The sequence below is a fragment of the Blastococcus sp. OS1-29 genome, assembly GCF_057628075.1.
In genome coordinates this window covers 1-53,864 of sequence record NZ_JBXXJK010000003.1, presented here as the reverse complement: position 1 = coordinate 53,864, position 53,864 = coordinate 1, and the positions used below count along the sequence as shown (strand labels likewise).

Below are 53,864 nucleotides of genomic sequence, written 5' to 3'. Positions count from 1 at the left end.
CGGCGTGACGTCCGGGTAGGCCGCCTGGTAGTTCTTCAGCAGGTCGGCGTGCTTCTCGAAGGTCGACACCGGGGACGCGACGTAGAGGTGGTCCTTCAGCCACTGCGCCGTCGGCCCCTGCAGCAGCCCCGGAGCGAACACCGGGTTGTTGCCCAGCATGGGGACGTCGAGGCCCTGTGCCTGGGCGACTGCGGCCACCGACGCCGTCTGCGCCGGAGCGACCGTCAGGGCGATCGCCTTGACGCCGGCCGCCTTGAACTGGGTGACCTGGGCGCTCATGTCCTGGTCGGTGGACTTGATCTGGGCCTCGACGACCTTCAGGCCCTTGGCCTCGGCCACGGCCTTCGTACCGGCCAGCCCGTTGGCGCCGTACTCGCCCTCGAAGTAGATGTGCCCGACCGTGTCGCCCTGCTTGAGGAGGCCCTTCTTGAACAGGTAGTCGTAGCCGTTGGAGATCTCGACGTCGTAGGTGGCACCCACGACACCCGTGCCCGGGATCTCGGTGAGCGTCTTCGACCAGGCCGACGGGAAGTTCACGACCTTGTCAGCCGTGTACGCCGGCGCGAGTGCCGTGTTGATCGGGGAGCCGATCGTCTGCTGCATCGCCAGGATGCTGTCCTTCATCCCGCTGTAGAGCTGCACACCGGTCTGGGGGACGTAGCCGGTGTCCTGCACGTCGAGGTCGACGCTGTACGTGTCGCAGACCTTGTGGTCCTTCCAGTACAGCGTGTTGGCGTTCGTGAGGTCCTTGCCGAGCGCGGCGAACACGGCGGTCAGGTCGGTGAGGACACCGAGCTTGATGGTCTTGCCCTCGACGCCGATGTCCGTCTTGACGTCGGCGCTGTTACCGCCCCCGCCGCCCGACGAGGAGTTCTGCGCCTTGTTGCTGCAGCCGGTGGCCGAGGTGATGAGGACGGCGGCGAGCAGTGCCGCGCTGGCGGAACGCTTCCCTAGGTTCACGTGGAGCTCCCTTGTGCTGGTCGGTCTGACGGGACATCGGTGGACGGACGAGGGGTGGAATCCGGTGCTGTGGCACCTGGTGCCGGAGCTGGTGCGGCTCCCCCGCCGGGGTCACGGCCGCGGCGACGGAACCGTCTCGCCAGCCCCGCGAGGCCGGCGGGCTCGAAGAGAATCACCAGGACGATCGCGGCGCCGTAGAGGAATCGCGCGGCCTCGCCCGCCGCGAGCCCACTGCCGCCGGCGGTGCCGACGAACGGCAGGGCGTCGGCGTACTTCTGGAAGACCAGCGGCATCGCACTGACGAACAACGCGCCGAGCGCCGCGCCGCCGACGGAGCCCAGGCCGCCGAGCACGATCATCGCGAGGTACTGGAAGGAGACCTCCAGGCCGAAGGACTCCGGCGCGATGCTGCCGATCGACAGGGCGTAGAGCACCCCGGACAGCCCGGCGTACATCGAGCTGACCAGGAAGACCCGGCCCTTGTAGCGCTGCACGTTGACGCCCATCACCGAGGCGGCGACCTCGCTGTCGCGCAGTGTCTGCAGCGCCCGCCCCGGCCGGCTGCGCAGCAGGTTGCGCGCGAACCAGTAGGAAGCCAGCGCGATGAACAGTCCGAGGTACCAGAGCCGCTCCGCCTGCCGGAACTCGACGTTCGCGATGAACAGCAACGGGTCCTGATTGGCGAAGTGGAAGCCGAACAGCGAGAACTCCGGGGCGGCGCGGCCGTTGAACCCGCCTGTCACCGACGTCCACGTGTTGAGCAGGTGCTGGCCGATGAAGACCAGGCCGAGCGACGCGACACCGAGGTAGATGCCGCGCAACCGGGCCGCGATCGGGCTGAACAGCAGTCCGGCCAGGCCGGCCAGCAGGACCCCGATGATCATGCCGACCAGCGGCGGCAGCCCGAGGCCGCTCAGTTTCACGATGCCGATGCCGCCGGACTCACCGGAGACGTACACGTAGCTGATCGCGCCGACCGCGAGGAAGAAGGCGTGCGCGAGGGAGAGCTGCCCGGTGGTGCCGACGAGCAGGTTCAGCCCGATGGCGCCGACGATCGCCCCGAACACGGCGAAACCGGTGCGCAGCCAGAACTCCTGGACGTAGAACGGGGCGATCAGCAGCAGCACGATGACGACGGCCAGCACGACGAACCGGAGGGGGAAGCGTCGCCGCGTCGTTGCGGGTGCCGCGGCCCGGGAGGCCCCCCGGGCGCGCGTGGCGGTGGTCTCAGACACGTGTCAGCTCCTTCGTCCCGAACAGGCCGGAGGGGCGGACGAGCAGCACGATGATCATGACCACGTACGGGACGACGTCACCGAACCCGCGTCCGAGGAACAGCAGCTGGTCCTGGTAGCCGGACGCCAGCGACTCGGTGATGCCGATGAGCAGGCCGCCGACCAGCGCTCCCCCGGTCGAGTCGAGGCCGCCGAGGATCGCGGCCGGGAAGGCCCGCAGCGCGACCGTGTAGGCCGCCGCGCTCACGCCCGGCGTCGGTGCGCCGACCAGGAAGAGTGCCGCGACGGCCGCGAGCACGCCGGCGACGATCCAGGCCAGCGCCGACACCCGGCCCAGCCGGATGCCCATGAGTGCCGCCGTCTCGCCGTCCTCGGCCGAGGCGCGCATCGCCACGCCCCAGCTCGAGTACTTGAACGCCGCGAAGAACAGCACGATGAGGACGGCAGCGACGATCGTGGCGATCAGCCGGTTCTGGCTGATGCCGACCTCGCCGATCCGGAACGACTTGCCGCCCCACGGGTGCGGCACGTTGAGGATGTCCGAACCGAGCAACCGGATCAGCTGGGTCAACAGGATGATGTCCACGCCGATCGTGACGATGGCGAGGCTGATCACCGGGGCACCGCGCAGCCGGTTGATGATCAGCCGCTCGATGATCAGCGCGGCCAGCGCCGTGATCGCGACGCCGGCCACGACGGCGAGGAAGAAGCCGAGCGGCTTCGACAGCCGGGCGATCGAATAGGCGCCCAGGAGCAGCAGCGAGCCGTGCGTGAAGCTCACGACCTCACTGGCCTTGAAGATGATCACGAAGCCCAGGGCGATCAGGGCGTAGATCGCCCCGAGTGAGATGCCGTTGAGCAGCAGCGACAGGAACTGGGTCACGAGCGCGTCCCGGGGGTCTCGGAGGAGTGGTCACCGTCGGCGGCCTCGGACGGGTTGGTCTCGTCACCCGAGCCCAGGTAGGCACGGATGACCTCGGGGTCTGCCTGCACTTGCGCGGGGGTGCCGTCGGCGATCCGGCGTCCGAAGTCGAGGACGGTGACCCGGTCGGCCAGCGACATGACCATGCCCATGTCGTGCTCGACGAGGACGATGGAGATGCCGAGCGCCGAGCGGATCTCGAAGATCGCCTCGGCCATGCGATCGGTCTCCTCGGCGTTCATGCCGGCGACCGGCTCGTCGAGGAGGAGCAGCCGGGGCTCGGTGCACAGGGCGCGGGCGACCTCGACCCGCTTCTGGTCGCCGTAGGAAAGGACGCCGACGGGCGTCTCCAGCTTGTCGCCGAGCTCGAGGAACTCGGCGATCTCGGCCACGCGCGCGCCGTGCACCTTGCCCTCCCGGGTCGCCCGCGGCAGCCGCAGCCCCGAGGAGATGAACCCGGCCTTGGTCAGGTGGTGCCGGCCGAGCATCAGGTTCTCGGCCACCGACTGGGTCGCAGACAGCGCGATGTTCTGGAACGCCCGGGCGACCCCGATACCGGCGATCTGGAACGGGCGCATCTGGTCGAGCCGGTGCTCGCCGAAGCGGACCTGCCCCTCGGCCGCCTTGTAGACGCCGGACAGGACGTTGAACATCGTCGACTTGCCGGCGCCGTTGGGCCCGATGATCGCGTGGATCGTCCCGGGCTCGACCGTGAACGACACCCCCGACAGCGCCTTGATCGCGCCGAACCGGACGCTGATGTCGTCGACCTCGACGGCGGGGATGTCGGTCCGCAGGCCGTCGGTCACGGCGGTCACGACTGCCACCGGGTGAGCGTCTTGCCCGAAGCGACGCGCCGGCGCTGCTGCTCGGTCTCGTCGCCGTCGTGGCCGAGGTAGAGCCGCTGCACCTCGTCGGTGCGGGCGAGTTCGCGGGCGTCCCCGGAGAGGGAGACCTCGCCGACGTCGAGCACGTAGGCAAGGTCCGCGACCCCCAGGGCCATCGTGGCGTTCTGCTCCACGAGGAGGACCGAGGTGCCCTGCCGGTTGATCTCGGCGATCACCTCGCCGATCTGGCCGATGATCCGCGGCGCGAGACCCAGTGAGGGCTCGTCGAGCAGCAGCAGCTTCGGGCTGGCCATGAGCGCCCGGCCGATCGCCAGCATCTGCTGCTCACCACCCGACAGCAGGACCCCGCGCTGCGCGCTGCGCTCCTTGAGCACCGGGAACAGCTCGTACACCCGTTCCTGGGCCTTGGCCTTCGCGGCCCGGTCCTTGCTGCCCATCCCGCCGGCGCGGAGGTTCTCCTCCACGGTCAGCCGGCCGAAGATCCGTCGTCCCTCGGGCACCTGGACCAGGCCCATGCGGACGGTCTGGGCTGCGTCGCGGCCACGGAGATCGCTGTCGTCGAACCGGATCGAGCCCGACTCGACGCGGCCCCGGTGCACCTTGAGCGTTCCGGAGATCGTGCGCAGCAGGGTCGTCTTCCCGGCTCCGTTGCTCCCCAGGACGGCGACGACCTTGCGGTCGGGGATCTCCATCGACACCCCTCGGACCGCTTGGACACCGCCGTAGCTCACGTGCAGCGAATCGATGCTCAGCACGGGCAACACTTCCTTTCTGCGCCGTCGTCGGACGCGCGTGCGCGGCGTCGGGGCTGCTCGACGCTCACCGGAGGGGGATCACGAGGACCCGAGTAGCAAACCGCACGGTGGTGACGTGGCACACATTGCGGTGACTGTAGGGCGTGAAGTGAGGCTGTCGCGCCGCGAAAGGGTCACGGATCGGTCACCTTGAGCGGCGGGCGCGTTCCGGTGGCCCGCGCGTGTTGGCCCGCTACAACGATCCGGGACCGGGCAGCGTGTGCTCAGCACATTGCGCAGACCGGGTCGTGCGTTCTCCGCACAGTGCCGAGGGGTCGTCAGCCGGCGGTGCTGGTCCAGACGCCGGTCAGCGGCGTGGCCGTGGCGGCCCGGCCGATCGCCGGCAGCCCGTACATGTCCTCCAGCATGCGCAGCAGGCTGTAGTGGTCGATCCGCTGGTCATAGGTCCCGCCGGCGACCATGGGGCCGACGAGGACGGTCGCGATGTGGTTCGCCGACGACCCGTTGTCCTCGTCGAAGGTGAACACCAGCAGGCTGTTGTGGGCGTGGGCCCAGGCCACGAAAGAGGACAGGTGCTGCCGTGCCCAGCGGTCACCGGCGGCCACGCCGCAGTCGTGCATGTCGTCGCACAGGTTCGGCACGACGAACGAGACCGTCGGCAGGTCGGCGAAGTCGGACGGGAGTGCGGACCACGGCTGGTTCACCGACCCCGGCAGGCCGGCGAAGTTCACCCACGGGTTGTGCTTGCGCGCGTAGTGACCCGTCCGGCAGCCGGTGTAGCCGGCGCTCGGCAAATCCTCGGAGTACCCGACGAAGGACCGGCCGGCGGAGCGCAGCTCGGCGGCGAGATTCGGGCCCGAGAGGTCCAGCGGGCACGAGTCGTCCGTCACGCCCTGGGTCGACCCCGAGAACAGGGCCAGGTAGTTGGGCTGGCTCGGGTGAGCCTCCCCGTGGGCGTCGGTGAAGGTTGCGCCCGATGCGGCGAGCGAGGTGAGGTACGGCGCGTCCCGCCCTCCGACGATCTTCTGGGCGTCCTCGTTCTCGAAGATCACCACCATGACGTGGTCCGGCGTCGGGACGTCGGACTGGCCGGCGACCGACGGCCCGGGGGACGACGCGCCTGACGACGACGCGCCCGACGAGGACGTGCTCGACGAGGACGCGCCCGACGACGACCCGGTGGCAGAGGGCCCCCCTCCGGAGCCGCACGCGGTCAACACGGTCAGGGCGAGGACGGCGGTGGCGGCGGACGCCCGGGCGCTCACGCGGACGAGTGTGCCCCGGCGCCGACGGGAAGGGCAGAGGCCTTCGCCGGTGTTCTGCGGATGTGAGCGCAGTGTCAGGGAACCGGGCAGTCGACGTCGTCGTGATCGGCGCGGGGCAGGCCGGCCTGAGCACCGCCTGGGCGCTGGCGCGTCAGGGGTTCGAGCCCGGAACGGAGTTCGTGGTCCTCGACGCCGATGCCGGCCCCGGCGGCGCCTGGCAGCACCGCTGGCCGTCGCTGACCGTCGGCACGACGCACCGCGTGCACGACCTGCCGGGGCTGCCGTTCCGGCCGGAGACAGAGAGCCTGCGGGCCGCCGAGGTCGTCCCCGCCTACTTCGCCGAGTACGAGGCGACCTTCGACCTGCCGATCCACCGGCCGGTGCGGGTCACGTCGGTCTCCCGGACCGACGACGACCGGTTCCAGGTGCGGACCGACTCGGGCGACTGGACGGCGCGGGCCGTGGTCAACGCCACGGGCACCTGGACCCGCCCGTTCGTCCCCCGCTACCCGGGGCAGGAGCTGTTCCGCGGGCGCCAGCTGCACACCGTGGACTACCGCTCCCCCGACGAGTTCGCGGGCCAGCACGTGGTCGTGGTCGGCGGTGGCGCGTCGGCCACCCAGCTGCTCGGCGAGATCTCCCGCGTCACGAGCACGACCTGGGTGACCCGCCGTCCGCCGGTCTGGCGCGAGGGGCCCTTCGACGAGGACGCCGGCCGCCGGGCCGTGGCCATGGTGGAGGAGGCCGTGCGCGAGGGCCGCCGTCCGGGCAGCGTCGTCGGCGTCACCGGGCTGCTGGTGTCGACGCCCTACATCGCCGACGCCCTGGAGCGCGGCGTCCTCGAGCGGCTGCCGATGTTCGACCGGATCACCGAGGACGGCGTCGCGTGGGAGGACGGGCGGAACGTCCGAGCCGACGTTCTCCTCTGGGCCACCGGTTTCCGTGCCGCCGTGCAGCACCTGGCGCCCCTGCACCTGCGGGGACCGGGTGGCGGCATCCGCATGGAGGGCACGCACGTGGCCGGCGAACCCCGGATCCACCTGGTCGGCTACGGCCCCTCGGCCAGCACCGTCGGCGCCAATCGGGCCGGCCAGGCCGCGGCCCGGCAGCTGCGCCGTCTCCTGGGCCCGGACAGGGCACTCCCCCGGTCGGCCTGATGCGGAGTTCAGGGTCGGTTCAGGGCGTCCCCTGATGGTCGTGAGCGCGGCCGGCCGACAGGGTCTGCAGTCATGACTCCTCCTTCCGGTCCGCCGGCATGATCGCCGCCACCGACCTCACCAAGACCTATGGGCCGAAGACGGCCGTCGACGGGATCACCTTCGCCGTCGAGCCCGGCCGGGTGACCGGCTTCCTCGGCCCCAACGGCGCCGGCAAGTCGACCACGATGCGGATGATCCTCGGCCTCGACCGCCCCAGCGCCGGCAGCGTGACCGTCAACGGACGCCGCTACGCGGACTCCCCCGCCCCGCTGCGCGAGGTCGGGGCGCTGCTCGAGGCGCGGGCCCTGCACCCGGGGCGGTCCGCCCGCGACCACCTGCGCTGGCTCGCCGTCAGCAACCGCATCCCGGCCGCGCGGGTCGACGAGGTGCTCGGCCTGGTCGGGCTCGAGGCGGTCGCCGGCCAGCGGGTCGGCAAGTTCTCCCTGGGGATGGGCCAGCGGCTGGGCATCGCCGTCGCGCTGCTCGGCAACCCGCCGGTCGTCGTCCTCGACGAGCCGGTCAACGGTCTGGACCCCGAGGGCATCCGCTGGGTGCGCACCCTCGCCCGGCAGCTGGCCGCCGAGGGCCGGACCGTCTTCGTCTCCAGCCACCTCATGTCGGAGATGGCGCTGATGGCCGACCACCTCGTCGTCATCGGCCGGGGCCGGGTCCTCGCCGACTGCTCGATGACCGACTTCATCGCCGACCACGCCGCGTCCTTCGTGCGCGTGCGCAGCCCGCAGCGGGAGCAGGTGGCCGACCTGCTCCGCGGATCCGGCCTGGAGGTCGCCGTCCACGGGGACGAGCTGCGGGTGCAGGGCCTCGACGCGGCGTCGATCGGCGAGCTCGTCGGCAAGTACGGGCTCTACCTGCACGAGCTCACGCTCGTCCGCTCCTCGCTCGAGGACGCATTCATGACCCTGACCGCCGACAGCGTCGAGTACTCCGCTGCCACTCCCGCTGGGATCGCCCGATGACCATGACCCCGACGTCACCCACCGTCGTCCTCGACCCCGACCGGAACGTCCCCGGCGTGCGCGCGCCGGGCTTCCCCGACACGCTGCGCGCCGAGTGGATCAAGTTCTGGACGGTGCGCTCGACCTTCTGGTCCACCGCCATGCTGTTCGTCCTGGGCGCCGGCCTCACCACGCTCGTCTGCGCCCTCGCGGCGAAGGACATCGCCAGCGGCGCGGCCGGAGATCCGCCCGGCGCCTTCGTCACCTGGGGGATGATGATCGCCCAGATCACCGCGATCGTCCTGGGCACGATGATCGTCACCAGCGAGTACGGCACCGGGATGATCCGCGCCACGCTCGCCGCGACGCCGGGCCGCGCCGCCGTCGTCGCGGCCAAGGCCGTCGTCCTCACCTCGACGCTGTTCGTCGTCGGCACCGTCACCGCGTTCGCCGGGTACTTCGGGGGCAACTGGTTCTTGGACCGGGAGGGCGTCGGCGTCGCGCTCTCAGACGACGGCGTGCTGCGCAGCCTGCTCGGCAGCGGTCTCTACCTCGCCGGGCTGGGGCTGCTCGCCGCGGCCCTGGGCTTCCTGGTGCGGCATACGGCCGCGGTCCTGTCCGCCGTCCTCGGTCTGGTCTTCGTGGTGGGTCAGATGGCCTGGCTGCTGCCCGGCACGTGGGGCGAGTGGATCGCCAAGGTCATGCCGGGCAACGCCGGGTCGGGGGTCGCCATGGCGGCCTCGTTCAACCCGCAGTTGCTGAGCCCGTGGACCGGCTTCGCGGTGTTCGGCGGTGAGGTCGCCGTCCTGCTGACCGTCGCGCTCGTGGTGTTCCGCCGCCGCGACGCCTGACCCCACCCGTGCCCCGGCCGGCCCGGCCGGGGCACAGTGGACGGGTGAGCTCTCCCGATCCGGCCGCCGACGGCCGCCGTCGCGCCGACGAGTACCTGACCCTGCTCGGTACGGACGACGCCGCCGCGGCCGCCCTCCTGGCGGGCCTGTCCGACGTCCGCGACCTGGTCTTCCTCGGGGCCGGGCTGACCGCGGTCGCCCGCGCCGAGGCCCGCGCCCTGCCGCCGGCGCAGCGCGCCCAGGCCAACAGCCGTCAGGTGCGGCTGGGCACCGTGCGGGACGCGAACCGCAGCAACCCCGAGGGGCTGCGCAGTTGGCTGCGCCAGGCTGCTGAGGAGATCGCGCTCATCCGGTCGCAGCGCGAGATCGCCGACCGCGTGCACGCCGCCGATCAGGCGCGGACGGCGACCCGCGCGGCCGCCGAGGCCAGCGGCACGATCGCGGCGAGCAGCGCCGCGACCACCACGTAGGTCCGATCCAGGCCGACGCCGGCCGCGAGGAACCCCAGCGCCAGGGCGCCGACGGCGGTCCCGGCGTCGAAGGAGGCGTTCCACATCGCGCTCGCGGTGGTCGTGCCGCCCTCGCCGGCACGGGCGAAGGCGGCGACCAGGGTCAGGTTCTGCACGGCCCCGTAGCCGGCACCGAGGACCGCCGCCCCGGCGACGACCCACGCGGAGCCGGTGTTCAGCCCGATCGCGATGCCGACCAGGCCGACGGCCGCGACGACGAGGGCGACCGGCAGCAGCCCGGAGCTGCCCAGCCGGTCGGCCAGCGCGCCGGAGCGCCACCGGGTCACCGCACCGGTGGCGCCGAAGACCAGCAGGGCGACGGTCGCGAGCACGCCGTCCGGACGCTCGATCGGCAGGAAGGTGACCACCCCGCCCCCGGCCATGGTGACCGCGAACAGCACAGCCGACGGCGCGAGCGCCGCCCGGACCGCCGCCCGGCGGGTGCCGGCCGGCCCGGGCGGTGCCTCCGGGGCGACCGAGCGCACCAGCAGCGGCACGAGGACCAGGCCCAGCACCGGGGAGGCAGCCAGCCACGACAGCCACCCGACGTGCCCGTCGAGGACGAGCGCGGCGCCGGCCGGGACGGCGAGCAGGTTCGGGACGGCGATGGCGAGGCCGTACAGCCCGACGGACTCACCGCGGCGACCCGGCGGCGCGACCCGGGCAGCCAGCGTCGCGCCGAGCACGGTCAGGACGGCGAACCCGGCACCGCGCACCGCGGAGAGCACCGAGATCCAGGCGACGCCGTTCCCCAGGACGTAGAGCGGCGCCGGGAGGCCCATGGCGAGCAGGCCCCCGGCGAGGACCGGCCCGATGCCGAACCGGGAGCTCAGCGCCGGGATCGTCATCTGCACGGCGATGGTCGCGGCGAGGAAGACCGTCGTCACCACGCCCGCGGTGCGCACCGACGCGCCGCCGGCCACGGCGTAGACCGGCAGGGACGCCAGCGTCAGGCAGAAGCTCGCGAAGCCGAGGACGGTGACCCCGATCAGCGCCTGCATGCCCCGCGAGCGCACCAGGGAGCGCCGCCCGTCGACCGTTCCCCCGCTCACCCGCTGATGATGTCAAGGACCGCGGGGTAGGCAGTGCACATGCTGCTGACGGTGGGTCACGGGCCCCAGGGCCGCGAGGAGCTGGGCGACCGGCTGTCGGGCGCGGGGGTGGACCTGCTCGTCGACGTCCGCCGTTTTCCGGGCAGCCGCAACAATCCCGACGTCGGACGGGACGCGCTCGAGCAGTGGCTGCCGCCGATCGGCATCGGCTACCGGTGGGACGAGCGGCTGGGCGGCCGCCGTCGGCTGCCCCCCGGCGAACCGGTCGTCGACGGCTGGTGGACCGTCACCCAGTTCGCCGCGTACGCCGCCCACACGCGGACTCCGGAGTTCGCCGCCGGCCTGGACGAGGTGCTGGCGGAGGCGGCGGCCGCGACCGTCGCGGTGATGTGCAGCGAGAGCGTGTGGTGGCGGTGTCACCGGCGGCTGATCGCGGACGTCGCCGTCCTGGGCCGGGGCGTGCCGGTCACCCACCTGATGCCCGACGGCCGGCTGACCCCGCACCGGCCGTCCGAGGGGGCCGTGGTGGCCTCCGACGGCACGCTCACCTGGCCCGCCGCCCCATGTTGATCAGGGTCGCTGATCATTTGGGGTCCTCCCCCACGGTCGACCGCGGGGGAGGACCCACTTTGATCAGGGACCCTGATCAACAGCGAGCAGACGGGTCAGGCCATGTGCGGGTAGCGATGGTCGGTCGCGGGGACGAACGTCTCCTTTATCGACCGGGTGCTGGTCCAGCGCTGCAGGTTCTGCGGGGCGCCGGCCTTGTCGTTGGTGCCCGAGGCCCGGCCGCCGCCGAAGGGCTGCTGGCCGACGACGGCGCCGGTGGGCTTGTCGTTGATGTAGAAGTTGCCGGCCGCGTTGCGCAGGAACTTCTGCGCGTGCGCGATCGCCACCCGGTCCTGGGCGATCACCGAGCCGGTCAGCGCGTACGGCGCCACCGACTCCATCTGAGACAACATGGAGTCGTACGCCGTGTCGTCCCCCGAGTCGTCGTAGACGTGCACCGCGAGCACCGGGCCGAAGTACTCGGTGGTGAAGACGTCGTGCGCCGGGTCGGTGCCCTCGATGATCGTCGGCCGGACGAAGAAGCCCTCGCTGTCGTCGGCCGTGCCGCCGGCGATCACGGTCAGCGCGTCGTCGTCCTTGGCCCGGTCGAGCACCCCGGAGAGCTTGGAGAACGACTTCCGGTCGATCACCGCGCCCATGAAGTTCGAGAAGTCGGTGACGTCACCCATGGTCAGCGACTCGGTGGTGGCGACCAGCTCGTCGCGCATCCCCGCCCACAGGCTGCGGGGCACGTACGCGCGCGAGGCCGCCGAGCACTTCTGGCCCTGGTACTCGAAGGCGCCGCGGATCATCGCGGTGCGCAGCACGTCGACGTCGGCCGAGGGGTGGGCGACGACGAAGTCCTTGCCGCCGGTCTCGCCGACGATCCGCGGGTAGCCACGGTACGTGGCGATGTTCTCGCCGACCGTCCGCCACAGGTGCTGGAACACCGGGGTCGAGCCGGTGAAGTGGATGCCGGCGAGGTCGGGCGAGGCCAGCGCGACGTCGGAGACGGCGATCCCGTCGCCGGTGACCAGGTTGATGACGCCGTCCGGCAGGCCGGCCGCCTCGAGCAGGCGCATCAGGAAGTGCGCGGCGAACTGCTGGGTCGGCGCCGGTTTCCAGACGACGGTGTTGCCCATCAGCGCCGGCGCGGTCGGCAGGTTGCCCGCGATCGCGGTGAAGTTGAACGGCGTGACGGCGTAGACGAAGCCCTCGAGCGGGCGGTGGTCGACCCGGTTCCAGACGCCGGGGCTCGACTGCGGTTGCTCCTCCAGGATCTGGCGGGCGAAGTGCACGTTGAAGCGCCAGAAGTCGATCAGCTCGCAGGCGGCGTCGATCTCGGCCTGGTAGCTGGTCTTGCTCTGACCCAGCATGGTGGCCGCGTTGAGCGTCTGCCGCCACGGGCCGGCGAGCAGGTCGGCGGCCTTGAGGAACACCGCGGCGCGGTCGTCGAACGACAGCTCGGCCCAGCCGGGCGCGGCCTCCTTCGCCGCACGGACGGCGTCCTCCGCGTCGCCGTGCGTGGCGTGCGCCGACGTGCCGAGGACGGCCGCGTGCCGGTGCGGCTGGACGACCTCGAACTTCTCACCGGAGGCCATGCGCTGGCGCCCGCCGATCGTCGACGTGAGCTCCAGGGTTTCGGCGGCCAGCTCCGGCAGCCGGGCCTGCAGCGCCGCGCGCTCGGGCGAGCCGGGGGCGTAGGTGAGCACCGGCTCGTTGTGCGGGGCCGGAACGCGGGTGACGGCGTCCATGGATCAGACCTCTTTCAGGAACGGGTCGCGAGCGAGCGGAGGAAGAAGCCGACGTTGGCGGGGCGCTCGGCCAGCCGGCGCATGAAGTAGGCGTACCAGTCGACGCCGTAGGGCACGTAGGCGCGCACCCGGGTGCCGGCGGCGGCCAGGCGGCGCTGCTCGTCGGGCCGGATGCCGTAGAGCATCTGGATCTCCCACGAGTCGGCGGCGCGCGAGTGCTGGGCCGCGAGCTCGTGCGCGCGCTGCACCATCGCCGGGTCGTGCGAGCCGACCATCGGGTACCCGGGACCGGCCATGAGGATCTCCAGGCACCGGGTGTAGGCGGCGTCGACGTCGGCCTTCTTCTGGTGCGCGACGCTGGCCGGCTCGTTGTAGGCGCCCTTCACCAGGCGCACGCGAGAGCCGGTCACGGCGAGGTCCTTGGCGTCGGCCTCGGTGCGGAAGAGCATCGCCTGCAGGACGGCGCCGGTGCCCGGGTGCTCCTTGCGCAGCTCGGCGAGCGTGCCGAGCGTCGCGTCGATCGTGCGGTGGTCCTCCATGTCGAGGGTGATCGTGGTGCCGATGCCGGTCGCCTTCTCCACGACCGGGCGCACCAGCTCCAGCGACAGCTCCTCGCCGTCGGGCAGCGACTGGCCGAACGCCGACAGCTTGACCGACGCCTCCGCGCCCGTGCCCAGGTCCAGCGCGGCGAGCCCGTCGAGCAGCGCGAGATAGGCGTCCCGGGAGCGCTCCGCCTCGGCGCGCGTGGTGATGTCCTCGCCCAGGTGGTCGAGGGTCACCTGGATGCCGTCGGCGGCCAGCGAGCGGACAGCGGCCAGCGCGTCGTCGAGCCCCTCCCCCGCGACGAATCGGTTGACGACCCGGCGGGTGGCCGGGTTGCCGGTGACGGCGCGGCGCAGCCCGGGACGGCGGGACGCCGCGAGCAGCGTCTTCTGCATCAGCACTGACGGACCTCCAGGGGGAAGAGAGCACCTCGACGGTAGGCATCGGCACCCCTTACGGGCCAGGGACAGATGTCCAGAGTCCGAACCCGTGCTCTCATACAGTTGTATGACGTCGCGGCGGTTTGTGCACAAACCGCCGGAAGGAGAGGGATGCGGGACGATCTGCAGGAACTGGTGGACGAGGTGTCCCGGGTGCTGGCCGCGCCGGCCACGCTGGAGGACGCCGAGTTCACTCTGCTCACGTTCTGCGCCCACGACGACAGCTCCGCCGAGACGATGGACGCCGTCCGCACCCGCTCGATCCTGACCCGCGGCTCACCGGCGGCCACGCGGGCCTGGTTCGAGGAGTTCGGCATCGCCTCCGCCGAGGCGCCGCTGCGCACACCCGCCGACGAGTCCGCCGGCATCCTCACCCGCCTGGTGATCCCGGTGCGGCACGGCGGGCGCACCCGCGGGTACCTGTGGCTGCTCGACGGCGGGCGGATCGACCCTGCGGACGGCGCCGACGCGGCCCTCGCCGCCGCCGTGGAGCTGGCCGCCGTGGCCGGGCGCATCCTCGCGGAGCGCGCGGTCGGCGACGACGACCTCGGCCGGCCGCTCGCGACCGCCCTCACCGGCGGCCCCACTGCCGCCGGCCCCGCCCTGCGCACCCTGTCGACCTTCCTCGGCGAGGACACCCCGCAGGTGCTGGTGGCGCTCACACCCGGATCGACCGACTGGCGCCCACCGGGCGGAGGCGCGATCGCCACGCCGGTGGCGGACGGCGTCCGCCGCTGGGTGGCCGCACTCGTGCCGCTGGCCGCACCCGGGGACCTCCGTCCGGCCGGGGCGCTGGCCGCGGCCTCGCTCGCCGACCTGCCGGCGGGCAGCGCGGCAGGGGTATCCGGCGTCCGGCGGGGGGTCGGCGCGCTCACCGAGCAGTGGACCCAGGCTCGCGCCGCTGCGCGCGTCGCGGCCGCCGTTCCGCGCCTGTCCCCCGTGGCGCACTGGGCCGAGCTGGGCGCGTGGCGGACGGTCAGCCAACTCACCGGCCCGGATCCGGCCGCCGTCGCGCTGCTCGCCGACCCGGTGCTCACCGCGACCGCGGAGGTCTTCCTCGACTGCGCAGGATCCGCCTCCCGGGCCGCCGCGGCGCTGCAGATCCACCGGCAGACGCTGTACTACCGGCTGGCCCGGATCGGCGAGCTCACCGGTCTGGACCTGGCCGACGGCGAGGACCGGTTCCTCCTGCACGCCTCGGTGAAGTCCGCCCGCCTGGCCGACGCGGCCGGCGCACCGCACCCCCATTAGGCTCGAGGCGATGGCTGCGGAACCGGACGTGCTGCACCTGCTGCGCGCCGGTACCGCGGCCGAGCACGAATCCCTGGAGCGCACCCTCGATCTGCTCGACCCGGGGTTGGGCCGGTCCCGGTTGATCGGCGTGCTCGACCGCATGCACGGGTTCTGGCGGACCGCCGAGCAGGGGCTCGACGAGTGGGCCAGGCACGAGCCCGCGGACGCCGAATCGGTCACGTGGACCGCCCGGCGGAGGGCGGACCTGTTCGCGGCCGATCTGCGCGCGCTCGGGGCCGTCCCCGCCGACGGCGAGCCCGTGCTCGCAGCGGTCACCGGCACCGACGAGGCGCTCGGCCGTCTCTACGTCCTCGAGGGCTCGACCCTCGGCGGCACGTTCATCGACCGCCACCTCGCGACGCTGCCCGGTCTCGACGGCGTCCGGCTGCACGCCTTCTGCCCCTACGGCGCGCGGACCGGCGCGATGTGGCACGCCTTCCGCCGGGCCACGCGGGCACGGGTGGCCCGGGGCGGTGATCCGGCGGTCATGCTGGCCGCCGCGACGAACACCTTCCGGTCCCTCGCCGCGTGGTGCCGCCCCGCGCCCGTCGCGCTCTGAGGGGCGGGCTATTCCAGATCCGGCGCGGTGAACCGGGGCGTCAGACCGTCGTCCGGATCGCCGCCCTGACCGGGCAGCGGCCCGTCGTCCTCCGCCGCGCGCAGCTGGGCCAGCGACTCCTCGACGGAGGGCTCGCGCAGACCCTTCGCATCCCGCTCGAGCGCGGCGAGCAGGCGCTCCTCGTCGGGGGCCAGATCCCCGGGACCCAGGTGACCTCCCGGTTCCCCGGCGTCGGAGCCGGAGTCCATCCCGCTCTCGGGAAGCGTGCTGTCGGGGTCCGTGCCGTCCCGGCCGGCCATGCTCATGCTGCCCTCCTCATCGGCGCGCTCGCCCGAGGGAAGTTCAGACCCAGCACGACCCGGCCCGCGACGCCGTCCCCCCGGCTGCTGCCCCTCAGCCTTCAGGACTTCGCGGCTGCGCGCCTCTCGGGACGGCGTCAACCGGGGGCGGCACGACCCGTCGCGGCGGCCCCGCGCAGCCGCTGCGCCGGGGTGGCCCACACGTCGGCGAGGGTCACGGTCCGCAGCCCGCGCTCCGCGATGATCGCCAGCAGATCTCCGTACACCGTGGTGACCGCCGGGTGGTTGGCGTGCCCGACGACGATCCGCCCGGCGGTGAACCACTGGCGCGCCGCGGCGAGCACCTCCTCGGCGGTCAGCACGCGGGAGTCCTCGAGGGTGCCGTTCCACATCGCGATCGTCGGGTGTCCGAGGTCCGCCGCGATCCGGTCGATGCGCTCGTTGCGTGCGCCGTACGGGGGCCGGAGGAACGGGCTGTCGCGGACGCCGAACGTGGTGCGCAGGAACGCCTGGTTCCGGCGGATCTCGTCGGCCGCCTCCGCGTCGCCGAGGGTGGTCAGGTCGGCGTGCGACCAGGTGTGGTTGCCGAACGCCACCTGCCCCGCGTCGACCAGGGGCCGGAGCTCGGCCGCGTTCTCCGCCCACGACCTGTAGCAGCCGTTGGGGAAGAAGGTGAGCCGCACCCCGCTGTCCTTCGCGAACGCGGCGAAGGCGGCGACGACCTCGGTGCTCGTGCCGTCGTCGACGGTCAGCGCCAGGTCGGCGCCCGGTTCCGGCAGCGCGCGGACGACGCCCACCGGCGGGGTCGCCGGAACCCGGCCGGGCGGGCCCGCGGAGTGGACCGCGGCAGCCGGAACGGGCGTCCGCCGAGGGGGAACCGGCGCCGGCCGAGGGGCGGCGCGCACGTGCACCGGATCCGGCATCTCGTGGCCCACCGCAACGCACGCCAGGCCTGCGGCGAGGGCGACGAGGAACTGTCTGCGTTCCACCGCGGGACCGTAGATCCGCAGGTCAGCACCGCGCGGCAGCACCGCCAGGACGCGCCGAAGAGGTTCGGAGGGTCATCGGACGACTCCGGTACGTAATCACAACCGTCACCGTGCGCTATATCAAAGCCACGCAGCGTCGTGATCTGGACCTCACCCCGTCGGGGGGACCTTGGCGCACTTCATGTACTCGGTCCATTCAGCTGCTCACACTCCGTGTCGAAGTAATCACGCACAAGGAAGTCCGAGTTCCACAAGGAGGTGCACTGCATGATCAGCAATCAGCGGGGATCCACCGCTCCGGTTGCGCCGGACTACGGCGTCACCTGGGGCGGAGTCCCCTTCGCGCGACGGGCCATGACCGTCGCTGCCGCCACGTTCGTGGTGGCTGGGCTGGCCGCTCCGACCGCCGCATCCGCGGCGACCACGGCGACCGCCTCGTCGGCCGACAAGGTGTCGGTCATCGTCCGCGAGCTCGACGGTGCCGGTAACGCGCCCGAGCGCGCGGTGTCGGCATTCGGCGGTTCCGTCGGACGCGAGCTCGGCATCATGGGCGGGTTCACCGCCAAGGTGCCGGCCGACCGTCTCGACGCGCTCCGCGGTGTCGCGGGCGTCGCCTCGGTCACCGAGGACGCGGGGCTCGCTCTGCAGAGCACCGATGTCGAGTCGCAGGTGGCCCAGGCCGGCTCCATGTACACGCTGGCGAACCAGGTCACCGGTGCCTCGGCGATGTGGGATGCCGGCTACACGGGCAAGGGCGTCGACGTCGCGGTCATCGACTCGGGCGTCGTCCCGGTCGACGGCCTGAAGGGCAAGATCGTCAACGGCCCTGACCTGACGATCGAGAACAACGGCTCGACGAAGAACCTCGACACCTACGGTCACGGCACGGCCATGTCCAGCATCATCGCTGGGCGCGACACCGCCGCGACCACCGTCAGCGGGAACAAGACCGACTTCGTCGGCATGGCTCCCGACTCCCGGATCGTCAGTGTCAAGATCGCTGACGCCCAGGGGCAGACCGACGTCTCGCAGGCCATCGCGGCCATCGACTGGGTGGTTCAGAACCGCAACAAGAACGGTCTGAACATCCGGGTGCTGAACATGTCGTTCGGCACCGACGGTGTCCAGGACTACCTGCTCGACCCGCTGGCCTACGCGGCCGAGCAGGCCTGGCACAAGGGCATCGTCGTGGTCGTCGCCGTCGGCAACGAGGGCTTCAGCACGAAGGTCAACAACCCGGCCTACGACCCGTACCTGATCGCCGTCGGCAGCAACAACGCCAACGGCACGGCCACCACGGCGGACGACGTCATCTCCTCGTTCTCCAACAGCGGCGATGGCACTCGCCACGCCGATCTCGTCGCTCCTGGCGAGAAGGTGGTCGGCCTGCGTGCGGCCGGGTCCTACCTGGACCAGACGTACCCGGCTGCCCGCATCGGGGAGCGGCTCTTCCGTGGCAGCGGCACCTCGCAGGCTGCCGCCGTGGTCTCGGGTGCCGCGGCGCTGCTCATCTCGCAGCGTCCGTCGCTCACCCCGGACCAGGTCAAGGCTCTCCTCACCGGGTCGGCTTCGGCCGTACCGGGCGCCACCACGGCGCAGCAGGGCGCGGGTCTGGTGAACCTGGCGAAGGCCAAGGACACCGCCACCCCGGCGAACGCGAAGCAGTCCTTCGCGGTCTCCACGGGTGTGGGTTCCCTGGAGCTCTCGCGTGGTTCGGTCCACGTCAAGGTCGGGGGCCGTGAGGTCCGCGGTGAGGTCGACGTCCGTGGTCGGAGCTTCAACGCTTCGAACTTCGCCGCCGGTCTCAAGAACGGGACGAACTGGAACGGCGTCACGTGGTCCGGGGTCACCTGGTCCGGCGTGACCTGGTCCGGCGTCACGTGGTCCGGGGTCACCTGGTCCGGCGTGACCTGGTCCGGCGTCACGTGGTCCGGGGTCACCTGGTCCGGCGTCACGTGGTCCGGGGTCACCTGGTCCGGCGTGACCTGGTCCGGCGTCACCTGGTCGTGACCTGATGACGACGATGACGAACGGCGCTCCCGCCGTGCAGAACAACCTGCTGGGCCGGCTCACGCCGTCCCAGCGGATCATGCTGCTCACTGCGACCGTGGCAGTGGCCGCGGTGGCGCTGTTCGTCATCGTCGTCCGCTCGCTTCCCGGAGCCCCCACGGCCCTGAACCTGCCGTGGGTGCTCTGGGCGGCGGCCTTCGCCGCCGGTGAGGTGCTGGTCGTCCACTGGCAGTGGAAGCGCGACGCCCACAGCTTCTCCATGGGCGACCTCGTGCTGGCCGTCGCGCTCTTCCTGGCGACCCCGGTCCAGCTGGTGACGGCGATGGCGCTCGGCGCCGGTGCCGCGCTCCTGCTGCACCGCCGTCAGACCGGCATCAAGCTCGTCTTCAACGTCGCCGAGTACGCGCTGAACGCCGGCGTCGCGCTCGTCGTGTTCCACACCCTGTCGGCCGGGCTCGGCAGCCACCTCGACTGGCTGGCCGCCCTGATCGCCGTCCTGGCCGCGACCCTGACCGCCGACATCTGCATCTTCGGCATCATGATCATCCTCGAGGGCCGCGCCGACCTGCGGCAGCTCGTGGAGCTCCTCGGCCTGTCCGTCCCGTTCGCGCTCGGCTCGGCGGGCATGGGGCTCGTCGTGGCGCGCACCGTCGTCAACGACCCGGCGGCGCTCGCGCTGCTCGCGCTCCCGACGATCCTGATCGTCGTCGCCTACCGCGCCTACACGGGCGCCAAGGAGCAGCAGGACAACCTGCGGCTGCTGCACGAGGTGACGTCGCTGCTGCACGCCGGCGACACCCAGGAGGCCCTGGGCGACTTCCTCGACTCGGTGCGCTCGGCCTTCCGCGCCGAGATGGCCGAGCTCGTGCTGCTCGGCCCCGCCGGCCGCGACGGCGCGACCGTGAGCCGCAGCCGCGAGGGCGAGGACGCCGTCGTCATGGCGCACCTCGAGGACCCCGAGGAGGCCCACCGCCTCCTCCGCCTGGCGACCGCCTCCGGGGCGCTGACCACGCGCACCGGCACCGGCACCGGCACCCACCTGGACACCTACGCCGCCGGCCGGGGCGTGAAGGACGCCGTCGCCGCGGCGCTGCGCACGGAGGACCGCGTGCACGGGCTGCTGCTCGTCGGTGGCCGCATCGGTGACGTCACCACCTTCACCTCGCGCGACCTCGCGCTGCTGGACACCTTCGCCCGGCACGTCGCGACCTCCCTCGAGCGCGGACGCCTGGAGGAGAACCTCCGCCAGGTGACCGACCTCAAGGAGCAGCTGCGCCACCAGGCCATGCACGACCCGCTGACCGGGCTGCCCAACCGCACCCTGTTCCTCGACCGCGTCCGGCACTCGGTCGACACCGCGGGCCGCACCGGCATCTGGCCGGCGGTGCTGTACCTCGACCTCGACGGCTTCAAGCCGGTCAACGACACGTTCGGGCACGAGGCCGGCGACGTGCTCCTGCGCACGGTCGCCGACCGGCTGCGCGGCTGCCTGCGCCCGGCCGACACCGCGGCCCGGCTCGGCGGTGACGAGTTCGTCGTCCTGCTCAACGGGCCGGTCGACAGGTTCGGCGTCGCCCGCGTCGTCGAGCGCGTCCGTGCGCAGCTCGACGTCCCGATCCTGCTCGGCGACGGCGTCGTCACCACCGTGGGCGCGAGCATCGGTGTCGCCCTGGGCGACATGACGACCGACGCCGACGGGCTGGTCCGCAAGGCCGACATCGCGATGTATGCGGCCAAGCGCGCCCTGAGCAGCGACTTCCTCATCTACGAGCCCGGCCTGGGCGACACGGCGGTCAGCCGCACGGACTCGACCGCCGAGCTGGCCGCCGCCATCCGGGCGGGCGAGATGCGCACGGTCTACCAGCCGCTCATCGACATGCGCACCGGTCGCCCCATCGGCGCCGAGGCCCTGGTCCGCTGGGAGCACCCGGTGGACGGCCTGCGGTCGCCCGACCAGTTCATCGGACTGGCCGAGGACAGCGGCCTGATCACCGAGATCGGCGCCCTGGTGCTCAACGACGCCTGCTTCCAGGCCGCCCGCTGGGTCGCCGAGACGCCGGGCCACGACGACCTGCTGGTCACCGTGAACCTCTCGGCGCGGCAGGTGGCCGACGACGCGATCGTCGACCAGGTCCGGGCCGCGCTGGACGCCTCCGGGCTGGAGCCGCACCGGCTCGTCCTCGAGATCACCGAGACCGTCCTCATGCACGACCGGGACGCCGCCGCCGCCACGCTGTGGCTGCTCAAGGGCCTGGGCGTGCGCATCGCGATCGACGACTTCGGTACCGGGTACTCGTCGCTGGCCTACCTGCGGCGCTTCCCGATCGACATGCTCAAGGTCGCCCGCGAGTTCGTCGACGGCCTCGGCCGCGACGCCCACGACGACGTCATCACCCGCGCGATCGTGGAGCTGGCCAACACCCTGGGCCTGCTCACCGTCGCCGAGGGCATCGAGACCGAGCAGCAGTCGGAGACGGTCGCCGCGCTGGGCTGCGACATCGCCCAGGGCTACCTGTTCTCGCGGCCGATCGAGGCCGACGCCGCCAGCGCGGTCATCTCCGCGCGGCACTGGCCGGCCATCGCCTCGCCGGTACGCACCGCCATCGATGCGGGACCGCACGCGGAGCTCGCGTCGGCCAGCTGACCACCGGTCAGGCCGTGGGCAGCAGACCCTCGGCCTCGATCAGCATCGCCTGCTCGCGGCACCACGGCGACCAGGCGTCGTCGCCCTCGGCCTCCTGCCGCGCGCGGAAGGCCGACCACTCCAGCAGCGCCCACTCCCCCACCTCGGTGGCGTCGGGCGCGGGGGTGCCGACGAACCGGCCGACGTAGACGGGGCAGATCTCGTTCTCCACCACGCCGCGGAACTCCGCGCGGTACCGATAGCCGGGCAGGACGGGGCGGACGTCGGCGACCTCCAGGCCGAGCTCGAACCGGGCCCGCCGGGCGATCGCGGTGGCGTCGTCCTCGCCCGGCCCGGGGTGGCCGCACACCGTGTTGGTCCACATCCCGGGGAACGTCTGCTTGCCCGCCGCGCGGCGGGTGACCAGCAGGCGGCCGGCGTCGTCGAAGAGGTAGGCGGAGAAGGCCCGGTGCAGCGGCGTCTCGCCGTGGTGCACCAGCCGCTTGGGCATGCTGCCGATCGCCCGGCCCTCGTCGTCCACCAGGACGATCAGCTCCTCGGTCACTCCCCCATCGTGACAGCCTCTCGCGAAGGCGATTGACGAATGACAGTAGCGATGTATCGTTACTGTCATTCGATACAACAGGAGGCAATCCATGCACCCCCATTCCGAGCACGACCGAGGTGGCCCGTTCGCCGGCCACCGCCACCACCACCCCCGCGGGGGTCGCCCCTTCCCGCCGGAGGGCCCGGGCGTCCGCCGGCACCGCGGCGGACGCGGACGAGCGCCACGCGGCGACGTCCGGGCCGCCACCCTGCTGCTCCTCGCCGAGCAGCCGATGCACGGCTACCAGCTCATGCAGGCGATCGCCGAGCGCAGTGGCGGCCGGTGGACCCCCAGCCCGGGGGCGATCTACCCGACGATCAGCCAGCTGGAGGACGAGGGCCTGGTCACCGTCACCGCCGACGCCGGCCGCAAGCTGGTCACGCTCACCGACGCCGGCCGCGAGCACGTCGCGTCGCTGGGAAACCCGTTCGAGAGCTTCCCCGCCGGGAATCCTGCGACCGACCTGCGCGCCCTCGTGGAGCAGCTGCACGGCGCGATCCGCCAGGTGGCCCGCACGGGCACCGAGGCCCAGCGGACCGCCGCCGCCGGCATCATCGCCGACGCGCGCCGCGCCCTGTACCTCCTGCTGGCTGACGGACCCGGGACGTCGGACAGCTGATCCCTCGCGGCAGGATGACGCCGTGGACAGCTTCCGGCGCGACGGCCTGACCTTCGACGTCCGGGACGCGGGACCGCCCGACGGCGAGCCCGTCGTCCTGCTGCACGGCTTCCCCCAGGACTCCCGGGCCTGGGACGGGGTGGCACCGGCGCTGCACGAGGTGGGCCTGCGCACGCTCGCGCCCGACCAGCGCGGCTGCTCGCCGATGGCGCGCCCCCGCGGTCGCGGGAGCTATCGCCTGCGCGAGACCACGGCCGACGTCCTCGCCCTGCTCGACGCCGCCGGGCTGGAGAGCGCGCACGTCGTCGGCCACGACTGGGGCGGCATGGTCGCCTGGGCGCTGGGAGCCTGGCACCCCGACCGGGTGCGCACGCTCACCGTGCTGTCGGTGCCGCACCCGGCGGCGATGGCGAAGGTGATGGTGACCAGCGACCAGGCGTTCCGGTCGTACTACATGCTGGCGTTCCAGCTGCCGGTCCTGCCCGAGCGGCTGCTGCTCTCCCGCGGCGGGGCACCCTTGCACCGGATGCTGCGTGGCGGAGGCCTCTCCCGCGAGGCAGCCGCGCACTACGTGTCCCGCATGCGCGAGCCGGGCGCACTGAGCGCGATGCTCGGCTGGTACCGAGCGCTGCCGCTGAGCGGCGGCGACCGGGTGGGCACCGTGCGGGTGCCGACGCTGCACGTGTGGAGCACCGGCGACGCCTTCCTCGGCCGCGCCGGCATCGACGCCACCGCCGCGTTCGTGGACGCCCCGTACCGGCTGGAGGTGCTCGAGGGCATCTCGCACTGGATCCCCGAGCTCGCCCCCGACCGCGTCGGCGAACTGGTCACGGCCCACGTCACCACCCCCTAGGGACTTCCGGTACAGAAAGTCCCGGGAGGACGGCGGCGACCGACCTGGTCAGCCCGCCGCGGGCCCGGCACAGTGACCGGCCATGACCCTGGATCCCGTGGAGACCAACCCGGACCACTACGCGGTCGTCTTCGAGAACGAGCGGGTGCGCGTCCTCGAGTACACCGACCGGCCGGGCTCACCGGCTGGCTGCCCGCCCAGCGGTAAGAGGACCCGTCCCTCTCACCACTCGCAAGCTCGCGGCGAGCCTCCGGACGGGGCCATGCGCGCGGGGACTGCAGCTCCTCGGCCGGAGTGACTACAGGTCGAACGCGGTGGGGTGGCGCGCCTCGTAGATGCCGAGCCGACCGCCGCCGGGCAGCACGATCGAGGCCAGCCGACCCCAGCGCTCGTCGCTGATCGGCCCCTCGAACGACACGCCTTTCGCGGTCAGCTCGGCGACGCTCTCCTCGATGTCGTCGCACACGAGGTAGAGCTCGGTGGCCCCGGAGACTCCCGCGGGGTGCACCGCCACCTCGGCCGGGGGCAGTTGCAGGATCAGCCAGCCCCCACCGGCGTCGGCCGTCGGGAGATCGAGCAGCTCCCGCAGGAATGCCCGGTCGGCGTCGGCGTCGGTGCTGTAGAGGATCACGTGCGCGCCGCGGATCATCCGCTCAACGTAGGCGCCCGGTTGCCGGCCGGCGCTGCGGGTAGCGGCCGCTCATGGCTGAGTTCACCAGCGACCGACTCCGTGGCCTCACGGTCGCCGTCACCGGCGCCAGCGGCAACCTCGGGACGGCGCTGCTGCGCCGGCTGACCGCGCCGGACGCCGGCGTCGCCGAAGTGCGCGGGCTGGCCCGCCGGCAGCCGCCGGACGTGCCGCCGTATGCCGGAGTCAGGTGGTACCTGGCCGACCTCGGCGAGCCGTCCAGCGAGACGACGCTCGCCGAGTTCGTGGGCGGCGCCGACGCGGTCGTGCACCTCGCCTGGGCGCTGCAACCCGGTCGGCACCCCGGGGACCTGCGACGGGTGAACGTCGACGGCACCCGCCGCGTGGTGCGTGCCGCCGTGGCAGCCGGAGTGCCCCACGTCGTGCACACGTCGTCGATCGGCGCCTACGCCCCCGGTGCGGTCGGCCGGCGCGTGACCGAGGACTGGCCCACCACCGGCATCCCGAGCGCCCAGTACAGCCGCGACAAATCCGAGGCCGAGCGGGCCGTCAGCGAGGTCGCCGCCCGCCACCCGGACATGACGCTGAGCGTCGTCCGGCCGACCCTGGTCCTGCAGCCCGACGCCGGCAGCGAGATCGGCCGCTACTTCCTCGGCCCGCTCGTCCACGGGGCGGCGCGGCGGCTGCCCGGGCCGATCGCCCGACTGCTGCCCCTCCCCCTGCCGCAGCTGGCGGTGTCGTTCGTGCATGCCGACGACGTCGCCGACGCCCTGGTGCGGATCCTCGACCGGCGCGCGCCCGGCCCGTTCAACCTCGCGGCCGAGCCGCTGATGGACGCCGGGGCGCTGGCCCACGCCCTCGGGACGCGGCGCGTGCCGATACCCGCGCTGGCCGTCCGGACGGCGGTGCAGGCTGCCTTCGCCGCGCACCTCATCCCCACCGAGCCCGGCTGGGTCGACATCGGCACCCGGGTGCCGGCGCTGGACACCACGCGCGCCCGCAGGCTGCTGGACTGGGCGCCGGTGCACCGCGGCGACGAGGTGTTGCGGGACTTCGTCGCCGCACTCGGCCGCGGCGAGGGCGGCGCCGGGCCGCTGCTGCGCCCGGCGGGCACCCCGCTCACGCCCTGAGCATCGAAGTCCGTGGCGGTGGCCTGAACCCGCCTCGCTCGCGGGCCGCCGACCCCGCGCACGAACCCGACGTCGGCGGCACCGGCGCGGGGTCCGTACACGCGAGCCGCCGCGCGACCACCGGAGCCACCCTGCGCCGCGGCGTCCGCGGTCGGCCGGCGGCTACGTGGCGAGGAGAGCGGCGCGGGAGGGGCCCTCAGCCCGGCGCGCTGCCGAGCAGGGTGCGGGTCATCGCGTTGCGCGTGTCGAGCAGTTCCTCGAGAGCCACAGTCAGGTCCTCCGCCGACACCGTCAGATCGTCGTCGGCCGTCCTGGTCGCGGCCAGCAGAGCGGCCCGGCGGAGCAGCTCTTTCAGGAAGGACGCCGTCACCCCGTCGGTCCTGGCGATCACGTCGTCCAGTCCCGTGGTGTCGACCGTCAGGGCGCCGCGGTAGAGCTCGAAGAGCGCCCGCCGGGCCGACGCGCCCGGCAACGCCATCTCCACCGCCTGGTCGACCCGTCCCGGGCGGGCGGCCAGCGCGGGCTCGAGGAGGTCCGCCCGGTTGGTGGTCAGGACGAACACGACGTCGGCGTCCTCGGCCAGGCCGTCCATCTCGTTGAGCAACTGGAAGAGCAGCGGGTGCTGCCCCGGGTGCATTCCCCGGTCCTCGGCAATCAGATCGACGTCCTCGATGACGAGCATGGCGGGCTGCAGGGCACGGGCGACCGAGCAGGCCTCGGCGACCAGATGCATGGCGTTGCCGGTGAGCTCCAAGACGGTCGTGCCCGCCAGTTGGCTGGTCAGGAACCGGATGGTGTGTGTCTTTCCCGTCCCGGGCGGCCCGTAGAGCAGCAGTCCGCGCTTGAGGTGCTGCCCGGCCGACAGCAGCCGATCCTTGTGTCGCGCCACCTCCACGACCTGGCGCTGCACTTCAGCGATCGTCTCCGGCGGAAGGATCAACTGGTCGGCTGACATCGTCGGTCTCCGGTGGAACTGCAGCAGCGACCGACCATGGCCGAACACGTCCGTGCCGAAGGAGAGGACCTGTCCACGGAACACGTTGTGCTCGAGGCCTGCGGACCGGATCTCCGCGGCGGCTGCCGTAGCCGCATCCGCATCGGTGCTGAGAATCTGCACCGACACCATGTCCTGCCCCATCTCGGGCGCTGACCCGCGCAGCAGGATCGCCGTCCGCCTGTCCCCCTCCGTCACGAGGTAGAGGCCGCATCGGACGCAGGGCCGCACCTTCCCGTCAGGGCCTGAGGCGAGGTTCACGCTGGACGGATTGCCGGGTCGTAGCCCGTAGGACTGGGAAGGATCAGCTCCCATCGAGAGGAGGTCGCCGATCCCGAAGATCACGTGCTGGAAGCCGGCGATGCCGACCAGGCGCCACGTCCGACCGCCGTCGGCCAGCCAGGCGTCCAGTCCGGCCTGGACGTTGACGTGGTCGTAACCGGGCCAGGTCTCCTCGACGACGTCCAACGCGGCGGCCTCAGGACCGAGGTGGTCGGTCAGGACTCGGGAGAGCGAGGGCCGTTCATCGGCCCGGGCGGCGTCGACGACCGCGCGCACGCCTCTGCGCGCCAGCCGGCCCACATCGGCCCATTCCGGCCGCAGCGATGCGTCGGCCGCGACATCGGGACCGGGAACGGGCCCGTAGGACACCCATCCGCGCTGCACAGCCAAGGACATCCCTCCCAGATGGTGGGAGGCGGACAGTAGCGGAACCCGGGGGACTCGGACACTCCCCCGGGCGGCGTCATCCCCGGACGAGGCGGTCGGATCCCGGGCGATCTCGGCGAGCGGGGGCCTGCGACTCGGCGGTCTCCTTCTGCGGCCGGTTGACCACCGGTGCGGTCGCGCCCGTCCCGACCCGGGTCGCGCACCAAGCCGCGCGCGGCGCGGTCGCGGCCGCCGACGGGGCCGGATGCTCCGGCCACCACGTGCCGCGACCGTCGAACGCGTGCGTCGTCAGCTCGTCGCGCAGGCCAGGATCTGCGGCGACCGGCCGGCGGCCCAGCGGACGACGACCGTGCACATCAGTCGGTCCTGCTGGTCCAGGCGGCGACGTCGCGGCCGGTCCGCGCGAAGACGTCCGCGGCGCGCTCGGGACGCAGCGCGACGAACAGGCCCTCCGCCTCGGCGAGCGTCGTACCGGGGTCATCCTCCGCCACGAGCCGTCCGCGGGCCGTCGTCCGCCGTCCGTCGGTGGTGCCCAGTTCGGCGGTGGCGAGGAGCGGGACGCCCAGCCGCACCGGGCGGCGGTAGGTGACGGTGAGCGTCGCGGTCAGGCCGCCGCGGCCGGCCGCACGGATCGCACGGGCCAGCACGTGGTCGAGCAGCGTGGCGACGACGCCGCCGTGCACCAGGCCGGGCGGCCCCTCGTGCGCCTTGCCGAGGGTGACCCGGCCCTCCGCGCGGCCGTCGGGTGAGTCCGAGGCGACCATCGGCGGCGCAACGGGGTTGCCGGGCCCGTAGACCGGGCTGTACCAGCGCTCGCCGATCTCCGGGTCGTCGACCGACGCGATCTCGTGCAGGTCCCGGCTCTGGGCGCGCAGCCGCGCGGCCAGCGCACGCGCGGACTCCGCCGCCTCGGCCAGTTCGGGCAGCGGGACCTCGGTGCGCACAGCGGCGTCGACCAGCTCCCGAAGTGCGGCCCCCAGGTCGCCGACCGACGCGCGACGGGTCTCCCGCTCGTCGGCGTTCAGCGGCCCTCCTGCAGGGTCCCGGCCCGAGCTTGCGAGGGCTGGGGGGCAGGAGGGTCCTTTCTCATGCCGGCCTCCCGCAGCAGCGCGCCGCCCACGATGACCCGCTGCACCTCGCTCGTGCCCTCGTAGAGCCGGAAGAGCCGGGCGTCGCGGTAGAAACGCTCGACGGCCGTCGTCCGCAGGTAACCCATCCCGCCGTGCACCTGCACCGCCCGGTCGACCGCCCGGCCCACCATCTCGGTGCAGAACAGCTTGGCCGACGACGGCCCGACCGAGGTGTCCTCGCCGCTGTCGTAGGCGGCCGCGACCTCCCGCACCATCGCCCGGCCGGCGAGCAGCTCGGCGTGCATGTCGGCGAGCATCGCCTGGACCAGCTGGAACCGGCCGATCGGTGCGCCGCCCTGCTTGGCGGTCGCCGCGTAGGTCACCGACTCGTCGAGCACCCGCTGGGCCATGCCGACGCAGAGCGCCGCGATGTGCAGCCGGCCGCGCGACAGCACGGTCAGCGCCTTCGCGTAGCCGCGGCCCTCCTCCCCGATCAGCGCGGAGGCAGGCACGCGGACGTCGTCGAAGAAGACCTCGGCGGTCCACGCCCCGGACTGGCCCATCTTCTTGTCCCTGGGACCCACGGTGACCCCCGGTGTGGCGGTCTCGACGACGAAGCTGGAGATGCCGCGGCCGCCGCGCTGTTCGGGGTCGGTGCGGGCGAAGACGACGAACAGGTCGGCCAGCGGGGCGTTGGTGATGTAGCGCTTGCTCCCGTTGATCACCCAGTCGTCGCCGTCACGGCGCGCCGTCGTCCGCAGCCCCGCGGGGTCGGAGCCGGCCTCGGCCTCGGTCAGCGCGAACGAGCCGATGAGCTCACCGGCGGCCAGCCGCGGGAGATAGGCCCGCTTCTGCTCGTCGCTCCCGAACTTGGCGATCACCTGGCCGGCGATGCCGTTGTTGGTGCCGAACAGCGAGCGGAACGCCGGCGTGGTGTAGCCGAACTCGAACGCCAGCTGGACGTCCTCGCTCATCGTGACCCCGAGCCCGCCGTACTCCTCGGGCAGCGCGTAGCCGAACAGGCCCATCTCGGCGGCCTGGGCTCGCAGCTGGTCGGGGATGCGGTCCTCGTCCTCGATCTGCTCCTCGCGCGGTATCACCGAGTCGCGCACGAGCTCGCGTACGGCGTCCCGGACCTGACGGAAGTCTTCGGCGTCCACGCCGGACATCGTGACGTGTGCCGCCCGGGGCCGCCGCCGGGGGGCGGTGGGAAACTTAACGGAGTCATACGGTTGCGCTCCGTTGTGAAGAGCGGTCCGTCCGGGCTAGCCTCCAAATACGGTCCCTCGAGTACCGGGAGGCCGCCCCCACCGACCGGAGGCCTGGTGTCGCTCAATGTCGCGCTCGTCCCGGGCCCCGACCAGGTGGTGGTCCGGTTCACCGGTGAGGCGGACCTCGCCACGGCTCCGGTCATCACCGAGGCCCTCGAGCAGGCCGCGCTGCTGGGCACGCGCCAGGTCGTCGTCGACGTCGCGACCACCAAGTTCTGGGACGTCTCCGGACTGCACGCCCTGGTGGAGTTCACCCACGAACTGGCGCGGGGTGACCGGTCGTGCCGGATCGTGGGAGCTCTGTCAGCCACCCGCCGGCTGATCGGGCTGGCCGCCCTCGGCGACCTGCTCGTGCTCGACGGGGCGACGCCGGCGCCGCCACGCCGCCCGGTCAGCCGACCCCGCGCGGGGTTGGTGCCCCGCCGCCCGGCGGGCGAACAGGCCACCCCGGCGCGCGGTGCGCAGCCGCCGGTCGCTGCCGGAGGGCTGCCGCACCGCGAGCGGGGTTAGTCCGCTCCTACGCGAGGGCGTCCAGGCGGGCCATGTCCTCGTCGGAGAGGGTCAGCGCGGCCGCGCCCATGTTCTCGGTGAGGTGGTCGACGGACTTGGTGCCGGGGATGGGCAGGACGACCGGGCTCTTCTGCAGCAGCCAGGCGAGTGCCACCTGGGACGGCGTGGCGTCGAGCTCCTTCGCGATGTCGGCGACCGGGCTGTCGGGCGCGGCCAGGTTGCCCGTGGCGATCGGGAACCACGGGATGAAGCCGATGTTCTCGGCGGTCGCGTAGTCGAGCACGTCCTGGCTCTTGCGGTTGGTCAGGTTGTACAGGTTCTGCACGCTGACGATCTCGGCGATCCCGCGGGCCTCGGTCAGCTGCTCGACCGAGACCTCGGACAGGCCGATGTGCCGGATCTTGCCCTCGTCCTGCAGCTCCTTCAGCGCGCCCAGCTGGTCGGCCAGCGGCACGTCGGGGTCGATCCGGTGCAGCTGGAACAGGTCGATCCGCTCGAGCTTGAGGTGGCGCAGCGACAGCTCGGCCTGCTGCTTGAGGTAGGCGGGCCGGCCGACCGGTGTCCAGACGTCGGGGCCCTGGCGGGTGAGACCCGCCTTCGTGGCGATGACCAGGCCCTCCGGGTAGGGCTGCAGCGCCTCGGCGATGATCTGCTCGCTGACCAGAGGGCCGTAGGAGTCGGCGGTGTCGATGAAGTCGACGCCCTGGTCCACCGCTGCGCGCACGACGCGCAGTGCGCCGTCACGGTCGGCCGGTTCGCCCCAGACCCCGGGCCCGGGCAGCTGCATGGCTCCGTAGCCGAGGCGGTGGACGGGCAGGTCCCCGCCGATGCGGAAGGTGTCGCTCAGGTGCGCAGTCGTCATGCCAGTGGGCAGCGCACGACTCGTCGCCGGTGTTCCCGACGGTGTTCGATGTCCCGATGGGCGAGATCATCGGTGGGCGGGTGGGGGAGATCGTGGTGGTCCGGCACGGCGAGACCGAGTGGAGTCGCAGTGGGCAGCACACCGGCGTGACGGACCTGCCCCTGCTCCCGGACGGCGAGGAGCAGGCGCGGGCGCTGGGAAAGTCGCTGGCGGGTCGGCGGTTCGTCGACGTCTGGGTGAGCCCGAGGCAGCGGGCCCGGCGGACGGCGGAGCTCGCCGGGCTGACACCCACGGCCGTGGTCGACGACCTCGTCGAGGTGGACTACGGCGGGTACGAGGGCCGGACGACGGCGGAGATCCGCGAGGAGCTCGGCTATCCCTGGACGCTGTGGAAGGACGGCACCGTCCCCGGCGCCACCCCCGGGGAGACGCTCGCGCAGGTGGCGGAACGGGTCGACCGGGTGCTCGCACGGGTGAGCCGGCGGCTGCCGGACGGCGACGTCGCGCTGTTCGCCCACGGCCACGTGCTGCGGATCCTCAGCGCCCGCTGGCTCGGGCTGCCCCCCGAGGACGGCGCCCTGCTGCCGTTGCGCGCGGGCAGCTACGGCGTCCTCGGCTACGAACGCGAGCGGCAGGTGCTCAGCGCGTGGGCGCTGCAGTGACCTCTGCCGTGCCCACCTCCACCGGGCGCGCCGGCTGCCACCGCCCCTCGGGCTCCTCGGCCGGCGGCTGGGGGCGCACCGGCCGGCCGAACAGCCAGCCCTGACCGAGGTCGGCCCCCAGCGCCGTCACCTCGTCGGCCAGCCGTTCGGTCTCGACGCCCTCGGCCACGACGACGGCGCCCAGTGAGTGGGCGAGGTCGGTGACGGCCTTCAGCACGGTGCGGGCGCCGTCGTCCGGGAGCTCGTGGACCAGCGCCTTCTTCAGCTTCACCACCTCGGGCCGGACGGCGGCCAGCAGCGACAGGCTCGACCAGCCGGCGCCGACGTCGTCCAGGGCGACCCGCCACCCCAGCGAGCGGTAGTGGTCCAGGATGGACACCAGGTGGCCGCGGTCGGCGATGGCGTGCGACTCGACGACCTCGAAGACCAGCTGACCGGGCCGGATCTCGGTCTCGTGGACGACCCGCTCGGTGCTGGCGAGGCAGACCTGGGGGCGGTAGATCGAGAGCGGGTTGAAGTTGACGAACAGGTCGTCGTCCCCGAGCCAGGGCACGGCACCGGTGATCGCGGACTCGCGGCCGATCCGGTCGAGCCGGTGCAGCCAGCCGGCCTGCTCGGCGACGAAGAAGAGGTCGCCCCCGCCGACCTCGCGGCCGTCGACGACCCCGCGCAGCAGCCCCTCGTGGGCGACGGGAGACCGGTCGGTGAGTGACACGATGGGCTGGTAGACCGACCAGAACTCCGCGTCGACGAGCACGCCGACCTCGACGGTCACGCCGCGGCGGGCCAGTTCGACGGCGAGGGTCGGGGCGGTCAGCAGGCGCGCGGTCAGGGCGGCGCCCTCCCCCGGCGGGTCGGTGACAACGCGGAGCGCCTCGGTCTCGGCGGCGGTGAGCTCGCGGGCCAGGATCTGGAAGAGGCGGTCCAGGCGGCGGCCGCCCCGGTCGTCGAGCAGGTCGAGCAGCTGCGGCGAGGAGTAGACGGTGAGGCCCAGCGCCGTGGCGATCCGGGCGACGCTCGGCAGCAGGTGGCCGATGGGGGTGGCGATCAGGGCACGGGTCGCCGGGGCGGGCATCTCCCAGTTCTGGCGGCAGCTGCACACCCCGCCGCAGGTCGTTCCCACCCCCGCAGGATGACTCACCGCTTCCCGGCTTCCTCCCAGGCGCGCGGCGCACGGTGAGCACTTCCGGGTGGACTCACAGTTCCTTGTGCGCGAAGTTCTGGAACGTTCCTACCTTTAGTGTCTAAGGTCTGCCCCATGGCCGTTCTCTCCACGACCGAGATTCCCCGCCCGAGCCGCGGCGGGCGCCCTCGCGACCCCAGTCGCGACGGCGTCATCCGGGCCGCGATCCTCCGCCTGCTGGCCGATGTGGGCTACGGCGCGCTGACCATGGACGCCGTCGCGTCCGAGGCCGGGGTCGGCAAGGCGACGATCTACCGACGCTGGCGCACGAAGCAGGATCTCGTGGTCGACACGATCTCCGACCTGAACCGGGCCGGGTCGACCGCTCCGGACACCGGGTCGGTCGCGACCGACCTGCGCGAGATGATGCACCAGATGGTCGCCCTGATCTCGGGGCCGACCGGGGCAGCGACGCTGTCGCTGCTGTCGACGATCCCGCACCAGCCCGCGCTGGCCGAGGCCTTCCGGCAGGGGCCGCTGGCCGTCTGGCGCCAGGCCTACGACGACATCTGGCAGCGGGCCGAGGCACGCGGCGAGGTGCGCCCGGGGCTGAGCCGGTCGATCGTCGCCGAGACCACCAGCGCCCTGCTGGTGCAGCGCTGGCTGCTCACCGGGGAGCCGGTGGACGAGGCCTACGCCGACGAGGTGCTCGAGTCGGTCGTGCTGCCGCTGGTGCGCGCGGCCGCCTGATCTACCTGCACGAACGCCCGGTCCGGTTCTCCGGACCGGGCGTTCTGCTTCCCCGGCTACCAGCCGAGGGTGCCGGGCTCACCCTTGAACGGGCCGACGACCTCGTCGGTGATCCAGCCCCCGTAGAAGCCCCCGGCCTGTGGGCGGGCCGGCGTCCCGTCCACCAGCGCGCGATCGACCTTCCCGGGGTAGAACGCGACCGCACCGGCCAGGTGCTCGAACCCGGGGCTCGGCTGCTCGTAGGACCAGGCGGCCTGCGGCACGCGCCGCTCCCCGACGACGACGTCCCAGTACGTCGCCGCGCCCTTCCACTCGCACCACGACCCGCCCGGCGCCTGCACGAGAATCCCGTCGGCGACGTCGACGCGAGGGACGTAGTACACCGGTGGGTGGCTGGTCTCGCAGACGCGGACCGCCCGGCGGGTGTCGGCGATCGTCCGGCCGCCGATCTCGACGACGACGTGCCGGCCGGTGACCTCGGCCGACGGCGGCCGCGGGTAGTCCCAGACCGACTCCTGGCCGGGACCGACCGGGTCGCGCCGCTGCTCAGTCGTTGCGGTGCCGGATCTTCTGGACGACCTTCCAGGTGACCAGCAGGCCGATCGCGCCCACCGTCGCCATGCCGGCCGGGGTCTGCAGGAACCGCTGCACGGCGTCCTTGCCCTGGGCCTTGAGGCGGGTGGGGCTCGTCCGGTAGGTCAGCTGGTCCAGCGTGGCGGCCAGCGACTCGCGGGCGGCGTCGATCTCGAGCTGGATCTGTCGTGGGTCGCGAGGCACGGCGACAGCCTGCCAGACGAACTGCAGCTCAGCTCACCGGCAAACCCTCGGAACACCCGCGAGGGCTACTCCTACACTCCGGAACCAACGCGGGAGTGGTGTAACGGCAGCCACGCCAGACTTAGGATCTGGTGCCTTCGGGCGTAGGGGTTCGACTCCCCTCTCCCGCACTCGGTTCCATCATCCGGCCCGGTCCCGGCGGGCGGCGGCCGGCCGATGTCGGCGCTACTGTCCGGGTGCGGGTCCGGAACGTGTGCTGCCCGTGCCCCGAGCGGCGGGAGTTGTTGCCTCATGGAGTTCCCGACGGGCGGATGACCGGATCGCCGACCGTGCTCCGGCGCGCCGAGCGCCTGCGCAGCGCCGCTCTCGACGCGCTGCCGTCACGGGTGATGGGGCTCTTCCGGCGCGGCCGGATGGCGGGCCTCCGGACGGCCAAGACCGTCCTGGCCGCCATGCTCGCCTTCGCGGCGGCGGACTGGCTGCACACCAGCAGCACGCCGGTCCTCGCACCGCTGACGGCGCTGCTCGTCGTCCAGTTGACGATGTACGAGACGGTCACCGCCGGCTGGCAACGCATCCTCAGCGTGGTGTCCGGCGTGCTCGTCGCCTATCTGTTCGCGCGGGTGACCGGGCTGACCTGGTGGAGCCTCGGACTGGTGGTGGCGATCTCCCTGGTGGCGGGCAGGCTCCTGCGGCTGGGGGACAACCTACTGGAGGTGCCGATCAGCGCGATGCTCATCCTGGCGGTGGGCGGGGCCGGCACGGCCGCGACGGGCCGCATCGTGGAGACCCTGGTGGGGGCTGTCGTCGCCGTCCTGGTCAACCTGCTGATCGCACCGCCGCTCTACGTCCAGCCCGCGAGCCAGGCGATCGCCGAGCTCGCCGACCGCTTGGCCAGGTTCAGCAGGTCGCTGGCCGAGGCGGTGTGCCACGAGTGGTCGCGGGAGACGGCGCACGCGCAACTGGAGGAGGCGCGGTTCCTCAACGTGGAGGTGAGCCGCGCCGACCGGAACCTGGCCCAGACCGAGGAGAGCGCCCGGCTGAACCCGCGCGGCCGCATAGCCCGTGAGGCGCGGCCCCGGCTGCGCGGCACGCTGACGGCGCTCGAGCACGTGCAGGTGGCGCTGCGCGACCTCGCCCGAACCCTTCTGGACCGCACATTCTTCGTGCCCGAGGAGGAGGCCTCGGTGGCCTACTCCTCCGAGGCCCGGGCCGCGCTCGCCCACGTCCTCGACGCGTTGGCCACTGCACTCGAGGACACCGGTGCGGTGGTCCGCGGAGGTGGCACCACCGAGGTCGCGGCCGGCCGAATAGCGACGCATCTGGAGACTCTGGAGAACTGGCGGAGCCAGTTGAGCGCAGTGCTCCTGGTCGACCCGCAGGCCGACCCGGCCGCGTGGGTGCAGCACGGCGCGCTCCTGACCGCCATCGATCGACTGCGCGTGGAACTGGAGACCGCCCTCCGTCCGTCGCTGGATCCCTGGCGCCCCGCACCCCTGGCCGCCCGGCCACGTCAGGCGGTCCGCCGGGCCCTCACGACCGCGGCGCGTCAGCCGGGGCGGACAGTCGTCGCCGGACGACGGGCGAGGGACGCGGCGGCCCGGCTGACCCACCGCCACGACGGCTGAGGAGACCGCGGCGACCGTCGCTACCCCCGGCCATCGGCGTCGTGCCGCCGTCCGCGTGCTCAGGAGCTGGCGCCTTCCGGCGTGCGGGTTCGACTCCCGCCCCCCACACTCTGCCGGGCGACTCTCCGGCGGGCCCCGACCGGGACGACCAGCACGCCGTCGGTGACCGGATCGGGCAGGACGAGCGCCTGCAGCCCGAAGACCTCGGCCAGCAGCTCGGGGGTGAGGACCTCCCGCGGCCGCCCGGCGGCGACGACCCGGCCGGCCTTCATGGCGACCAGGTGGTCGGCGTAGCGGGCGGCGAGGTTCAGGTCGTGCAGGACCATGACAACGGTGCGCCCGCGTGCGTGCAGGCGGTCGACGAGGTCGAGCACCTCCACGGCGTGCGCGAGGTCGAGGTGCGTCGTCGGCTCGTCGAGGAGCAGCAGGTCGGTGTCCTGGGCGAGTGCCATGGCGATCCACACGCGCTGCCGCTGACCGCCGGAGAGCGCATCGACCGGTCGGTCGGCGAGGTCGAGCACGCCGGTCCACTGCATCGCCTCCGCGACCACGCGCTCATCACCGCGCGACCACTGCCGGAACCACGCCTGGTGGGGATGGCGGCCACGGGTGACGAGATCGGCGACGGTGATGCCCTCCGGTGCGGTCGGCGACTGGGGCAGCAGCCCGAGCACGCGGGCCACCTCGCGAGTGGGCAGCTCGTCGATCCGCCGGCCGTCGAGCAGCACCTCGCCGCCGCGCGGGCGCAACAGCCGGCCCAGCGCGCGCAGCAGCGTGGATTTGCCGCACCCGTTGGGACCGATGACCGCGGTGACCGCCCCCTCGGGCACGGCGAGGTCCAGCCCGTCGACGACGACGCGTTCGCCGTAGCCGAGGGTGACCTCCCGCGCCTGCAGCCGGGTGGGAAGGGGAACAACCGTCGACGTGGTCATGCGTCCGATCTCCGGGTCCGTCGGGCGAGCAGGAACATCAGGTAGGGCGCGCCGACGGCCGCGGTCAGCACGCCGACCGGGAGCGCCGAGAGCAGCACCGAGCGCGAGACGACGTCGGCCCCGACGACGAGCACCGCGCCGACCAGCCCTCCGGCCAGCAGCGGGGGGCCGGCCGAGCGGGTCAGCCGCAGCGCGATCTGGGGGGCGATCAGCGCGACGAACGGCACGGGCCCGGCCGCGGCCACCGCGACCGACGCGAGCACCACGGCCACGAGGAGCTGCCCGGACTGCGCCCGTTGCAGCCGCAACCCCAAGGACCGGGCGCTGTCCTCGCCCAGCCGCAGTGCGCGCAGCGATGCGCTGCCGATCGGGCACAGCAGGACGGCGACGCCGACGACGAGTGCGACCGGGACGACCTGTTCCCAGCCGCGCCCGTTGAGGCTGCCGACCAGCCAGATCTGGGCCTGTGCGGCCTCGTTCAGCTGCCCGACGACGAGCAGGAACGACGCCAGCGCGGAGAGCACCGCGGCGACGGCGACGCCGATGAGCACCAGCCGGAACCCGCTGATGCCCTGCCGCCACGCCAGGGCGTAGATCACCGCCGCGCTCAGCAGGCCGCCGAGCAACGCGGCCAGCGGGACGCCCACCACCCCGAACAGGCCGCCCGCCGCCCCGCCGCCGAGTACGACCGTGGCGACCGCCGCCGCTGCGGCGCCCTGGCTGATGCCGAGGATGTCGGGGCTGGCCAGAGGGTTCCGGGCGACCGATTGGGTCAGCGCCCCGGCCATGCCGAACGCGAGGCCGACGAGCGCACCGGTCAGCGACCGGGGCAGCCGCAGCTCCAGCACGATGTACCGGTCGGCCCTCGTGCCCCTGCCGAGCAGGGTGCGCACCACGTCGGGAACCGAGATCGGGAAGTCGCCGCGCCCCACGTCCAACGCCACCAGCAGCACGACTCCGGCGGCGAGCGCGAGCGGGACGACGACGGCGCGCGGCCGCCACACCGCCGAGAACGGCCCCACCCGCAGCGCGCGGCGGCCGAGGACCACCGGTGCGGTCACAGGGTCGCCAGCTTCCGGCGACGGACCAGCACGATGAAGAACGGCGCCCCCACCAGGGCGAGCACCAGCCCGACCGGCACCTCGGCCGGCGGCGCGACCACGCGCCCGACGACGTCGGAGACGACGAGCAGGAGCGCCCCCAGCAGCCCGGAGTACGGAATCAGCCAGCGGTGGTCGGGGCCGGTGATCGCCCGGGCGACGTGCGGCACCACCAGTCCGACGAACGCGATCGGACCGGTCGCCGACACCGCGGCGCCGGTCAGCAGGGTCACCGAGGCGACGCCGACGGCCCGCGCCGGCCCGATCCGCTGCCCCAGACCCCGCGCGACGTCCTCGCCGAGTTGCAGGGTGTTCAAGGCGGGCGCGTTGATCGCGGCCAGCAGCAGCCCGGCGCCGAGGAACGGCAGCGCCTGCACCAGCGCGGCGTCCGCCCGACCGACCAGCGAGCCCACCGCCCAGAACCGGTAGGCATCGAGCGTCCGCGCGTCCCTGAGGACCAGCGCGTTGGTCAGCGCGCCGAGGAACGCGGTCACCGCGGCGCCGGCCAGCGCGAGGGTCACCGGCGTCCCCCCGCCTCCGCCCGACGTGCCCAGGGCGAAGACCACGACGCTGGCCACCAGCGCCCCGGCGAGGGCGAACCACATGGAACCGGTGCCCGACGGGACGTCGAAGGCGTAGACGGCCAGGCAGACGGCGAACGCCGCGCCGGCGCTCACCCCCAGCAGTCCGGGGTCGGCGAGCGGGTTGCGGGTGTGGCCCTGGATGACCGCGCCGGCGACGCCCAGAGCGATGCCGACGGCGATCCCGAGCCCGGTCCGGGGCAGGCGCAGGAACCGGACGACGGCGTCGTCGGAGCTGCCGGTCGGCGCCACGACCGCCGACCAGACGTGCGACAGGGGTATCCCCCGCGCTCCCACGGCGATGCTCGCCACCGCGGCCAGGGCCAGCACGACCAGCAGCGCGAGCACGCCGCCGACGAGCAGCGCCCGCCGGGAATCGCGTGCTCGCGCCGCCAGCACGGCGGTCAGGCCTGCGCGCGGCCGGCCGCCGCGGCCAGCCGGTCGACCAGCGTGTCGAGGGCGAACGGGATCGAGAGCACGCTCACCGAGCTGACCGCGGCACCGAACTCCTCGTCGTCCAGGATCACCGCCGACTTCCGCTGGACCGCCGGGATCTGCGCGTAGATCGAGGAGGTCCCGACCTCATCGGCCGTGAGCCCGTCGGCGAACCCGATGACGACGTCGGCGATGACCTCGGGCGCCTTCTCGAGGGAGACCTGCGAGTAGAAGGTCGCCTTGTCCCCCGCGCCCGCCACCGTCTGCAGGCTCGGGTCGAGGGTGAAGCCGAGGGATTCGACGAGCCGCACGCGCGGGTCCTCGCCCAGGTACAGGTAGAACGCGTCCGCGCCCATGCTGGTGTAGGCGAAGGTCAGGTCGGCGAACTCCGGGTGGGCGTCGGCGACCTCCTGCAACCTGGCCTTGGTGTCGTCGACCAGTCGCTGCGCCCGGTCGCTCTTGCCCAGCGCCTTGCCGATCATCGCGGTCTGGTCCTCCCACGACGTCGTCCAGGCCTCCCCCGGGTAGGCGACGGTCGGGGCGATCCTGCTGAGGTCGTCGTACGTCGCCCGGTCGAAGCCCTCGTAGGTCGCCAGGATGACGTCGGGCCGCAGCGCCGCGATGGCCTCCAGCGGCGGCCCGTCGGCGGTGTCGAGCAGCGTCGTCCGCTCCGGGTCGAAGTGCTCGTCGTCCCACGGCAGCACGCCGTCCTCGCCGCCGCCGTAGGTGTACGCCGGCATGCCCACCGGCGCCTCGTCCAGGGCGTAGACGACGTCCTGGGCGCTCCAGCCGAGGACCACGATGCGCTGCGGCTCTGCGGCGATCGTCGTGGCGCCGAAGGAATGCTCGATGGACACGGGAAAGGAACCCGAAGAACTCGCAGCGTCGCCGCCGGCCCCTTCGCTCCCGCTGCTCTGGCAGCCGGCCAGCACGGTGACGGCGGCCAGCGCGGCCGGCACTCCACGGAATCTCATCGGGTCTCTCCTCGGACGTCGCACGGGCCCGTCCCCGTGAGTTAGGGCAGGCTAACCTACTCACGTTGCCCGCCATGACCCCCTGGAGAGCCCCCATGACCGTTCAGACACCCGAGGCGGTGGCGGCCTACCGGCCGTTCCGCGTCACCGCCGTGCGCGTGCTGCGGCTGACGCCCTGCTTCGTGCGGGTCACCTTCGGCGGCGCCGACCTGGAGGAGTTCGGTTCCGGCGGCCTCGACCAGCGGATCAAGGTGCTCTTCCCGCTGCCCGGCGGCCGCGGGCTGGCGGACTGCCCGACGGGCGCGGACTGGTTCGGGGAGTGGCGCGCGCTCCCCGACGAGCGACGCAACCCGATCCGCACCTACACGGTGCGTGCCGCCCGCCCGGCCCAGCGCGAGGTCGACGTCGACTTCGTCGTCCACGACGGGCCGACCGGGCCCGCCGGGGCCTGGGCGCGGGCGGTACAGCCCGGTGACGAGGTGGTGCTCATCGGGCCGAACGCGCGCTTCGCCGGCGACACCGGCGGGATCGAGTGGCGGCCGCCGTCCGGCGACGTCCGGCTCGTGATCGCCGGGGACGAGACGGCGGTTCCGGCGATCTGCGCGATCGCTGCCTCCCTCCGCGCCGGGGCCACGGGCCGCATCCTGCTCGAGGTCCCCGGGGTGGACGACGTCCTGCCGGTGCGCGCTCCGGCCGGGGTCGAGGTCACCTGGCTGCCGCGCATCACGCGGGCCGGCTGCCGGCCGCACGGTGCCCTGCTGACCGCCGCGGTGCTCGAGGCGGCACCGATGTCGGGCGTCCCGGCCGACGTCCCGGCCGGCCCGGAGCAGGACCACGAGATCTGGGAGGTGCCGGACACGACCGCCGTCACCGGCTGCTACGTCTGGCTGGCCGGGGAGGCTGGCGTCGTGACCGGCCTGCGGCGTCGGCTGCTCGCCGACTCCGGGCTGGACCGGCGCGCGGTGGCCTTCATGGGCTACTGGAGGGCCGGCCGCGCCTCCGCGTGAGAACTCCCGGCTACGGTCCGACCTGGCTGCGCCTGATCGTGGCCAACCAGGCTGGAGCGCCGTCGCCGTCGTGGAACCTCGTCTGGACGCGGTCCGGTTCGACGGCGCCGACCGTCCACCCGCTGCCCGGGCCGAACGGCGCCACCAGGTCTGCGCGGCTGACGGGGTGCGGGCCGGTGTCGGGACCTACGTCGCTGAAGCACAGCACGTACAGCGTGCCGCCGGACGCGGTCACCGAGGCCAGGCTCGCGGCGTAGGCCGGCCGTTCGTCGCGGTCGAAGGTGTGGAACAGCCCGCAGTCCAGCACGGTGTCGAACCGGCGCCCCAGGGACTCCAGTGCGAGCGCGTCGGCGACCGCGAACTCCGCGGTCACGCCCCGCTCGGCCGCCTTCGCACGCGCCAGCTCGATGGCCGTGCCGGCCACGTCGACGCCGAGGACCGACAGCCCCATCGAGGCCAGGTGCAGGGCGTGCTCGCCCGTTCCACAGCCGGCGTCCAGCACCTCTCCGGTGAACGCACCCCGCGCCGCCAGCCGCAGGATGGCCGGCTGCGGGTGCCCGACGTCCCAGGGCGCGGGACCGTCGAGGTAGGACGCGTCCCACGCATGGCCGGTCATGCGTTCGTGACTGGTCGGCGCACGCCCCCCGAGGGGATCGCCGGGGAACTGTTCCGAACGCTCCGACACCTGACCTCCCGCACGGTGATCGCCGATCGATCTGTCACGCGGCTTCTCGGTGAGAAGCGTTCACGAGGGTCGCTCACCTGCCTCACCCCTCCGGCGGGAGTGACCGTCAGCGGGAGCCGAACACCTCGGCCAGCACGGGTACCAGGGCGGCGAACGCCTGACCCCGGTGGCTGCGGGCGTCCTTCTCCTCCGGGGCCAGCTCGGCGGAGGTGACGTCGAGCCCCTCCGGCACGAACACCGGGTCGTAGCCGAAGCCGTTGGTGCCCCGCTTCTCGCGGATCACCGTGCCCCGCCACCGTCGCTCGAGCACGCGCTCGGTGCCGTCGGGCGTGACGAGAGCGGCCGCGCACACGAACGCCGCGCCCCGGCGCTCGTCGGGCACGTCGGCGATCTGTCCGAGCAGCAGCGCCGTGTTGGCGTCGTCGTCGCCGTGCCGGCCCGACCAGCGCGCCGAGAGCACACCGGGCATGCCGTTGAGCGCGTCGACCGTGATGCCGGAGTCGTCGGCCACGGCGGGGAGCCCCGTGTGGCGGACCGCTTCCCGCGCCTTGAGCAGGGCGTTGTCCTCGAACGTCGCCCCCGTCTCGGGCGCCTCGGGGTACTCCTCGACGTCGCGCAGGCCGATGACCTGCACCCCGGGGACGGCGGTCTCGAGCAGCCGCTGCAGCTCGGCGAGCTTGCCCGCGTTGCGGGTCGCCAGCAGCAGCTGGCTCATCGCGCGAGCGCCTCGGCCTGGATCTGCGTCAGCTCGGCGCAGCCCTTGACCGCGAGGTCGAGCAGTGCGTCGAGGGTCTTGCGGTCGAACACCTCGCCCTCGGCCGTGCCCTGCACCTCGACGAAGTTGCCGTCGCCGGTGCACACCACGTTCATGTCGGTGCCGGCTCGCACATCCTCCTCGTACGGGAGGTCCAGCCGCGGCTCGCCGTCGATGACGCCGACGCTGACCGCCGCGACGGACTGGACGATCGCGTTGGACTTGGCGAGCTTCTTCCGCTCCCCCAGCCACGACACGGCGTCGGCCAGGGCGACGTAGGCGCCGGTGATGGCCGCCGTGCGGGTGCCGCCGTCGGCCTGCAGGACGTCGCAGTCGATGGCGATGCTGTTCTCACCCAGGGCGGCGAGATCGATGGAGGCCCGCAGCGAGCGGCCGATCAGCCGGCTGATCTCGTGGGTCCGGCCGCCGATCCGCCCCTTCACCGACTCGCGGTCGCTGCGGGTGTGGGTGGCGCGGGGCAGCATCGCGTACTCGGCGGTCACCCAGCCCAGGCCCGAGCCCTTGCGCCAGCGCGGCACACCCTCGGTGACGCTCGCCGCGCAGAGCACCCGGGTGCGGCCGAACTCGACGAGGACCGATCCCTCCGCATGGTCGAGCCAGTTGCGGGTGATGGTCACGGGACGGAGCTGGTCGGCCGAGCGGCCGTCGGGGCGGGTCACGCTGTCCGAGGGTAGTTGCGCGCTCCCCACGCCCTGCCACCGTGCGTCCCTGCGCGACCGACACGAAGATCACCGGCATGCGATCCGAACTGCGCACCGTCCGCACCGGCGGAGTCCCGGCGGTGGTGGACCTGACCGACGAGTGCGCCGAGTTCGTCCGGCCGGAGACCGACGGACTGCTGCACGTGTTCGTGCCGCACGCGACCGCGGGCATCGCGATCCTGGAGACCGGCGCGGGCAGCGACGACGACCTGCTCGCCCAACTCGACGTCCTGCTCCCCCGCGACGACCGCTGGCGGCACCGCCACGGCAGCCCGGGGCACGGGCGCGACCACGTCGTTCCGGCGTTCATCCCGCCGCACGCCACCGTGCCCGTGCTGGAGGGCCGACTGCAGCTGGGCACCTGGCAGCGCGTCTGCCTGGTCGACACCAACACCGACAACCACCAGCGGCATGTCCGCTTCTCGTTCCTCGCCGGCTGACCGCCCCCTCCCCCCGTTCCGCGGCGCCGGACGAACACGGCAGGATGCCAGTCATGACCGACACGGCATCCGTCCGCCTGGCCCCTGGCGACCTGGCGCCGGACTTCACGCTGCCCGACGCCGAGGGCAAGCCGGTGGCGCTGTCGTCCTACCGCGGCCGGCGGGTCATCGTGTACTGCTACCCGGCCGCGCTGACCCCCGGGTGCACGACCCAGGCGGTCGACTTCACCGCGTCGGCGGGCGACCTCGCCGAGGCCGGGCTCGACATCATCGGCATCTCTCCCGACCAGCCGGAGAAGCTGCTCCGGTTCCGCGAGCAGGAGAAGCTCGACATCACGCTGGTGTCCGACCCGGACAAGCAGGTGCTCAAGGCCTACGGCGCCTACGGCCCCAAGAAGCTCTACGGCAAGGAGGTCGTCGGCGTGATCCGGTCGACCTTCGTCGTGGACGCCGAGGGGCGGATCGAGCGCGCCGCCTACAACGTCAAGGCGACCGGGCACGTGGCCAAGCTGCGGCGTGACCTCGGACTGGACTGACCCGCCGCACGCCCACCTCACGCCCGCCAGGTGCCCGGACGCGGTTGGCACCCCGGACCGCAGTCCCAGCCCGGGTCCCACGGGAAGCTCCCGTCGGGGTGGCACCAGGTGAGCTGGAAGGCCGGGACGGAGTATTCGGCGGGCCGCTCGTAGAACCGGTTGGCCGCGAACAGGATCTCCCCGGGGTTCGGCACGATCTCGACCACGATCCGGCCACCCCACTCCGCCCACGTCAGCAGCTCCCCCGGCACGAGGTTCCGGCCGTCCGCCACCTCGGCCGCCACCCGGCCGAGGATCCCGTGCGCGTTGTCGTGGCCCACGCCGACGATGACGCACTCCGGATGCCCGAGACCGAACAGGCCGACGGTGTAGCCGAACGCAGGTTCCTCCAGGGCGTCACCTGCTCCCACGTACTGCACGGCGAAGCGATGCGTCCGGATGAGCCTGGCGAGGTGCGCGTCCTCCTGGTCCAGCCAGGCGGTGGTCTGCGGGTCGGTCGTCATGGGCGAAGCGTGCAGCCGGGGCACCGACAGAAGGGCCGCGTCCGACGACTCTGTGGACAGGTCCACCGGTGTGGACGCCGTCAGCCGGAACTGTCGGACCCCCCGGCCTCACGTTCGGCGGCTCGTTTGCGGCGTTTGCCCTCGTGCATGGCCTGCACCCGGGCGATCGGGATGGTGTGGCCCTGTGCGACCAGGTCGGCCGGTAGCCGCTGCGGCTCGGGCAGCTCGACCGCCCATTCGGTACGGAAGTCCGCGGTGGTGACGGTGAAGTCCGCGGGCTGCACGTCGTCCAGTGCGTCCCAGCCCACCGGCGCGGACACCGGCAGGCCGGGCCGGATCCGGGGGCTGTAAGCGGCCACGATCGTGCCCTGGCCGGAGCGGGTCGAGTCGACGAACACCCGGCCGCCGCGGTCCTCCTTGATGTAGGCGGTGGTCGCGAGCTCCGGGTCGAGGCGTTCGGCCCGGGCGGCCAGCGCCCGCGTGGCGGCCGCGACGTCCTCGAACGGCGAGCCGGCCACCGGGACCACGACGTGCAGCCCCTTCGATCCGCTGGTCTTCACCGCTCCCTGCAAACCCGAGTCGTCCAGCGCCTGACGGACCAGCCGCGCCGTCCGCACGACGACGGCGAACTCCGCACCGTCCGGCGGGTCGAGGTCGAGGACCAGCCCGGTCGGCTCGTGCTCGCCGGCCCGGAAGAACGGGACGTGGAACTCGACGGCGCGCTGGTTGCCCAGCCACAGCAGCGTGCGGCGGTCGTCGCAGAGCACCTGGGCGATCTCGCGGTGCGAGCCCTCCGACCACACCGGAACGGTCCGCACCCAGTCCGGGGCGCCCTTCGACACGTTGCGCTGCATGAACGGCGCCTGACCCGGCCGTACGCGCTTGACCGAGAGGGGACGACCGGCCAGCAGCGGGACCAGCCGGTCGGCGACCGCGTCCAGGTAGTTCACCAGGTCGCCCTTGGTCACCTCGAGATCGTCGCCTAGGGGCTGGTCGAGGCTGGTCAGCCGGACGCCGTCGCGTTCGTCGTCCGTCATCGCCGTCCTCAGATCTCGTAGACCGCGTCCTGGCGCACCAGCTCGGTCTCGGAGAAGACCGCGCTGGCCGCGAACAACTGGCCGATCTCGTCGACCCACGCCGGGATGTGGGTCAGCAGCAGGCGGCCGACGCCTGCCTTGGCCGCGTGCTCGCCGGCCTCCCGGCCGGTCAGGTGCAGGCCGGCCGGCAGGTCGGGGCCGGGCGCGTGCGCGGCCTCGGCCAGCAGGACGTCGGCGTCCCGGGCCAGCTCGACGACCCGGGAGCAGGGCCCGGTGTCGCCGGTGTAGACCAGTGACCGGCCGTCGACGTCCAGCCGGATGGCGTAGCACTCCACCGGGTGCTCGGTGCGGGCGAGCGTCGCCTGGAACGGGCCCAGCGCGAAGGAGCCGGGACCCACCGGCACGAAGTCGAACACGTCGGTGAGCGTGTCGCCGTCGCCGTCGTAGGCCAGCGCCAGCCGCCGCTCCGCGCCGACCGGGGCATACAGGGGGACGAGGCTGCGTGACTTCGGGCCGGCGTAACGGTGCCAGACGACGAACGGGGCCACGTCGAGACAGTGGTCGGCGTGCAGATGCGACAAGAAGACCGCGTCGATGCTCGCCGGGTCGGCGTGGGCCTGAAGCGGACCGAACGCGCCGTTGCCCAGGTCGAGCAGCACCCGGAACCCGTCGTGCTCGACGAGGTAGCTGGACGCGGGCGACTTCGGCCCCGGGCCGCTGCCGGAGCAACCCACGACGGTGAGCTTCATCGGACGCCGACCGACGCGGCGTGGAGGACCGACGAGACCTCGGGACCGAGGAACCGCCGGCCCAGTCGCGCGAAGGGCTCGGGGTCGCCCGTGGCGAGGAAGCAGTGCTCGGGCACGGGGGCGTCCTCGTCACGCAGCAGGTCGGCGTCGGTGAGCACGCGGTACACGTCCTTCGCCGTCTCCTCCGCGCTGGACACCAGCGTCACGTCGTCGCCCATCACCAGGGAGATGACGCCGGTGAGCAGCGGGTAGTGCGTGCACCCCAGGACGAGCGTGTCGACCCCGGCGGCCAGCAGCGGGTCGAGGTAGGACTGCGCGAGGCCGAGCAGCTGCCGCCCGCTGGTGACACCGCGCTCGACGAAGTCGACGAAGCTCGGGCACGCCGCGCTGGTGACGCTGATCTGCGGGGCGGCGGCGAACGCGTCCTCGTAGGCGCCACTGGTGATCGTCGCCTGCGTGCCGATGACCCCGACCCGCCCGTTGCGGGTGGCGGCAGTGGCCCGACGGACGGCGGGCAGCACGACCTCCACCACCGGGACGTCGTACCGCTCGCGCGCGTCGCGCAGGGACGCGGCACTGGCGGAGTTACAGGCCACCACGAGCATCTTCACCCCGTCGGCCACCAGCCCGTCCATCACCGCCAGCGAGTGCCGGCGCACCTCGGCGATCGGAAGGGGACCGTACGGGCCGTGCAGGGTGTCGCCGATGTAGCGCACCGACTCGTTCGGCAGCTGGTCGAGCACGGCCCGGGCAACCGTGAGCCCACCGACGCCCGAGTCGAAGATGCCGATCGGCGCGTCTGCTCCGCGCGGTGCCGTCGTCCCCATGTTGCGGCCAGGCTAGCTGGCGCCGCCGACGGACGCCGCACGCCCGATCACGGGTCGTCATGACCCCACACACGTCGAGGGCCCTCTCCCGGTTCAGGAGAAGACCCTCGACGCGAGGTGATCATGGAACCGGCCTCAGGCCCAGAGCTGGCCCTCCAGCGCGGAGGTCGCCTCCTCGAGCGTGCCGGCGTAGGCGCCGGTGGAGAGGTACTTCCAGCCGCCGTCGCAGACGATGAAGGCGATGTCGGCGTGCCGGCCGGCGGCGACCTCCTTGTCGGCGATGCCGAGCGCGGCGTGCAGGATCGCGCCGGTCGAGATGCCGGCGAAGATGCCCTCGCGCTCCACCAGCTGGCGGGTGCGGTGGATGGCGTCCTCCGGCCCGACCGAGAAGCGGGAGTCCAGCAGCGCCGGGTCGTACAGCTCGGGGATGAACCCCTCGTCGATGTTGCGCAGCCCGTAGACGAGCTCCCCGTACCGCGGCTCGGCGGCGATCACCTGGACGCCGGGCTTGTGCTCGCGCAGGAACCGGGAGACGCCCATGAGCGTGCCGGTCGTCCCGAGACCGGCGACGAAGTGCGTGATCGTCGGCAGGTCGGCGAGGATCTCCGGCCCGGTGCCGTCGTAGTGCGCCTGGGCGTTCGCCGGGTTGCCGTACTGGTAGAGCATCACCCAGTCGTCGTGCTCGGCGGCCAACCCCTTGGCCACCGCCACCGCCTGGTTCGAGCCACCGGCGGCCGGCGAGGAGATGATCTGCGCGCCGTACATCTCCAGCAGCTGCCGGCGCTCGATCGAGGTGTTCTCCGGCATGACGCAGATGAGCTTGTAGCCCCGCTGCCGGGCGACCATCGCCAGCGAGATGCCGGTGTTGCCGCTCGTCGGCTCCAGGATCGTCGACCCGGGCTGCAACGACCCGTCCTTCTCCGCCGCCTCGATCATCGCGATCGCGGCGCGGTCCTTGATGGAGCCCGTCGGGTTGTGGTCCTCGAGCTTGGCCCACAGGCGGACGTCCGGGGTCGGCGACAGGTTCGGCAGCCCCACCAGGGGGGTGCCGCCGAGGGAGTCGACCAGCGAGGCGAAGCGGGCCATGGGGGCTCAGCCGCCGGCGACGGCCGGCAGGATCGTCACCGAGTCGCCGTCCTTGACCTCGGTGTCGAGGGCGCCGGTGAACCGCACGTCCTCGTCGTTGACGTACACGTTGACGAAGCGGTGCAGCTTGCCCTCCTCGGTGACGAGGCGGTTCTTGATGCCGGGGTGCTGGCTGTCGAGGTCGTCGACGAGCGCGGCGAGCGTGGCGCCGTTGCCCTCGACGGTCTTGTTGCCGCCGGTGTGCGTACGCAGGATGGTCGGGATCCGGACCTGGATGGCCATGGCGTGCAATTCTCCTCGGATGTTCGGGTGCAGGGCGCCGCGAAAGGCAGCGTTCGTGCGTCTGGACGGGCCAACGCCCGGTCGCCGTCCGGGATTCCGGACGGCGAGGGATCTCACCGTCAGTCGTAGACGACCGTCGTCGGGGTGTGACCGAACAGGTAGGACTCGACGATCTCGACCTCCTCCTCGCTCACCTCCCCGTCGACGATGCGGAAACTGCGGAACTCGACGTCGTCGCCGGCCAGGCCGGTCTGCTGCCCGTGGTGCCGCGTGGAGACCAGCACGTAGTGGGCGTTCGGCTCGGCCGCCAGCCCGATGTCGGTGCGGGAGGGATGGGCCTCGGTCGCGGTGTGCGAGTGGTAGATGACCACCGGCTCCTCGTCGCGATCGTCCATCTCGCGGTAGAGCCGCAGCAGGTCGCCCGAGTCGAACTCGTAGAACGTCGGGGAACGCGCCGCGTTGAGCATCGGGATGAACCGCTCGGGCCGGTCGCTGCCCTCGGGACCGGCGACGACGCCACAGGCCTCGTCCGGGTGGTCTTCCCGGGCGTGGGCCACGATGGCGTCGTAGGTCGCGCGGTCGATGCGCAGCACGACATCAGTCTATGCGGGGTCCGCAGGGCACTGACCGGCCGCCCAGGTTGTACCGATACCGTCGGGCCTCGTGCTGGTCAACCTGCTCATCGCCGCGGCGGTCGTGGTCTTCCCGATCCCCGCGCTGATCCTGGGCGCCCGTGGCCTGCTCAGGCGTCCCGGCTTCAACCCGGACGAGCCCGCCGACCGGCTGTCCTACGTGATCGTCGTCGTCCTGCGCGCGGTCCTGCTGGTGGCGGTGTTCGCACTGTCGGCCCTGATCCTCGTCTCCACGATCGGGGCGACGATCCGCAGCGTGCAACTGCACGGGCTGGTCTACGTGTTCTTCGGCCTCGACGTGCTGCTCGCGCTGGTGATCTGGTTCAGCTTCGCCCGCCGCGGCCGCCGGCGAGTGCGTCGACGAGTGACCCCTGCAGCGCGGTGAGCCAGTAGTAGACGGCCAGCTGCTGGTCCTGCTCGTCGGCGATCTCGTCCGGCGGCTCGGTGTCCTCCGTGATCTCCAGCCGGGTGCCCAGCGCGAGGCGCAGGTCGTTGCTGCTGCGCAGCCATGCCGCCGCCTGGTCGCGGTCGAGCCGCACCTCTCCCCCGCTCTCCGGGAGCGTGGCCCGGACGATGGCCAGGTCGTCGGTCTTCCCGCTGCGCAGCGAGCTCTCGGTGAGCTCGCGGTAGTCGGCGGCGAGCTCGGGATCGCCGCGGTGCCCCTCGGGCAGCAGCCGGTCCATCACCGGGTCGCCCGCCACGTCGTCGGCGTCCGCGGCGAGCAGCTGCTCCAGCTGGTCGAGCAACAGCCCGACGATGCCCGCCTCCGCCGGGTCGAGGCGGGCCACCACGTCGCCACCGCGGGTCGACCTGAACGGCTTCATCGCTTCTCCGCGCCGGCAACCGTCGGGTCGGCTCCACACCGCGCCTCACCCACGCAGGTCACGAATCCCGCTGGTAGCTGGCCCAGAGCCCGTAGGCGTGCAGCCGGCTGGTGTCGTGCTCCATGCGCTCGCGCGGGCCCGAGCTGACGATCGCCTTGCCCTCGTGGTGCACCTGCAGCATCAGCTTCGTGGCCGTCGGCTCGTCGTAGCCGAACAGCTCCTGGAGCACGAACGTCACGTAGTTCATGAGGTTGACCGGGTCGTTCCAGACGACGGTCACCCACGGACGGTCGAGGTCGGAGTGTTCCTCCACCGTCTCCTCGGGCGTCCGTGTCGGAGCGAGCGGTCCGGCCACGGATCCACTCTAGGACGCCGGTAGGACGCGGTCCGCCTACGCTTTCCGATCATGTCCGTGGATACGGGGCTGACGCCCCCACCGGCTCCCGCCCTGTTCACCGACCGGTACGAGCTGACGATGGTCGGCGCGGCCCTGGCCGACGGTACCGCCGGCCGCGACTGCGTCTTCGAGGTCTTCGCCCGGCGACTCCCGCACGGCCGGCGCTACGGCGTGCTGGCCGGCACCGCCCGCCTGCTGGAGGCCCTGCCGCACTTCCGGTTCGGCGACGCCGAGGTGTCGGCCCTCCGGGAGCAGGGGATCACCGACGAGCGACTGCTCGACTGGCTCGCCGACTTCCGCTTCTCCGGCGACATCGACGGCTACGCCGAGGGGGATTTCTACTTCCCCGGCTCTCCGGTGCTCACCGTCCGGGCACCGTTCGCCGAGGGGGTGCTGCTGGAGACCCTCGCGCTGTCGGTGCTCAACCACGACAGCGCCATCGCCTCGGCCGCGGCGCGCATGGTGGCCGCCGCGTGCGAGCGGCCCTGCATCGAGATGGGCTCGCGCCGCACGCACGAGGAGGCGGCGGTCGCCGCGGCCCGGGCCGCGTACCTCGTCGGCTTCGGGACGACGTCCAACCTCGAGGCCGGCCGTCGCTACGGCGTCCCCACCAGCGGCACCAGCGCGCACGCGTTCACGCTGCTGCACGACGACGAGCGAGCCGCGTTCGAGGCACAGGTGGCCACCCTCGGCACGGGGACGACGCTGCTCGTGGACACCTACGACGTCGACCGCGGCATCCGGACCGCCGTCGAGGTCGCCGGCCCCGAGCTGGGCGGCATCCGGCTGGACTCCGGCGACCTGCCCACCCTGGCCCGGCACGCCCGCGAGCTGCTGGACTCCCTCGGCGCGACGAACACCCGCATCGTGGTCACCAGCGACCTCGACGAATACGCCATCGCCGGCCTCATGGCCGCGCCGGTCGACCGCTACGGCGTCGGCACCTCGCTGGTCACCGGCTCGGGGGCCCCGACGGTCGGCATGGTCTACAAGCTCGTCGAGCGCGACGGGCTGCCGGTGGCCAAGAAGTCGGAGGGCAAGAACTCGGTCGGCGGCCGCAAGTACGCCGTCCGCCGGCACGCCGGCGACGGGACGGCACTCGCCGAGGTGGTCAGCAGCGAGCCGATCGAGCCACGGGACGGCGACCGCGACCTCGTCGTCCCCCTCGTCCGGGCCGGCGCGCTCTGCAGCGACGCGACCCCGGCCGAGGCGCTGCAGCAGGCGCGCGCCCACCACGAGCTCGTACGGACGACGCTGCCGCCCGAGGCGTGGGCGCTGTCGCGCGGCGAGCCCGTGCTGGAGACGGTGACCCGATGACCCGCGCGCTGATCGTGGTGGACGTGCAGAACGACTTCTGCGAGGGCGGCAGCCTGGCCGTCGCGGGCGGCGCAGCCGTGGCTGCAGCGATCTCCGCGCACGTGGCGACGGCCGGCTACGAGCACGTGGTGGCCACGCGCGACCACCACGTCGACCCTGGCGCCCACTTCGCCGAGCACCCGGACTTCCTGGAGACCTGGCCCGCGCACTGCGTTGTCGGGACGGGCGGCGTCGAGCTGCACCCGGCGCTGGACCGGGCCCCGCTGGAGGCCGTGTTCGACAAGGGCGAGTTCGCCGCTGCCTACTCCGGCTTCGAGGGTGCGGCCGACGGCGTCGCTCTGGCCGACTGGCTGCGCGAGCGCGGGGTGGACGCCGTCGACATCGTCGGGATCGCGACCGACCACTGCGTGCGGGCCACCGCTCTCGACGCCGCCGGCTCCGGCTTCCGCACCCGGGTGCTGTTGCCGCTCACTGCTGGCGTCGATCCGAGCACCACCGATGCCGCCCTGGAGCAGCTGCGCGCGGCCGGGGTGGAGCTGCAGGGCACCGTTCACCGAGCGTGAGCGGCCCGGCCAGCTCCGAGCGTGTGCACTGGCGCCCCCTTTTCTGGCCGGAAAGGGGGCGCCAGCGCACACGCTCGGGCTGGTGAGGGAGCCTCAGGCGAGCGGGGGTCGCTGGTCCGGGTGAAGCGGCCCCCGGACCGTTACGCAGTGTGACCACAGGCGGCAGGATCCGGCCGTGCCCCCCAAGACGTTCACGCGGAAGATGCTGGAGTCCGTCGTCGTCGTGGCCGCGGGCCTGGGGCTGATGGCGCTGGGCACGTTCGGCTCCTACTCCGACGCACACACGCCGGTTCCTCCCGCGCCGGTCCTCCGGGCGCCCTGACGGGCAGCTCTCCTAGGAGTCGGCGGGGACCGCGTCGAGCACCTCGTCGCGGGTGAAGCCGAGTACCTGCAGCACCGCGTCGAGGTAGGGCTGGTTGAGGGCTGTGTGCGCCTGCTCCCGAACGAACGGCTTGGCGTTGAACGCGATGCCGAGCCCGGCGGTGTTCAGCATGTCGAGGTCGTTGGCCCCGTCGCCGACGGCGACGGTCTGCTCGAGCGGGATGCCGTACTGCGCGGCGAACCGGGCCAGCGCCCGGGCCTTGCCCGGCCGGTCGACGATCTCCCCCACCAAGCCGCCGGTGAGCTTGCCGTCCACGACCTCCAAGGTGTTGGCGGCGGCGAAGTCCAGCCCGAGCGCGTCGGCCAGCGGCCCGGTGATCTGGGTGAAGCCACCGCTGACGATGCCGCAGCGGAAGCCGAGCCGCTGCAGCGTGCGGATCAGCGTGCGCGCCCCGGGCGTGAGCACGAGCGCCTCGCGGACCTCGTCGAGAACCTCCACCGGCAGCCCGGCCAGCACGCCGACGCGTGCGCGCAGCGACTCCGCGAAGTCCAGCTCCCCGTTCATCGCGGCAGCCGTGATGCGGGCGACCTCCGCGGCGCGGCCGGCGCGGGCGGCGAGCTCGTCGATGACCTCACCGCGTACGAGGGTCGAGTCGACGTCGAGCACGATCAGCCGCTTGCTCCGCCGGGCCAGGCCCACCTGCTCCACCGCGATGTCGGCTCCGGTGGCCGCGGCGACCGATCCCAGCGCCGTCCGCAGGGCCGTGGCCTCGGCACCGGAGACGGTGAGCTCGAAGCTGGTCACCGGGTAGTCCGACAGGCGCCGGATGGCGTCGATGTTGCCGCCGATCCCGGCGATCGCCTGCGCGGCGCCGGCGACCGCGTCCGGCGGGACCGGGCGGCCCAGCACGATCACGTGGTGCGGCCGGCCGGCCGGGACGACGAACTGTTCGTCTGCCGAGGCGGCCTCCACCTGTACCGACAGGCCGATGTCCGCGGCGACCTCGGCCGCGAGCCGTCCCAGGTGGGCCAGCATCGTCGCCTGGTCCGCTGCAGGCTCCGATCCCACGGCCAGGGCGCCGACGACCACGCCCAGCACGAGGTGTCCGTGCACGACGACCTGCTCGACGTCCAGGACCTCGACAGCGGGGCACCCCGCGGACGACCCGGCGAGGGCGGAGAACAGCCGCGCGGTCACGCCCGGCCGGTCGACGCCGGAGACGGTCAGCACGGCCTGCGGGGCGGGCGCCGACGATGCGGGCGGAACGCGGGGCGTCGGATCGAACGGCACCCGGTCATCGTGCCGCACAGCTGTGCGGCCTCAGCACCGCACCCTGGAACCGGAGAGACCCAGAACCGACACGGGTCTGGGTCT

At 72.9% G+C, this 53,864-nt stretch carries 59 protein-coding genes, 1 tRNA gene and 1 pseudogene (1 of these 61 running past the window's edge); 24 read left to right on the top strand and 37 right to left on the bottom strand.

Going from position 1 to position 53,864, the window contains the following annotated elements; genetic code table 11:
• The 6 genes from AC2H4J_RS08440 to AC2H4J_RS08415 form a co-directional block, all read right to left on the bottom strand.
• Positions 1–960: the 5' portion of an ABC transporter substrate-binding protein gene (locus AC2H4J_RS08440; protein WP_487464420.1), read on the bottom strand. The gene continues 282 nt to the left of window position 1, outside the view; the window shows 960 of its 1,242 coding nt (coding positions 1–960); the start codon lies at positions 958–960; its stop codon lies beyond the left edge, outside the window.
• A complete protein-coding gene (locus AC2H4J_RS08435; protein ID WP_487464419.1) occupies positions 957–2,195 on the bottom strand; it encodes a branched-chain amino acid ABC transporter permease in 1,239 nt (412 codons plus the stop codon). Before AC2H4J_RS08435 ends, AC2H4J_RS08440 begins: the two co-directional genes overlap by 4 nt.
• A complete protein-coding gene (locus tag AC2H4J_RS08430) occupies positions 2,188–3,078 on the bottom strand; it encodes a branched-chain amino acid ABC transporter permease (protein WP_487464418.1) in 891 nt (296 codons plus the stop codon). The genes AC2H4J_RS08435 and AC2H4J_RS08430 overlap by 8 nt, the downstream gene beginning before the upstream one ends.
• Positions 3,075–3,944, bottom strand: coding sequence for an ABC transporter ATP-binding protein (locus tag AC2H4J_RS08425; protein WP_487464417.1), 870 nt, complete (start codon positions 3,942–3,944; stop codon positions 3,075–3,077). Before AC2H4J_RS08425 ends, AC2H4J_RS08430 begins: the two co-directional genes overlap by 4 nt.
• Positions 3,932–4,720, bottom strand: coding sequence for an ABC transporter ATP-binding protein (locus AC2H4J_RS08420; protein ID WP_487464416.1), 789 nt, complete (start codon positions 4,718–4,720; stop codon positions 3,932–3,934). The genes AC2H4J_RS08425 and AC2H4J_RS08420 overlap by 13 nt, the downstream gene beginning before the upstream one ends.
• Before the next feature lie 317 nt (positions 4,721–5,037).
• The gene (locus AC2H4J_RS08415; RefSeq protein WP_487464415.1) at positions 5,038–5,985 is read right to left on the bottom strand and encodes an alkaline phosphatase family protein; all 948 of its coding nucleotides are present in this window, start codon (positions 5,983–5,985) and stop codon (positions 5,038–5,040) included.
• A gap of 71 nt (positions 5,986–6,056) precedes the next feature.
• Between AC2H4J_RS08415 and AC2H4J_RS08410 the strand changes: the two genes are divergently transcribed.
• The 4 genes from AC2H4J_RS08410 (at position 6,057) to AC2H4J_RS08395 (ending at position 9,461) form a co-directional block, all read left to right on the top strand.
• Positions 6,057–7,142, top strand: a complete 1,086-nt coding sequence (locus tag AC2H4J_RS08410) for an FAD-dependent oxidoreductase (protein WP_487464414.1) — start codon at positions 6,057–6,059, stop codon at positions 7,140–7,142.
• Positions 7,143–7,240: 98 nt separating this feature from the next.
• Positions 7,241–8,161, top strand: coding sequence for an ABC transporter ATP-binding protein (locus AC2H4J_RS08405; protein ID WP_487464413.1), 921 nt, complete (start codon positions 7,241–7,243; stop codon positions 8,159–8,161).
• The gene (locus AC2H4J_RS08400; protein ID WP_487464412.1) at positions 8,158–8,991 is read left to right on the top strand and encodes an ABC transporter permease; all 834 of its coding nucleotides are present in this window, start codon (positions 8,158–8,160) and stop codon (positions 8,989–8,991) included. Before AC2H4J_RS08405 ends, AC2H4J_RS08400 begins: the two co-directional genes overlap by 4 nt.
• Before the next feature lie 44 nt (positions 8,992–9,035).
• Complete coding sequence (locus AC2H4J_RS08395) at positions 9,036–9,461, top strand: hypothetical protein (RefSeq protein WP_487464411.1); 426 nt, start codon at positions 9,036–9,038, stop codon at positions 9,459–9,461.
• On the opposite strand, the gene AC2H4J_RS08390 is transcribed toward AC2H4J_RS08395, so the two are convergent.
• Positions 9,383–10,552, bottom strand: a complete 1,170-nt coding sequence (locus tag AC2H4J_RS08390; RefSeq protein ID WP_487464410.1) for an MFS transporter — start codon at positions 10,550–10,552, stop codon at positions 9,383–9,385. The genes AC2H4J_RS08395 and AC2H4J_RS08390 overlap by 79 nt on opposite strands.
• A 39-nt stretch (positions 10,553–10,591) precedes the next feature.
• Between AC2H4J_RS08390 and AC2H4J_RS08385 the strand changes: the two genes are divergently transcribed.
• Positions 10,592–11,122 (top strand): DUF488 domain-containing protein, encoded by a 531-nt coding sequence (locus AC2H4J_RS08385; RefSeq protein ID WP_487464409.1) that lies wholly within the window; start codon positions 10,592–10,594, stop codon positions 11,120–11,122.
• A 95-nt stretch (positions 11,123–11,217) separates the two neighbouring features.
• On the opposite strand, the gene pruA is transcribed toward AC2H4J_RS08385, so the two are convergent.
• Positions 11,218–12,855 (bottom strand): L-glutamate gamma-semialdehyde dehydrogenase, encoded by a 1,638-nt coding sequence (gene pruA, locus AC2H4J_RS08380; protein WP_487464408.1) that lies wholly within the window; start codon positions 12,853–12,855, stop codon positions 11,218–11,220.
• A 14-nt stretch (positions 12,856–12,869) separates the two neighbouring features.
• Positions 12,870–13,793, bottom strand: a complete 924-nt coding sequence (locus AC2H4J_RS08375; RefSeq protein WP_487464407.1) for a proline dehydrogenase family protein — start codon at positions 13,791–13,793, stop codon at positions 12,870–12,872.
• A gap of 156 nt (positions 13,794–13,949) precedes the next feature.
• Here AC2H4J_RS08375 and AC2H4J_RS08370 point away from each other — a divergent pair, with 156 nt between their 5' ends.
• Together AC2H4J_RS08370 and AC2H4J_RS08365 are read left to right on the top strand one after the other, a co-directional pair.
• Entirely contained in the window at positions 13,950–15,089 is a 1,140-nt protein-coding gene (locus AC2H4J_RS08370) for a helix-turn-helix domain-containing protein (protein ID WP_487464406.1), read from the top strand.
• Between the two features lie 10 nt (positions 15,090–15,099).
• Positions 15,100–15,690: a biliverdin-producing heme oxygenase gene (locus AC2H4J_RS08365; protein ID WP_487464405.1), complete on the top strand. Its 591-nt coding sequence runs from the start codon at positions 15,100–15,102 to the stop codon at positions 15,688–15,690.
• An 8-nt stretch (positions 15,691–15,698) separates the two neighbouring features.
• Here the strand turns inward: AC2H4J_RS08365 and AC2H4J_RS08360 are convergent, their stop codons facing one another.
• Positions 15,699–15,995: a hypothetical protein gene (locus AC2H4J_RS08360; protein WP_487464404.1), complete on the bottom strand. Its 297-nt coding sequence runs from the start codon at positions 15,993–15,995 to the stop codon at positions 15,699–15,701.
• Between the two features lie 131 nt (positions 15,996–16,126).
• Positions 16,127–16,978: a polysaccharide deacetylase family protein gene (locus tag AC2H4J_RS08355; RefSeq protein ID WP_487464403.1), complete on the bottom strand. Its 852-nt coding sequence runs from the start codon at positions 16,976–16,978 to the stop codon at positions 16,127–16,129.
• A 267-nt stretch (positions 16,979–17,245) separates the two neighbouring features.
• Between AC2H4J_RS08355 and AC2H4J_RS08350 the strand changes: the two genes are divergently transcribed.
• Both AC2H4J_RS08350 and AC2H4J_RS08345 read left to right on the top strand, forming a co-directional pair.
• Positions 17,246–18,988: a S8 family serine peptidase gene (locus AC2H4J_RS08350; RefSeq protein ID WP_487464402.1), complete on the top strand. Its 1,743-nt coding sequence runs from the start codon at positions 17,246–17,248 to the stop codon at positions 18,986–18,988.
• A 4-nt stretch (positions 18,989–18,992) separates the two neighbouring features.
• On the top strand, positions 18,993–21,632 hold the full coding sequence (locus AC2H4J_RS08345) for a putative bifunctional diguanylate cyclase/phosphodiesterase (RefSeq protein WP_487464401.1): 2,640 nt from the start codon (positions 18,993–18,995) through the stop codon (positions 21,630–21,632).
• Between the two features lie 7 nt (positions 21,633–21,639).
• Here AC2H4J_RS08345 and idi read toward each other — a convergent pair whose 3' ends face one another.
• A complete protein-coding gene (gene idi / locus AC2H4J_RS08340; protein ID WP_487464400.1) occupies positions 21,640–22,176 on the bottom strand; it encodes an isopentenyl-diphosphate Delta-isomerase in 537 nt (178 codons plus the stop codon).
• A gap of 91 nt (positions 22,177–22,267) precedes the next feature.
• On the opposite strand from idi, the gene AC2H4J_RS08335 reads away from it, so the two are divergent.
• Both AC2H4J_RS08335 and AC2H4J_RS08330 read left to right on the top strand, forming a co-directional pair.
• A complete protein-coding gene (locus tag AC2H4J_RS08335) occupies positions 22,268–22,837 on the top strand; it encodes a PadR family transcriptional regulator (protein ID WP_487464399.1) in 570 nt (189 codons plus the stop codon).
• A gap of 22 nt (positions 22,838–22,859) precedes the next feature.
• Complete coding sequence (locus AC2H4J_RS08330; RefSeq protein ID WP_487464398.1) at positions 22,860–23,690, top strand: alpha/beta fold hydrolase; 831 nt, start codon at positions 22,860–22,862, stop codon at positions 23,688–23,690.
• Positions 23,691–23,988: 298 nt separating this feature from the next.
• Here the strand turns inward: AC2H4J_RS08330 and AC2H4J_RS08325 are convergent, their stop codons facing one another.
• Positions 23,989–24,339, bottom strand: coding sequence for a VOC family protein (locus tag AC2H4J_RS08325; RefSeq protein ID WP_487464397.1), 351 nt, complete (start codon positions 24,337–24,339; stop codon positions 23,989–23,991).
• A gap of 53 nt (positions 24,340–24,392) precedes the next feature.
• On the opposite strand from AC2H4J_RS08325, the gene AC2H4J_RS08320 reads away from it, so the two are divergent.
• Complete coding sequence (locus AC2H4J_RS08320; RefSeq protein WP_487464396.1) at positions 24,393–25,469, top strand: NAD-dependent epimerase/dehydratase family protein; 1,077 nt, start codon at positions 24,393–24,395, stop codon at positions 25,467–25,469.
• 196 nt (positions 25,470–25,665) lie between these two features.
• Here AC2H4J_RS08320 and AC2H4J_RS08315 read toward each other — a convergent pair whose 3' ends face one another.
• The 3 genes from AC2H4J_RS08315 to AC2H4J_RS08305 form a co-directional block, all read right to left on the bottom strand.
• Positions 25,666–27,141: an ATP-binding protein gene (locus AC2H4J_RS08315; RefSeq protein ID WP_487464395.1), complete on the bottom strand. Its 1,476-nt coding sequence runs from the start codon at positions 27,139–27,141 to the stop codon at positions 25,666–25,668.
• A gap of 347 nt (positions 27,142–27,488) precedes the next feature.
• Positions 27,489–28,076, bottom strand: a complete 588-nt coding sequence (locus AC2H4J_RS08310) for a PaaI family thioesterase (RefSeq protein WP_487464394.1) — start codon at positions 28,074–28,076, stop codon at positions 27,489–27,491.
• Positions 28,077–28,153: 77 nt separating this feature from the next.
• Positions 28,154–29,371 carry an acyl-CoA dehydrogenase family protein gene (locus tag AC2H4J_RS08305; protein ID WP_487464393.1) on the bottom strand — a complete coding sequence of 406 codons (1,218 nt, stop codon included), beginning with the start codon at positions 29,369–29,371 and terminating at the stop codon, positions 28,154–28,156.
• A gap of 156 nt (positions 29,372–29,527) precedes the next feature.
• On the opposite strand from AC2H4J_RS08305, the gene AC2H4J_RS08300 reads away from it, so the two are divergent.
• On the top strand, positions 29,528–29,983 hold the full coding sequence (locus AC2H4J_RS08300) for an STAS domain-containing protein (protein WP_487464392.1): 456 nt from the start codon (positions 29,528–29,530) through the stop codon (positions 29,981–29,983).
• A gap of 7 nt (positions 29,984–29,990) precedes the next feature.
• Here the strand turns inward: AC2H4J_RS08300 and AC2H4J_RS08295 are convergent, their stop codons facing one another.
• A complete protein-coding gene (locus AC2H4J_RS08295; RefSeq protein WP_487464391.1) occupies positions 29,991–30,845 on the bottom strand; it encodes an aldo/keto reductase in 855 nt (284 codons plus the stop codon).
• A 56-nt stretch (positions 30,846–30,901) separates the two neighbouring features.
• Here AC2H4J_RS08295 and AC2H4J_RS08290 point away from each other — a divergent pair, with 56 nt between their 5' ends.
• Positions 30,902–31,507 (top strand): histidine phosphatase family protein, encoded by a 606-nt coding sequence (locus tag AC2H4J_RS08290; protein WP_487464390.1) that lies wholly within the window; start codon positions 30,902–30,904, stop codon positions 31,505–31,507.
• On the opposite strand, the gene AC2H4J_RS08285 is transcribed toward AC2H4J_RS08290, so the two are convergent.
• Entirely contained in the window at positions 31,485–32,630 is a 1,146-nt protein-coding gene (locus AC2H4J_RS08285; protein ID WP_487464389.1) for an EAL domain-containing protein, read from the bottom strand. The two genes, AC2H4J_RS08290 and AC2H4J_RS08285, sit on opposite strands and share 23 nt — an antisense overlap.
• A 135-nt stretch (positions 32,631–32,765) precedes the next feature.
• Here AC2H4J_RS08285 and AC2H4J_RS08280 point away from each other — a divergent pair, with 135 nt between their 5' ends.
• On the top strand, positions 32,766–33,380 hold the full coding sequence (locus AC2H4J_RS08280; RefSeq protein WP_487464388.1) for a TetR/AcrR family transcriptional regulator: 615 nt from the start codon (positions 32,766–32,768) through the stop codon (positions 33,378–33,380).
• Positions 33,381–33,436: 56 nt separating this feature from the next.
• Here AC2H4J_RS08280 and AC2H4J_RS08275 read toward each other — a convergent pair.
• Positions 33,437–33,847, bottom strand: a pseudogene (locus tag AC2H4J_RS08275) (DUF427 domain-containing protein); the annotation flags it as partial.
• Positions 33,848–33,926: 79 nt separating this feature from the next.
• Entirely contained in the window at positions 33,927–34,157 is a 231-nt protein-coding gene (locus AC2H4J_RS08270) for a DUF3618 domain-containing protein (protein WP_487464387.1), read from the bottom strand.
• An 89-nt stretch (positions 34,158–34,246) separates the two neighbouring features.
• Here AC2H4J_RS08270 and AC2H4J_RS08265 point away from each other — a divergent pair.
• Positions 34,247–34,327: transfer RNA gene (locus AC2H4J_RS08265), tRNA-Leu, on the top strand.
• Positions 34,328–34,468: 141 nt separating this feature from the next.
• Positions 34,469–35,785 (top strand): aromatic acid exporter family protein, encoded by a 1,317-nt coding sequence (locus AC2H4J_RS08260; RefSeq protein WP_487464386.1) that lies wholly within the window; start codon positions 34,469–34,471, stop codon positions 35,783–35,785.
• 59 nt (positions 35,786–35,844) lie between these two features.
• Here AC2H4J_RS08260 and AC2H4J_RS08255 read toward each other — a convergent pair whose 3' ends face one another.
• From AC2H4J_RS08255 to AC2H4J_RS08240, 4 genes are read right to left on the bottom strand one after another with little or no spacing between them, the layout of a single operon-like run.
• Positions 35,845–36,717 carry an ABC transporter ATP-binding protein gene (locus AC2H4J_RS08255; RefSeq protein ID WP_487464385.1) on the bottom strand — a complete coding sequence of 291 codons (873 nt, stop codon included), beginning with the start codon at positions 36,715–36,717 and terminating at the stop codon, positions 35,845–35,847.
• Positions 36,714–37,778 carry a FecCD family ABC transporter permease gene (locus tag AC2H4J_RS08250; RefSeq protein WP_487464384.1) on the bottom strand — a complete coding sequence of 355 codons (1,065 nt, stop codon included), beginning with the start codon at positions 37,776–37,778 and terminating at the stop codon, positions 36,714–36,716. Before AC2H4J_RS08250 ends, AC2H4J_RS08255 begins: the two co-directional genes overlap by 4 nt.
• Entirely contained in the window at positions 37,775–38,797 is a 1,023-nt protein-coding gene (locus AC2H4J_RS08245; RefSeq protein WP_487464383.1) for a FecCD family ABC transporter permease, read from the bottom strand. Before AC2H4J_RS08245 ends, AC2H4J_RS08250 begins: the two co-directional genes overlap by 4 nt.
• A 5-nt stretch (positions 38,798–38,802) precedes the next feature.
• A complete protein-coding gene (locus tag AC2H4J_RS08240; RefSeq protein WP_487464382.1) occupies positions 38,803–39,807 on the bottom strand; it encodes an iron-siderophore ABC transporter substrate-binding protein in 1,005 nt (334 codons plus the stop codon).
• Between the two features lie 95 nt (positions 39,808–39,902).
• On the opposite strand from AC2H4J_RS08240, the gene AC2H4J_RS08235 reads away from it, so the two are divergent.
• Positions 39,903–40,814 (top strand): siderophore-interacting protein, encoded by a 912-nt coding sequence (locus tag AC2H4J_RS08235; RefSeq protein WP_487464381.1) that lies wholly within the window; start codon positions 39,903–39,905, stop codon positions 40,812–40,814.
• Positions 40,815–40,824: 10 nt separating this feature from the next.
• Here AC2H4J_RS08235 and AC2H4J_RS08230 read toward each other — a convergent pair whose 3' ends face one another.
• The 3 genes from AC2H4J_RS08230 to rph all read right to left on the bottom strand — a co-directional run bounded on the left by AC2H4J_RS08230 (position 40,825) and on the right by rph (position 42,933).
• Complete coding sequence (locus AC2H4J_RS08230; protein WP_487464380.1) at positions 40,825–41,430, bottom strand: class I SAM-dependent methyltransferase; 606 nt, start codon at positions 41,428–41,430, stop codon at positions 40,825–40,827.
• Positions 41,431–41,605: 175 nt separating this feature from the next.
• On the bottom strand, positions 41,606–42,214 hold the full coding sequence (rdgB, locus tag AC2H4J_RS08225; RefSeq protein ID WP_487464379.1) for an RdgB/HAM1 family non-canonical purine NTP pyrophosphatase: 609 nt from the start codon (positions 42,212–42,214) through the stop codon (positions 41,606–41,608).
• Positions 42,211–42,933: a ribonuclease PH gene (gene rph, locus AC2H4J_RS08220; RefSeq protein WP_487464378.1), complete on the bottom strand. Its 723-nt coding sequence runs from the start codon at positions 42,931–42,933 to the stop codon at positions 42,211–42,213. The genes rdgB and rph overlap by 4 nt, the downstream gene beginning before the upstream one ends.
• 77 nt (positions 42,934–43,010) lie before the next feature.
• Between rph and AC2H4J_RS08215 the strand changes: the two genes are divergently transcribed.
• Positions 43,011–43,415, top strand: a complete 405-nt coding sequence (locus tag AC2H4J_RS08215; protein WP_487464377.1) for a YjbQ family protein — start codon at positions 43,011–43,013, stop codon at positions 43,413–43,415.
• Between the two features lie 53 nt (positions 43,416–43,468).
• On the top strand, positions 43,469–43,951 hold the full coding sequence (gene bcp / locus AC2H4J_RS08210) for a thioredoxin-dependent thiol peroxidase (protein WP_487464376.1): 483 nt from the start codon (positions 43,469–43,471) through the stop codon (positions 43,949–43,951).
• A 17-nt stretch (positions 43,952–43,968) separates the two neighbouring features.
• On the opposite strand, the gene AC2H4J_RS08205 is transcribed toward bcp, so the two are convergent.
• The 7 genes from AC2H4J_RS08205 to AC2H4J_RS08175 all read right to left on the bottom strand — a co-directional run bounded on the left by AC2H4J_RS08205 (position 43,969) and on the right by AC2H4J_RS08175 (position 49,028).
• The gene (locus AC2H4J_RS08205; RefSeq protein WP_487464375.1) at positions 43,969–44,454 is read right to left on the bottom strand and encodes a DUF4262 domain-containing protein; all 486 of its coding nucleotides are present in this window, start codon (positions 44,452–44,454) and stop codon (positions 43,969–43,971) included.
• A gap of 80 nt (positions 44,455–44,534) precedes the next feature.
• The gene (locus AC2H4J_RS08200) at positions 44,535–45,491 is read right to left on the bottom strand and encodes a DNA polymerase domain-containing protein (protein WP_487464374.1); all 957 of its coding nucleotides are present in this window, start codon (positions 45,489–45,491) and stop codon (positions 44,535–44,537) included.
• Positions 45,492–45,499: 8 nt separating this feature from the next.
• On the bottom strand, positions 45,500–46,240 hold the full coding sequence (locus AC2H4J_RS08195; RefSeq protein ID WP_487464373.1) for an MBL fold metallo-hydrolase: 741 nt from the start codon (positions 46,238–46,240) through the stop codon (positions 45,500–45,502).
• A complete protein-coding gene (murI, locus tag AC2H4J_RS08190) occupies positions 46,237–47,067 on the bottom strand; it encodes a glutamate racemase (RefSeq protein WP_487464372.1) in 831 nt (276 codons plus the stop codon). Before murI ends, AC2H4J_RS08195 begins: the two co-directional genes overlap by 4 nt.
• Positions 47,068–47,202: 135 nt before the next feature.
• Positions 47,203–48,153, bottom strand: coding sequence for a PLP-dependent cysteine synthase family protein (locus tag AC2H4J_RS08185; protein ID WP_487464371.1), 951 nt, complete (start codon positions 48,151–48,153; stop codon positions 47,203–47,205).
• A gap of 6 nt (positions 48,154–48,159) precedes the next feature.
• Complete coding sequence (locus AC2H4J_RS08180; RefSeq protein ID WP_487464370.1) at positions 48,160–48,435, bottom strand: MoaD/ThiS family protein; 276 nt, start codon at positions 48,433–48,435, stop codon at positions 48,160–48,162.
• A gap of 119 nt (positions 48,436–48,554) precedes the next feature.
• The gene (locus AC2H4J_RS08175; protein WP_487464369.1) at positions 48,555–49,028 is read right to left on the bottom strand and encodes a M67 family metallopeptidase; all 474 of its coding nucleotides are present in this window, start codon (positions 49,026–49,028) and stop codon (positions 48,555–48,557) included.
• Between the two features lie 70 nt (positions 49,029–49,098).
• Between AC2H4J_RS08175 and AC2H4J_RS08170 the strand changes: the two genes are divergently transcribed.
• Positions 49,099–49,452 (top strand): hypothetical protein, encoded by a 354-nt coding sequence (locus AC2H4J_RS08170; protein WP_487464368.1) that lies wholly within the window; start codon positions 49,099–49,101, stop codon positions 49,450–49,452.
• On the opposite strand, the gene AC2H4J_RS08165 is transcribed toward AC2H4J_RS08170, so the two are convergent.
• A complete protein-coding gene (locus tag AC2H4J_RS08165; RefSeq protein ID WP_487464367.1) occupies positions 49,391–49,891 on the bottom strand; it encodes a DUF2017 family protein in 501 nt (166 codons plus the stop codon). The two genes, AC2H4J_RS08170 and AC2H4J_RS08165, sit on opposite strands and share 62 nt — an antisense overlap.
• 58 nt (positions 49,892–49,949) lie before the next feature.
• The gene (gene clpS / locus AC2H4J_RS08160; RefSeq protein ID WP_487464366.1) at positions 49,950–50,246 is read right to left on the bottom strand and encodes an ATP-dependent Clp protease adapter ClpS; all 297 of its coding nucleotides are present in this window, start codon (positions 50,244–50,246) and stop codon (positions 49,950–49,952) included.
• 51 nt (positions 50,247–50,297) lie between these two features.
• On the opposite strand from clpS, the gene AC2H4J_RS08155 reads away from it, so the two are divergent.
• From AC2H4J_RS08155 to AC2H4J_RS08145, 3 genes are all read left to right on the top strand, one after another.
• The gene (locus AC2H4J_RS08155; RefSeq protein ID WP_487464365.1) at positions 50,298–51,605 is read left to right on the top strand and encodes a nicotinate phosphoribosyltransferase; all 1,308 of its coding nucleotides are present in this window, start codon (positions 50,298–50,300) and stop codon (positions 51,603–51,605) included.
• Positions 51,602–52,168, top strand: coding sequence for an isochorismatase family protein (locus AC2H4J_RS08150; protein ID WP_487464364.1), 567 nt, complete (start codon positions 51,602–51,604; stop codon positions 52,166–52,168). Before AC2H4J_RS08155 ends, AC2H4J_RS08150 begins: the two co-directional genes overlap by 4 nt.
• Before the next feature lie 175 nt (positions 52,169–52,343).
• The gene (locus tag AC2H4J_RS08145) at positions 52,344–52,490 is read left to right on the top strand and encodes a hypothetical protein (RefSeq protein WP_487464363.1); all 147 of its coding nucleotides are present in this window, start codon (positions 52,344–52,346) and stop codon (positions 52,488–52,490) included.
• A gap of 12 nt (positions 52,491–52,502) precedes the next feature.
• Here the strand turns inward: AC2H4J_RS08145 and serB are convergent, their stop codons facing one another.
• Positions 52,503–53,780: a phosphoserine phosphatase SerB gene (gene serB / locus AC2H4J_RS08140; protein ID WP_487464362.1), complete on the bottom strand. Its 1,278-nt coding sequence runs from the start codon at positions 53,778–53,780 to the stop codon at positions 52,503–52,505.
• Between the last annotated feature and the right edge of the window lie 84 nt (positions 53,781–53,864).

Excerpts from the sequence above, each read along its gene's own strand:
- AC2H4J_RS08230 (WP_487464380.1), bottom strand. The coding sequence starts at position 41,430 with ATGACCGGCCATGCGTGGGACGCGTCCTACCTCGACGGTCCCGCGCCC.
- AC2H4J_RS08235 (WP_487464381.1), top strand. The coding sequence starts at position 39,903 with ATGACCGTTCAGACACCCGAGGCGGTGGCGGCCTACCGGCCGTTCCGC.
- AC2H4J_RS08375 (WP_487464407.1), bottom strand. The coding sequence starts at position 13,793 with ATGCAGAAGACGCTGCTCGCGGCGTCCCGCCGTCCCGGGCTGCGCCGC.
- AC2H4J_RS08405 (WP_487464413.1), top strand. The coding sequence starts at position 7,241 with ATGATCGCCGCCACCGACCTCACCAAGACCTATGGGCCGAAGACGGCC.
- rdgB (WP_487464379.1), bottom strand. The coding sequence starts at position 42,214 with ATGAGCCAGCTGCTGCTGGCGACCCGCAACGCGGGCAAGCTCGCCGAG.
- AC2H4J_RS08350 (WP_487464402.1), top strand. The coding sequence starts at position 17,246 with ATGATCAGCAATCAGCGGGGATCCACCGCTCCGGTTGCGCCGGACTAC.
- AC2H4J_RS08335 (WP_487464399.1), top strand. The coding sequence starts at position 22,268 with ATGCACCCCCATTCCGAGCACGACCGAGGTGGCCCGTTCGCCGGCCAC.
- bcp (WP_487464376.1), top strand. The coding sequence starts at position 43,469 with ATGACCGACACGGCATCCGTCCGCCTGGCCCCTGGCGACCTGGCGCCG.
- AC2H4J_RS08315 (WP_487464395.1), bottom strand. The coding sequence starts at position 27,141 with ATGTCCTTGGCTGTGCAGCGCGGATGGGTGTCCTACGGGCCCGTTCCC.
- AC2H4J_RS08320 (WP_487464396.1), top strand. The coding sequence starts at position 24,393 with ATGGCTGAGTTCACCAGCGACCGACTCCGTGGCCTCACGGTCGCCGTC.
- AC2H4J_RS08385 (WP_487464409.1), top strand. The coding sequence starts at position 10,592 with ATGCTGCTGACGGTGGGTCACGGGCCCCAGGGCCGCGAGGAGCTGGGC.
- AC2H4J_RS08150 (WP_487464364.1), top strand. The coding sequence starts at position 51,602 with ATGACCCGCGCGCTGATCGTGGTGGACGTGCAGAACGACTTCTGCGAG.
- AC2H4J_RS08370 (WP_487464406.1), top strand. The coding sequence starts at position 13,950 with ATGCGGGACGATCTGCAGGAACTGGTGGACGAGGTGTCCCGGGTGCTG.
- AC2H4J_RS08200 (WP_487464374.1), bottom strand. The coding sequence starts at position 45,491 with ATGACGGACGACGAACGCGACGGCGTCCGGCTGACCAGCCTCGACCAG.
- AC2H4J_RS08240 (WP_487464382.1), bottom strand. The coding sequence starts at position 39,807 with ATGAGATTCCGTGGAGTGCCGGCCGCGCTGGCCGCCGTCACCGTGCTG.
- AC2H4J_RS08195 (WP_487464373.1), bottom strand. The coding sequence starts at position 46,240 with ATGAAGCTCACCGTCGTGGGTTGCTCCGGCAGCGGCCCGGGGCCGAAG.
- AC2H4J_RS08155 (WP_487464365.1), top strand. The coding sequence starts at position 50,298 with ATGTCCGTGGATACGGGGCTGACGCCCCCACCGGCTCCCGCCCTGTTC.
- murI (WP_487464372.1), bottom strand. The coding sequence starts at position 47,067 with ATGGGGACGACGGCACCGCGCGGAGCAGACGCGCCGATCGGCATCTTC.
- AC2H4J_RS08360 (WP_487464404.1), bottom strand. The coding sequence starts at position 15,995 with ATGAGCATGGCCGGCCGGGACGGCACGGACCCCGACAGCACGCTTCCC.
- AC2H4J_RS08185 (WP_487464371.1), bottom strand. The coding sequence starts at position 48,153 with ATGGCCCGCTTCGCCTCGCTGGTCGACTCCCTCGGCGGCACCCCCCTG.
- AC2H4J_RS08305 (WP_487464393.1), bottom strand. The coding sequence starts at position 29,371 with ATGTCCGGCGTGGACGCCGAAGACTTCCGTCAGGTCCGGGACGCCGTA.
- AC2H4J_RS08215 (WP_487464377.1), top strand. The coding sequence starts at position 43,011 with ATGCGATCCGAACTGCGCACCGTCCGCACCGGCGGAGTCCCGGCGGTG.
- AC2H4J_RS08325 (WP_487464397.1), bottom strand. The coding sequence starts at position 24,339 with ATGATCCGCGGCGCGCACGTGATCCTCTACAGCACCGACGCCGACGCC.
- pruA (WP_487464408.1), bottom strand. The coding sequence starts at position 12,855 with ATGGACGCCGTCACCCGCGTTCCGGCCCCGCACAACGAGCCGGTGCTC.
- AC2H4J_RS08295 (WP_487464391.1), bottom strand. The coding sequence starts at position 30,845 with ATGACGACTGCGCACCTGAGCGACACCTTCCGCATCGGCGGGGACCTG.
- AC2H4J_RS08290 (WP_487464390.1), top strand. The coding sequence starts at position 30,902 with ATGGGCGAGATCATCGGTGGGCGGGTGGGGGAGATCGTGGTGGTCCGG.
- AC2H4J_RS08205 (WP_487464375.1), bottom strand. The coding sequence starts at position 44,454 with ATGACGACCGACCCGCAGACCACCGCCTGGCTGGACCAGGAGGACGCG.
- AC2H4J_RS08400 (WP_487464412.1), top strand. The coding sequence starts at position 8,158 with ATGACCATGACCCCGACGTCACCCACCGTCGTCCTCGACCCCGACCGG.
- AC2H4J_RS08260 (WP_487464386.1), top strand. The coding sequence starts at position 34,469 with ATGACCGGATCGCCGACCGTGCTCCGGCGCGCCGAGCGCCTGCGCAGC.
- AC2H4J_RS08180 (WP_487464370.1), bottom strand. The coding sequence starts at position 48,435 with ATGGCCATCCAGGTCCGGATCCCGACCATCCTGCGTACGCACACCGGC.
- AC2H4J_RS08255 (WP_487464385.1), bottom strand. The coding sequence starts at position 36,717 with ATGACCACGTCGACGGTTGTTCCCCTTCCCACCCGGCTGCAGGCGCGG.
- AC2H4J_RS08280 (WP_487464388.1), top strand. The coding sequence starts at position 32,766 with ATGGCCGTTCTCTCCACGACCGAGATTCCCCGCCCGAGCCGCGGCGGG.
- AC2H4J_RS08365 (WP_487464405.1), top strand. The coding sequence starts at position 15,100 with ATGGCTGCGGAACCGGACGTGCTGCACCTGCTGCGCGCCGGTACCGCG.
- AC2H4J_RS08165 (WP_487464367.1), bottom strand. The coding sequence starts at position 49,891 with ATGAAGCCGTTCAGGTCGACCCGCGGTGGCGACGTGGTGGCCCGCCTC.
- AC2H4J_RS08345 (WP_487464401.1), top strand. The coding sequence starts at position 18,993 with ATGACGACGATGACGAACGGCGCTCCCGCCGTGCAGAACAACCTGCTG.